Below are 54294 nucleotides of genomic sequence, written 5' to 3'. Positions count from 1 at the left end.
GAGCTGGGGGCGGGCGCGAGCAGGGCGGTCGGCGACCTCGGCAGCGGAGCCGGTTCCGCCGTGCGGGACGTGGGCCGGGGCGCCGGCCGAGGCGTCGAGAGCGTGGCGCACGGGGCCGGGCAAGCCGTGGAGGGGGTCGGCCGGGGTGCCGGCCAGGCGGTGGAAGGGGTCGGACGCGGGGCCGGGCAAGCCGTGGAGGGGGTCGGCCGGGGTGCCGGCCAGGCGGTGGAAGGGGTCGGACGCGGGGCCGGGTCGGCGGTGGAGGGGGTCGGCCGGGGTGCCGGCCAGGCCGTGGAAGGGGTCGGGCGCGGGGCCGGGAGCGCCGTGGAAGATGTGGGCCGTGATGTGGGGGGCACCGTGGAGGGTGCCGCGAGCGGGGTGACCGGGGTCGTGGGAGAGGCTCCGGGCGTCGTCGAGGGGGTGACAGACGTCGTGGAGGACGTACCGGATGCCGCCGAGGCCGTACCGGAGGTCAGCGGCGCACCGGACGCGGCGGCGGGTGCCGTACGCCGGACCGCGACCCCGGGCCGGTCCCGGGCGCGCGAGCCCGACGACCCGCAGCGGGACCGGGCCGCCCGCAGTCGCGGGGAAGCCCGCGCGCGGCGTGTACGCGGCGAGGGCGGGAAGGTGCCGCCCCGGCCCCTGCGCCGCCGGGCCCCCAGGGAGCGGGACGAGCCGCCCTGAACGGCCGGCACCCCGGCACCGGATTCCGGGCCCCCGCCCTGGGACATCGCGTTCGGGGCGACCGTCCGCGCCGATCGTCTGCGCTTCGCGGAGCAGCCGCGGACAGCGGTGTGGTTCCCCGGCCTCGGGGAGCGGACGTCGCTGTCCCGCAGCGAGCGCACAAACCTCCCGGACAAGGTCGCTCCCGGCCGGGAGTACCGGGACGCCCTGGTCGTCCACCACCTCGCGACCCGGCTCACCGGGCAGCCGGCGGACGGCCCGGACGACGAGGACGGGGACGGGGCGGGCGTGTGAGCGGCCGGCCGGGGTGTCACACCTTGACGCGGCGCAGCTCGATGTGCCGGTTGACGAAGAGGTGCACATATCCGCAGTGCCAGCAGATCAGCCCTGACGCCGTCTCGTCCGCCCAGGCCAGTTTCATGAATTCCATGCCGGTGCTGTTGAGCTTCACACCCCGCTCACGGAAGACATCGCCCCGGCAGACCTGACAGGTGATCCGCGTCTCGCCCAGCCAGGCGTGCACTGCCTTCGCCATCTCCGCCCTCCTTGTGCCGTCGCCCCGGGCGGGGCGGTGTGCAGCGGGAACCGTGCCGCACGCGGCTGTCCGGTACCGAGACGAACGACACCACACTTCCGGTCACGATCGGCAGCAATTGAGCGAGATCTGAGGGAATGCGCCGGGCTCGGAAACCGTCGAAGGCGCGCGCGACCGGACCAGCGACGCGCGCGGCGCCACCGAACACCCCGGCGTCGTCGGGCGGTTCGGCGCCGTGCTCCTCGACGGCCCACGTCCGCCCGAGGCAGGCCCGGGCCTGGCGCGATCCTTGCGAACCGTGGCACACACGCCGTGGTCACCGGCGGACGGCGCGGACCACGATGGTGGTGAACGGAAAGGAGCACACACATGACCCGCATAGCCATCAACGGATTCGGCCGCATCGGACGCAACGTGCTGCGCGCGCTGCTCGAACGCGACAGTGCTCTGGAGGTCGTCGCCGTCAACGACCTCACGGAGCCGGCCGTCCTGGCGCGGCTGCTCGCCTACGACACGACGGCCGGCCGGCTCGGCCGCCCGGTGAGCGCCGACGGCGACACGCTCGTCGTCGACGGCCGGCGCATCAAGGTGCTGGCCGAGCGGGAACCGGCGCGGCTGCCGTGGGCCGAACTCGGTGTCGACATCGTCCTGGAGTCGACCGGCCGTTTCACGTCGGCGAAGGCGGCCCGCGCGCACCTGGACGCGGGCGCGAAGAAGGTGCTCGTCAGCGCCCCGTCGGACGGCGCCGACGTCACGCTCGCGTACGGGGTGAACACCGAGGCGTACGACGCGGCTGTGCACACGGTCGTCTCGAACGCCTCGTGCACGACGAACGCGCTGGCGCCGCTGGCCAAGGTCCTGGACGAACTCGCCGGTATCGAGCACGGTTTCATGACGACGGTGCACGCCTACACCCAGGAGCAGAACCTCCAGGACGGGCCGCACCGCGACGCCCGCCGGGCCCGTGCCGCCGCCGTGAACATCGTGCCGACCACGACGGGCGCGGCGAAGGCGATCGGTCTGGTGCTGCCGAACCTGGACGGCAGGCTGTCGGGTGACTCGATCCGGGTGCCGGTCCCGGTGGGCTCGATCGTCGAGCTCAACACCACCGTCAGCCGCGAGGTGTCGCGCGACGACGTGCTGGCGGCGTACCGTGCCGCCGCCGAGGGGCCGCTCGCCGGCATCCTCGAATACTCGGAGGACCCGCTCGTGTCGTCCGACATCACGGGCAACCCGGCCTCGTCGGTCTTCGACGCGGCCCTCACCCGCGTCGACGGCCGCCACGTCAAGGTGGTCGCCTGGTACGACAACGAGTGGGGTTTCTCGAACCGCGTGCTCGACACGCTCGGTCTGCTCGCCGCGCGCTGACCTCGCCGCGCGGGCCGTACGGTGGCGGCGCCCCGGACTCCTCGTGCAGGGTCCGGCGCGCCGCCGTGCCCGGTCAGCCGGGCAGGTCACCGGTGTAACGGTAGATGTTCCCGGCCGAGTTCACGCCCCACACCGTGCCGTCGGCACCCGCCCCGATGTCCGACAGTCCTCCGGGAACCTGCACCCACGGACTCGCGTCATTGTTCGTGTAGTGGTAGATGTTGCCGGCCGAGTTCACCCCCCACACCGTGGTGCGGGAGCCCGCGGCGATGGCCTTCAGGCCGCCGCTGATCTGCTTCCAGTGGCCGGGCTCCTGGTCGCCGGTGTAACGGTAGATGTTCCCCGCGGAGTTCACGCCCCACACCGTGCCGTCCGCACCCGCCCCGATGTCCGACAGCCCACCGGGAACCTGCACCCACGGACTCGCGTCGTTGTTCGTGTAACGGTAGATGTTCCCCGCCGAGTTCACCCCCCACACGTTCGTACGCGACCCCACCGCGATCCGCACCAGCCCGCCGCTGATCTGCTTCCAGTGGCCGGACTCCTGGTCGCCGGTGTAACGGTAGATGTTCCCGGCCGAGTTCACCCCCCACACCGTGCCGTCCGCACCCGCCCCGATGTCCGACAGCCCACCGGGAACCTGCACCCACGGACTCGCGTCGTTGTTCGTGTAACGGTAGATGTTCCCCGCCGAGTTCACCCCCCACACGTTCGTACGCGACCCCACCGCGATCCGGGTCAACCCACCGCTGATCTGCTTCCAGTCGGCCATGTCACCGACTCCCTTCGCTCGGGAAGCGCTGCCTTCGCATGCTGTCCGGGCGGAACGATTCACCATGTAAAAAGAATCAGCTAATGATCTTCTTTATTGTCTCGAAGGGTACGTTTCCCGGCGTGGCCGTCGCCCCCGACCGGCCCGTGGCGGTGCTCCGGCAGGCCGAAGTGACGCGAACCGTCCTCCTCCGAGTGAGTGACCAGCGCGCGTGACATTGACGGTCTATAAGATCATCCGCTCTGTAGACTCCACGGATGACCAGTGCCCTTCTCCACCTCACCGTCCTCGGTTGCGCCACGCCCCACGCCACCGTCGACAACCCGTGCTCCGGCTATCTGGTCTCCGACGGAAACACCCGCCTCTGGGTGGACGCGGGCAGCGGGACGCTGGCGCAGTTGCAGCGGTACGTCCGGCTCGACGAGGTGGACGCGATCTGGATCTCGCACCTGCACGCCGATCACAGTGCGGACCTGCTCACCGCGTACTACGCGGTGCTGTTCGCGAACACCGCGTTCGACGCCCCCATCCCCCTGTACGGGCCGCCGGGCACCGCCGACCGGCTGGCCCACTTCCTGACCAACACCGCGACCCGCAGCCCGGTCGAATCCGCCTTCGCCGTCCACGAGTTGCACGACGGGCATCGGGCACGCGTCGGCGGCCTCACGCTGACCACCCGGGCGGTGGAGCACGGCATACCGGCCTTCGCCCTGCGCGTCGACGCCGGGGGCCGGTCGCTGGTCTACTCCGGGGACACCGCCCCGTGCGCGAACCTCACGCGGCTGGCCGAGGGATGCGACGCGCTGCTGTGCGAGGCGGAGAGCGACCGGGTCCCGGCCGAGGGCCCGCAGGTGCACCACACCCCCGAGGACACCGGCGACACGGCCGGCGCGGCCGGGGCGGCCGGGGCGGGCCGGCTGCTCGTCACCCACGTCGGCCCGGCCCTCACCCCCGAGGACGCGGTGCGCCGCGCCTCGGCCCGCTTCCACGGCCCCGTCGACTACGCCGTCCCCGGCACCACCTTCTCGATCGCTCAGCCGGGGAGCCGGGTCACGTCACCGTGACCCGGCCGCCCCGGCTCAGGGCGCCTCGGCGACCACCGCGGACGGCTCCTCGCCGTTCTGTGCCTGACGCGCGCGCTCCGTCACCATGCGCCCGACGCTCGACAGGACCGCGGAGTCGAGCTCGTCGTAGCCACCTCCGTAGGTGACCCGTATCACCACGGTCCCGGCACGGACGACCGTCGCCATCGCGTACGTGTACTCAGACCCGGTGTACTCCTGACGCGAGAACGCGACGCTCTTGTCGCCGAGTCGGTCCAGGGACATGGACGAGACGTCATCACCCGAACTGACGTTGCCGACGCGCTCCTCATAGCCCGTGGCCGCGGCGTCGACGGACTTGTACGCCTCGACCAGGATCGACGCCTGATCGTGAGTGCCCGCCGCGTACGTGACCTCACCCTTGCTGAGCAACCCCCCGCAGTCGCCCGAGCAGTTGTCCGAGGTCACCGCCCGCGTCTCGGCCTTCTCGGCCAACGACCACCCGGACGGCATGCTCTGCAGGTCGGGCAGGACGGCCTTGGCGAGCCGGAGATCCCTGACGGGCGCGGCCTTCCCGCTGCCGCCTCCCGCTCCGGCGTCGCCCCCCGTCCACGGGACGTCCGGTCCGTCGCTGTCCGTGGCCCCGCTCGCCCCGCCGGAGGCCGTGCCGTGCGCCTCGGAACCACCGTCTCCGCCCACCGCCCGCACGAGACCGTAGACCGCGAACCCCAGAATGAGCGCCACGACCAGGAGCAGAGCGGTCACGGTGGTCGGCGCGCGGTCCTTGCGGAGGGTCAGCGGGCCGAACGCGATGGTGTTGCTCCTGGCCCGGGCGCCGATGGATGCCTGGTACAGGTCCCGTCCGGCGTACGGCGCCGCCGAAGGCTGTCGCCGCGCCGCCTCGTGCAACCGCTCCAACCGGCCGGCGAGCACCGGATCCGAGCCGAGCACGGCGGCGACCTGCCTCGCCACCTCGCCGGGGTCCCCGCTCTCCGGGTCGAGGGCCGCGCGCCCTTCGGGCGAGCCTCCCAGTCGTTCCCGTACCAGGCGCGACGCTTCCGCTCCGGCCGCTCCGCCGATGGCACCCGCCGCCCCGTTCGACACCTGGGTCAGCAACGTCGTGACCCAGGCTGTTAATTCGGATGCTTCCATGAAGGAAGTATCGCCATGCCCATGACCGCCCGAGGGCTCTTTCGGGCACTTCCCCCGCGAGTGCGCCGGAGCCCGCCGGCCGGGGTCGTCATGTGCCGCGGCGGTGGGCGGCGACGGCGACGGCGGGCAGGAGGGCGAGGGAGAGGAAGCCGCCGGTGAGCGCCAGGACCGGGTAGCCGGTGGCGGCGACCAGGATGCCGGAGGTCATGCCGCCGGTGGCTCCGGCGAGGGCGATGGAGACGTCCACCAGGCCCTGGGTCCTGGCGCGGGTGGCCAGCGGGACGGTGTCGGTGATGATCGCGGTGCCGGAGACCAGGCCGAGGTTCCAGCCGAGGCCGAGCAGGAACAGGGCGAGCGCGAGGAGGGCGACGGAGTCGCCGGGTGCCGCGGCGGCGAGCAGTCCGGCGGCCAGCAGGGTGATCCCGGAGGCGGCGGCGACCTTCACGCGTCCGTGGCGGTCGACGAGCCGGCCGGTGAGCGGGGAGGGCAGGTACATCGCCCCGATGTGGATCGCGATGACGAGGCCGGAGGCCGCGGTGCCGTGGCCGTGGTCGTGCATGTGGACCGGCGTCATCGTCATGATCGACACCATGACGAGCTGGGTGAGGACCATGACCAGCGCGCCCAGGACGACACCGCCGCGGCCCTCGCCCGTGCCGGCGGCCGCCGGGACGCCCTGGTCCGCGGCGGTCCGGGCCGGCCCGGACCGGGCGACGGTGCGGGCCAGGAGCAACGGGTCGGGTCGCAGCCGCAGGGCGAGGACGAGTGCGGCCAGCGCGTAGGCGACGCCGGACAGGAGGAAGGGTCCGGCGAGGCCGGGTATGCCGAGGTGTTCGGCGAACCTGCCCGTCGGCGCGGCGAGGTTCGGGCCGGTGACACCGCCGAGGGTGGTGGCGACCAGCACGGTGGAGACCGCCCGGGCCCGGTGACCGGGCGCGGCCAGATCGGCTCCGGCGTAACGGGCCTGGAGGTTGGTGGCGGTGCCCGCACCGTAGACGAACAGGGCGGTGAACAGCAGGACGGGGCTGTCGAGGACGGCCGCGGTGATCACGCCGGCCGAGCCGACGGCGCCGGCGAAGTAACCGCCGGCCAGACCGGGACGGCGGCCCCGGGACTGGGAGACACGGCCGACGACCACGGCGGTCAGTGCGGAACCGGCGGTGAACAGGGCGCTGGGCAGCCCGGCCAGGCCGGTCGAGCCGAGCATGTCCTGGGCGAGGAGGGCGCCGACGGTGACACCGGCGGCGAGGCCCGCGCCGCTGAGGATCTGGGCGGCGACGAGCACGCGCAGGATACGGCGCTGTGCCGGTACGGGACCGGACAGGGGGGACGTCGGGCCGGCGGCCGCGGTTTCCGTCATCTTTCTCGTCATCTCTCTGCCGGGCCAGGGGAGTTCGTACGGAGCATCATGAGCGGGCGGCGAGGCGTCGCACGCGGTCCTCACGGCGCCGCGCGCCCGGCTCAGGCGCCGGTGACTCCGTCGGTCCGCTCCCGCAGGAGATCGGCGTGGCCGTTGTGGCGCGCGTATTCCTCGATCATGTGCAGCATGATCCAGCGCAGGGAGACACCCTGTCCGCCGACGTGACCGGCTTCCCGTCCGGACAGCCGCCCGGAGTCCTCCAGCGACGCGCCGGCGACCAGTTCACGCCCCCGCGCGACCTCCGCCCGCCAGACGGCCATGGCCTCGTCGAGCCCTCGTTCCGGCCGGACGGCGAATCCGTCGGGGTTGCTCTCCCCGAAGACCGGCGGCACCTCCCGTCCCGCGAACACCCGCTGGAACCAGTTGCGTTCCACCTCGGCCAGGTGCTGGACGAGACCGAGCAGCGTCATCGACGACGGGGGCACCGCGGCGAGCCGCAGCCGGTCGTCCGCCAGGCCGGAACACTTCACGGCGAGCGTCGCACGGTGAAAGTCCAGCCACGCTTCCAGCATGGCGCGTTCACCGGCGTGCGGGGGCGGGACGGGGCGTCCGTCGGGTGTCGTCTGCATGGGCATACCCTCGCAGCGGTCGCCCGGGTCGCACCAGACCGGGCAGGGCGATGCGGGCACCCGGTGGCCGTCATCAGCGGCGCCGGTGCGAGACCGGCGCGTCGGACAGGCCCTCGCCTCGGGGGACATACCGCCCGCGCACTCCTGTTGATCATATGACCAATTCGTGTCGGCGCTTCAGGACGGGTGAGATCTGGACATCACAGGAGTGGATCGCCCTTCCCGGTGAGGAGGTCGCATGGTGCGGGTCGAGCGTTTACTGGCCGACTGCCTGGACGACGTACGGGCCGAGCCACCGGGCACCGTTCCCCTCGCGGCGGAGGACCCCGGTTACCCGGCGGCCCGACGGACCTTCCTGACCGCCGGACTCGAGGCCCTGCGCGCCCACGCCCCCGAAGCCGGCTGGGTACAGCTCAACCTGGAGGCCGAGCCGTCGCCACCGTACGACCGACTCGCCGCGGCCGCCGGTGAGTTGCTCGGCACCGGACAGGCCCGCGACTTCTTCTTCATGCACAAGCCCCCCGGGCTGCGGGTGCGGTTCCTCGCGGCGGAGCCCTCCCGGGCGCCGGAACTGCGCGCCGCCCTGCTGCGGCACCTGGCGCCGGAACACACCGAGGGCACCGGGGCACGGCCCGTGGCGGGCGTGTACGAGCCGGAGACCTACCTCTTCGGCGGCCCCCGCTCCATGCCCTGGGTGCACGCGCTGTTCACCGCCGACTCCCGGGCCTGGCTGGACGTGCACACCGACGTGGCTGGCGCACCGGCACCGGCCGGCTGGCGGGTGTCCCTCGCGCTGCTGCACGCCGTGTTCGACGGGCTGGGCATCGTCGGCTGGGAGCACCGCGGGGTCTGGCAGGTCGTGCGCGAGGAGACCGGCCGACGGCTGCCGGGCGGCCTCGGCGCACCGGATCTGCGGCGGGCCGCCGCCGGGATCCGCGCCTACTGGGAGCAGCGCCCCGAGGACCGGCTCCAGGCCCTCCCGAAGGCCTGGCACGACGTCCTCAGCGAGCACCTGGCGGCGGTCGGGCAGGCCGCCGAACGCTGGCGCACCCACTACTTCGCCTCCGGTGACGCCACGGTCGGCCCGCGCCGGGCCGCCGCCCACCACGTGATCTTCCACTGGAACCGGGGCGCGCTCTCCACGGCACGCCAGTGCCTGCTCACCGAGGCACTCGCCGCCGACGGCCGGGAGGAGGCGGACTGAGCATGGAACACGTACCGGCACCACCGGACCACGGGCCCGACCCGGCACCCCCGGCCACGGCCGGACCGGCCCGCACACCCGACACGGCCCCCGAAGCCACGGCCCTCCCCGCGCGAGCCCCCGAACCCACCCGCGCCCACCACTCGGCACCCCAGCCGGCCGGCACGCGCGACGCGGCACTCGGGGCCACGGCGCTGCTGCGGCTGGGCGGCATGCCCGGCACGGCATGGACCGCCGGCGGCGCCGAGCACCTCTTCGACGGCGCCGCCCGGCACACCGACAGCACCGAGCGGCTCGCCGCGCAGGCCCGCGCGCTGGCCGACCGGCTGGGCGCCGAGGTCGTGCCGCACCCTTCGCTGGCCCCCGCCGACCGGGGCGCCGTACTCGCCCTGCGGCGGCGGCTGCACTCCGGCGCGGCACCCGGGGCGGCGGACTGCGCGCTGCTGGAGCGTTCCTCCGCCGTGCCCGCCGATCTCACCGGGCAGGCCCGCGCCCTGCGACGCGGCGCCGAGGCGGCGCAGGCGGAACTGGCCCGGTTGCGGCAGGAGATCACGGACGAGCAGCAGCGGGTCGCCGAGCAGGCGTGGCGCACGGCGTGCTCCAGCCCGGTGATGCGCGCGTTCCTGGACAGCGCCGCCCCGGCACTCGCCGACGACATCGAGCGGCGGCTCGCCGAGGGCCAGTCGTGGTCCGGCAAGCAGTTGCGCAAACGCGCCGCCTACCTGTGGCGCGTCATGGGCCGGGCCGCCGTGAAGACGACGCCCCGCGGCTGGGCCGGCCAGATCGCCGCGCTCCCGGTGGCCGACGGCCCGGACGGCTGTCCGCCGCGCCCGCTCCCGGTGACCGACGGCCCGGACGGCTGTCCACCGCTGCTCGCGCCCGGCACCCCCCTCGGTGCCCTCGCCGCGATCGCCGTGGAGAACGTGCACCTCCTGCGGGCCGGCACCGCACCCGCCGACCTGCGCACCGCCGACCCCACGACCCTGCTGGCGCCGACGCCCCTGCACTTCGCCGAACCGTCCGCGACCGGTCCCGGCGACCCTCCCGGGCAGGTGCGCTGTTACGTCGTGGACCCCCGGGAGCCCGGCCGGCTCCGGAAGATCGTGCTGCGCCGCACCCGCGTGCTGGAAAGCGTCCTGGCCCTGCTCGCCGACGGGCCGCGCACGCTCGGCGAACTGGACCGCGTACTGCCGCCGCTGAGCGCCCCGCCCGGCCGGCCCCCGGTGGCCGCGGCCGTTCTGCGCGGGTTCCTCCAGCACCTGCACGGGATGGGCGTCGTACAGATCTGCCGGGCGCCCCGGCAGCACTGCTCCGGCTGGGTGCCGGCCGAGGCCGTCGGCGCCGCCGGCGCGCTGCCGCCGCTGCCGGCCGGAGGCGGGGCGGACGCCTGGTTCCTCGACTCCTACCGCCGGCTGGGCGCCGACGCCGCCGTGCCCGCGGCAGCCGCCGCACGCGTCCGGCGCGGGCTGCGGATCGCGGCCCGGATCGCCGCCCTGCGGGAGGCCGACCGGCCCGCGGAACCGCCGGAACGGCAGCCGTGGTTCGCCGGGCTGTCCGAACGGGCGCGGCCCATCAGCGAGATCCTCGCCGACCGGCTCGGCACCGACGAACCACCGCCCGCCGCCCGCCGCTACACGGGCTGGCCCCCCGCTCAGGATCCCGCCGGCGGCTACGCCCGGCTGCTGCACCGCCTGGACTCGGCCGCCCGCTCCGGCACGCCTTGCGTGGACCTCGACGACGCGCTGCTGGACGAGCTGGGCGCGCCGCCCGCCGATGCCGTGCTGCCGCCCTGGCCGGTCGACTGCCTGCTGCGCCCGCTGGCCCCGGCCCCCGACGGCGGCCCGGTGGCCGTGCTGGAGACCGCCTCGTCCGCCGGGGTGCTCGACGCCCGGTTCGCCGACGGACTGCGCACCCTGCACGGCGGCTACGGCAACAGCGACGCCTACCGCGCCTTCCTCGCCGCCGTCGAGGAGCGTACCGGGGTCCGCTTCGTCGACCTGCTCGTGCCGCCGCTCGCCGAACGGTCCGCCAACGCCGTGCGCCGTCCGGTGACGACCCGCTGGTGGACCGGCGACCCGGACCCCACGCCGTACTACGGCTCGCCCGGCCGGCACGCGCGTTACCTCCCGCTGGACCGCATCAGCCTGCGGCGCGCCCACGGCCGGATCGTCGCCGAGGCGGACGGCCGGCGGGTCGTCCCCGTCTACCTGGCCACCCGCTCCCCCGCCCCGCCCTACGACACCCTGGTGCGCCTGCTGCTCGCCGCGAGCCATCCGGCCGCCTCCTATCTGGTGCGGCTGGACGCGCTGGACGCGGCGCTGCCCGACCGGGCCCGGCTGCCCCGGCTGACCGCGGGCGGCGACCTCGTCCTCACCCCCGCGACCTGGCGCGTCGACCGCGGCAAGCTGTGGGAGCCGGGCGACGACCTGCTCGCCAAGGTCCGCGCCCTCGCCCTGCTGCGCCGGTCGGCCGGCCTGCCCCGGCACGTGTTCGTGCGCACCGCCCCCGGCGCGAAGCCGGTCCCGGTGGACCTCGCCTCGCTGACGGCCCTCCAGCTGATCGAACGGCTGTGTGCCCGGGAGGCGGGCACCGCGCTGCTGGTGGAGGAGATGCTGCCGGCCCCCGAAGACCTGCTGGTGCGCGACCCGCTGCACGGCGGCGCGCGCGTCGCCGCGCAGCTCCTGCTCCGGCTCCCCCACGACCAGAGCGCCGGCCGCCTCGCCGAGGCCGCCGCCGACGCCCTGGTCCGCGGCGGCCGGCCCGACGTCCCCGGCCCGTCCGCCAGACGGCCCGCCGGGGCGGCCAACACCCGATGAGTGAACAGTGAAAGGGGAAGTCCCATGCCCGGAAACGAGATCACCGAACTCGACACGCTGATCAGCGACCTCGAGGAGCGGATCACCGACGAGGACCTGCCGACGGCGTCCGTGTACACCAACGGCTGCAGCGGTCTGTGCACGATCGTCATCTGTGCCACGGTCGTCATCTGTGGATGACGACCCCCAGGAGCCGCCCGCCCGTGCGGGCGGCTCCGCCCCGCCCGCGACGACGCTTGGAGGACGATGCCGCACGACACGGCCGCACCGGCCGCACCGCCGCACGAGGACGTCCACGGCCTCGCCGTCCGCTACCTGCTGGACTGGGCCGAGGCGCCCGAGCGGGGCGGGCACCTCTGCGACCCCGGGATCCCGGTGCTGGCGCACCTGGTCGCGGACGAACGGGCGTCTCCGGCCGCCGTGGCCGTGTGGTCCCGCACGGCGGGCCGCGGGCCGTCCCACCCCGCCCTGTACGACGGGGGCCTGGCCGGCACGCTCGTCGGCCTGCGCCTGGGCGCCCGGGTGCACCCCGGGCTGCGCGCCGCGGCCGACCGGCTCGGCACCCACCTCGCCGGGCGCCCGCTCCGGTACCGCGCCCACGGGGTCGCGTTTCCCGACTACGACCTGATCTCCGGCCCCTCCGGCCTGCTGCTCGCCCTGTGCGCGACGGAAGAGGCGCGGCCCGTGCCGCGACCCCTCGCCGCGCATCTGGCGCTGCTGTGCGACGAGGACGAACTGGGGCGGCTGCGCGCGGGCCAGTACGCGGACCACCCGCTCCTGGCCTGGATGCAGGGCCGGATCAACACCGGGATGGGGCACGGCGTCGCCGGGCTCGTCACCGCGCTCACCGCCGCACTACGCCGCACCGACCCCGACACGGGCCTCGCCGACGACCTCGCCGGGGCCCTGCGCCGGGCCACCCGCTGGCTGGTCCGTCAGGCGTACGACGACGAGCGGGGCATCCGCACCTGGCCCGGCGCCGGACTCGCCCACCCGCCCTCCCCCGAGGCCGATCCCCGCCAGGCGTGGTGCTACGGCACGCCGGGGGTCGCCTGGGCCCTGTGGGACGCCGCCGACGCCCTCGGGGACGGGGCCGCCGCCGACTGGGCCGCGTCCGCCTTCACCACGCTCGCCGAGCGCTACGACGAGACGTTCCACCTCTTCGGTGACACCCCCGGCGACCGGCTCGGGCTGTGCCACGGGGCCGCGGGCGTACTGGCGGTCGCCGACGCCTTCGACCGGCACGCCCGGCTGCCGGCGGCCGGCGCGCTGAAGGACCGGCTCGTCGCACATCTGACGGCCAGGGCGGCCGCCCTGCCCCTCGCCGGGTGGCCCGCGGACCTGCTGACCGGTCCCCCGGGGGTGCTGGCCGCGCTGCTGACCGCCGTGGACGGGGCGCCCCGCGACTGGCTGCCGTGTCTGGGGCTGCGCTGACCGCCGGCCACGGCCGGCGCGCTCACTCCTCCCACCACGGCCGCACGCCCTCCGCGGCCACGAAGTCCCGGAAGTCCATGTTGCCGAGGTCCAGGTTGCAGGCCATCGAGCCGACCCGACGGCACGGCAGTACGGCGGTGTGCCCCGGGGTGTCGTACAGGTCGACGACCGTCAGCGGGCGGCCGGGCCGGGTGAAGGTCCCGGTGTCGGCGAGCGCGACCATGGTGGTGTGCTCCCCGCGCGGGACCAGCGCGGGAACCTGTCCGGGCTGGAGACCGGCGTAGACCGGGTCGTCCACGACCACCGCTTCCCACGGGTAGTCGTCCGCCTCCGGGTGGTCGTCCGCGTCCGGGTCCGGGCCGATCCAGCCGCCCTCGTCAATGCCGCCCAGTTCGTCGAGCAGGGCGCGCCAGCCCGCCTCGTCGTCGTACGCGGTCCGGACCAGCAGGGAGGCGGAGGCCGAGGGCAGCTCGGGGAAGGACCGGCGGGTCACGGCCGTCGGCGTGGGGAAGGCCGGCCGGTCGCTGCCTCCCTGGTAGACGCCGGAGGTGTCCAGGCCGCGCACCAGGTCGTCGAAGGTGAGCGTGGCGTCGAGCAGAGCGGCCAGGATCTCACCGAGCCGGGCCGCCGGGACCCGGGCCCCGCGGCCGGGTGTCGCCGTCAGGTCCACGAGCAGCGGCCCGCCGCCGTAGCGCGCCGGCAGATCGGCCAGGACGGCGACCGGCGGCACGGGGCCGCCGGCCGGGAGGAGTGCCGGTACGGAGCCGCCGCGCAGGTCGTCCCACGCGGGATCCTCCGCCGGGCGCAGCCGCACCCCGCCGCTGCCGAGGACGACCAGATCCCCGTCCCTGCGGCCGCCGGCCACGGCCGGCAGCTCGCCCCACTGGGCCTCGCCGTCCTCGTACCACGTGCAGACCAGCAGCGCGTCGGCGGGCGCGGGCCGGGGCAGCCGGGGCAGGGGCATGGGTCTCCTCCAACGGGGCCGGTACGGGAAGCCGGGCGCCCGCCATTCTCTTCGCGGCCGGCCGGCCGGGGTCGGGTTCCGGCCACCGCCGGTACGCCCGTTCCTGTCGGGGGGGCGCGGGCGGCGGCCCGTTCACCGCGCGGACGAGGCTCCCGCCACCCGGCGGGGGTGGTCCGGCCACCTGCCGGATGGCTGAACCGCTCGTCCTGCCGGGAGTGTGGTGACTGACGAGCACCACCCTGCTCACCGGGTGCCGGTGACATGCCGCTCCGTGCGGAGAAGGAGGTCGGATGGTGACCGTGCGACTGACGATGCTGTGCGCGACCGCCACGCCGGGCGGCCCTGACCCGGTCGTCGGGAACGAGCGCGGGGCCGGCGCCGCACGGGTGGCCCTGCCGCCGTACACGCGGGCCCTGCGGGCGCCCTCCGCCCGCTGCGGGCGGATCGCCGAGGCCCTGGCGGTCGAGGCCGTGCCGCAGGAGGTCCTGCGGGACCTGGACTACGGCGCGTGGACCGGCCGCCCGCTCGCGGACATCGCGGCCGAGGACCCGCACGGCCTTTCCGCCTGGCTGACGGATCCCGAGGCCGTACCGCACGGCGGCGAGTCCGTCGCCCGGCTCTGCGCGCGCACGGCGGACTGGCTGACGGCGCTGCCCGCCGGACCGGGGCGCCTCCTCGTGATCACCGAGGCCGCCGTCATCCGGGCCTCGCTGGTCCATGCCCTGGCCGTACCCGCCCGTGCCTTCTGGCAGTTGCGGGTGCCACCGCTGTCGGCGGTGACGCTGACGCTGCGCGACGGCCACTGGACGGCCCGGCTCGCCCCGCCCGCGGCACCGCGGCGGCCGCCGGCGACGGCCCGGGGGGCCGTCCCCGCCGCCGTGCTCACCCTGCCTGCCGGCCGGGAGCGGCTGTGCCCCGCCGGACGGCCGTGACCTGACCACCGCCGCACGGCCACCGCGCAACACGGGACGACGGTCCCGCGCCCCGGCTGCCCGGGGCCGTGAAGACCTTGCCCGCCGCCCCCGGCGGCGACGACGCGCCCGGCGTGGTACGAATCGGAACACAGTACTCCCACACAGGCTGGAGCACACGTGATCCGGGTACTGGTGGTCGACGACGAAGCCCTGATCCGGACGGGCTTCCAGCGCATCCTGGACGCGGCCGACGGCATCGAGGTCGTCGGGGCGGTCTCCGGCGGCCAGGCCCTGCGCACGGTGCGGGAGACCCGCCCCGATGTCGTCCTGCTGGACATCCGCATGCCGGACGTGGACGGGCTGACCGTGCTGAGCGACATCCGGCGGCTGCCGGAGCCTCCGGTGGTGGCCATGCTGACGACGTTCGACATGGACGAGTACGTGGAGACGGCGCTGCGCTCGGGCGCCGCCGGTTTCCTGCTGAAGGACACCGATCCCGAGGCGCTGCCGCCCGCGGTGCAGAGCCTGGCCCGTGGTGGCACGGTGCTGTCCCCCAAGGTGACGCGCACCGTGGTGGACGGCTATCTGAACGGCGGGACGCAGGAGCGCCCGCCCAAGGCGCTGGGACGGCTCACCGAGCGCGAGCGCGAGGTGCTGGTCCTGATCGCCGAGGGCCTGTCGAACGCCGACATCGCGGCCCGGATGCACCTGAGCACCGGCACCGTGAAGGACCATGTCAGCGCGATCCTGACCAAGCTTGGGGTGAGCGGCCGGGTGCAGGCCGCCCTGCTCGCCCAGCGGGCCGGGCTCCTCTCCGAGGGCGCGGGATGACCCGCCGGCCGTCCCCGCTGCTCCTGGACGGCGTGGCCGTGGCCATGGCCCTCCTCGACGTGTGGGCGCACTGGGACATCGACGAGCCGTTGCGGATGGCCTGCGCGCTGGCCGCCGCGGTCGCCCTGCTGCTGCGCCGGCCGCGGCCGCTGCTCACCTTCCTGCTCACGCTGCCCGCCGTCCTGCTGTCCGACGCGGTCTTCGCCTGCCTGGCCGCGCTGTACACGCTCGCCTCGTCCAGCCGCCCCCGGGCCCTGCTGGTCGGGTGCGCCCTGGCGTTCGCGGTCGGCGACACGACGTCGCTGCCGTCACCGGAGCTGGATCTGACCCGTACCCCGACGCTGATCGCGCTCGGCTACAGCGCGGCCACGGCGGCGGCGGCCGTCTTCCTGGGGCAGTTGGTGCGGACCCGCCGTGATCTGTCGCTGCGGCTGGCGGAGATCTCGGAGGCGCGTGACCACCAGCAGTTGCTGACCGCGCAGGCCGTCCTCGCCAGGGAACGCGCCCAGCTGGCGCGGGAGATGCACGACGTCGTCTCCCACCAGGTCAGTCTGATCGCCGTACGCGCCGGGGCGCTGCAGGTGGGCGCGGGCGATCCGGACACCCGGGAGGCCGCGGCGACGATCCGGCGGCTGAGCGTGCAGACGCTGGACGAGCTGCGCCACATGGTCGGGGTGCTGCGCGCCTCCAGCGGTCACCCCACGGAACTCACGCCGCAGCCGGCGCTCAGCGACATCCGGCGGCTGGCCGACAACTGCGGCATCCGGACCGAGTTGCGCATGGCCCTGCCCGACGGTCTTCCGCCGACCGTCCAGCGCGCGGTCTACCGCACGGTCCAGGAGGCGCTGACCAACACCCGCAAACACGCTCCCGGGGCCACCGCGCACATCGACCTGAGCCATGCCGACGGCTCCGTGCGGGTCCGGGTGACCAACACGGCGCCGACCCAGCCGCCGCTGCCCCTGCCCGGCGCCCACCACGGTCTGCTCGGGCTGCGTCAGCGCGCCGAACTCCTCGGCGGCACGATGACCTCGGGCCCGACCGGCGACGGGGGGTACGAGCTGTGCGTCGTGCTGCCGGCCGAGGACACGAGGTGACGGGACGGGTCCGAGGGGTTCACGGCACGGCGACGAGGGTGTTGCCGCCGGAGCGGCCGGCGAGGTAGTCCTCGACGTTGGAGACGGTGGTGCGGACGATCTGGCCGACGGCGTCCTCGGTGAAGTACGCCTGGTGCGAGGTGAGCAGGACGTTGTTGAAGGTCATCAGCCGGGCCAGGCGTTCGTCGGTCATCACCTCCAGCGACTTGTCCAGGAAGAAGACACCGGCCTCCTCCTCGTACACGTCGAGGCCGACGCCGGTGAGCCGGCCGGCGCGCAGCGTCGCCAGCAGGGCGTCGGTGTCCACCAGGCCGCCGCGGCTGGAGTTGACCAGGATCGCGTCGTCCTTCATCAGGCCGAGCGTGCCGGCGTCGACGAGGTGGTGGGTCTCCGGGAGCAGCGGCACATGCAGGCTGACGAGATCGGACTCGGCGAACAGCCGCTCGCGGGGCACGTACTCCATGCCGAGGGCGAGGCAGTCGGCATTTTCCGCGATGTCCCAGCCCAGCAGCCGCATTCCGAACCCGTGGGCGATCGCGGCGAACGCGGATCCGATCTTCCCGGTGCCGACCACGCCGGCCGTCCGGCCGCGCAGGTCGCGGCCCATCAGGCCGTCGAGCCGGAAGTCGAACTCGCGGGTGCGGTGCGCGGCGCGGACGATCCGGCGGTTGACCGCCAGGGCCAGGGTCCAGGCGAACTCGGCGACCGAGTACGGCGAGTAGGCGGAGACGCGGGCGACCGTGACACCGAGTTCCCCGGCGGCGGCGAGGTCGATGTTGTTGTATCCGGTGGACCGCTGGGCGATCATCCGGGTGCCGCCCGCGGCCAGGGTGCGCAGCACGCCGGCGTCCAGGGTGTCGTTGACGCTGCTGAGCACGATCTCGTGGCCGGCGGCCGTGGGGGCGGTGTCCCGGTCCAGGAACAGTCCGAGGCAGCGCAGCGCGTGCCGTCCGTCGAACCTCTTGTCGAACGCGGCCCTGAGCAGGGGTTCCTCATCGGAGAGGACGCCGTACGCCACGACCTCCACGCGCGCTCCTCTCGCAGGATCCCTCGTCGGCGCGGGAGCGCTCATGGGGTGTGCACGAGCTGGATCAGGTTGCCGCAGGTGTCGTCCAGGACGGCCGTGGTGACCGCGCCCGTCTCCACCGGCTCCTGGGTGAACCGCACGCCCAGCCGGCGCAGCCGGTCGAACTCGGCCCGCACGTCGTCCACGGCGAACGAGGCGGCCGGGATGCCGTCCTGGACCAGCGCGGTCTTGTACGGCCGCACCGCCGGATGGCCGGAGGGCTCCAGCAGGAGTTCCGTCCCGTGGGGGTCCTCCGGCGAGACCACGGTGAGCCACCGGTCCTCTCCCAGCGGAACGTCGTGCTTCTTCACGAAGCCCAGTACGCCGGTGTAGAAGCGCAGGGCCTTGTCCTGGTCGTCGACGAAGACGTTGGTCAGGTGGATCTTCATACGGGTTCTCTCCGGGGAGCGACGGGACCTTGAGGCCATCGTCCGCCATGAACGCGGGGCGCGCAGCGGTGTCCCCGCACGCGCCTCTCCTTCACTCTCCGCGCCCCGTCCCCCGCCGCATCACCGCCCACGGGCGCGGGCACTCTCCCCACTGGAACAACTACACAGCGTGACCATCCCCGGTCACGCCGGTTGGGAAAGGAACCGTGGTCCCCATGCGTCTCGCTGCTGCCCTCAGCGGTCTCGTCCTCGCGCTCGGCGGTGCCGTCGCCGCCGCCCCGGCTGCCCACGCCTCGCCGCAGGCCTGCTTCTACACGGTGCTGGAGCAGCACCCCCAGGCGAATCCCGAGGTGGTCCAGCGGGCCTGTCTCACCGGGGCCGCGGGCACCGAGGAGGCCATCCGGTCCTGTTACGCCCAGTTGCGGGGGGATTACGTCCCCGCGGTGATCGCCTTCGAGGCGTGCCGGCGCGCGCCGCAGTAGGGGCGGCCGGGGACCCCACCCGGGCGGGGCGGCGGAAAACCGGGCGCGGCTCCGTCGTGGGTGTGCGAGTGTGGCGGATCGTCCCGACCGGTCTCGACACAGGAGCCTGCGATGACGGTGCCGCCCCGCCTGCTGCCGCTGCTGGAGCAGTTCGACTTCGCGTACAGGCGTCTCGCCGACCGCATGACAGGCCCCGTCATGGACAGCGGCGACGGGGCGGACACCCCGGTCGGTCCGATGACGGACGACGAACACCTCTGGGAGCCGGTGCCGGGCTGCTGGTCGGTACGGCGGCGCGAGGACGGGCCCGGGCCCCGCGCGACGCACCTGGCGGGCGCCGGTGACTGGGGACGCGACGCGGCCGCTCACCCGCACCCCTGGCCGCCGCCCTTCACCACCCTCGCGTGGCGCCTGAGCCACCTCGGCGAGATGCTCACCCTGCGCGCCGATCACACCGCCGGCGGCCACCGGCTCACCCGGGACGACTACCGGATCAGCGGCGACGCGGCGACGGCGGTGGCGGCCTTCCGTACCGGCGCCGTGGCCTGGCGGAGAGCCCTGCTCGGCGCCGACGACACCGCTCTCGACACGGTCGGGTACTGCACCTACCCGCACGGCGGCGATCCGGAGGAGCCGTTCCTGGACATCGTGTGGTGGGTCAACCAGGAACTGCTGCACCACGGAGCCGAGATCGCCCTCCTGCGCGACCTGTACCACGCCCGCGCCCAGGACGGCCGCCACCGCGAACGCCCCTGAGAGAACGGTGCCCCGCTCCGGGGGGCACGGGCCGGGACCCCGGCGGACGGGGCCGAAGGGCCCCGGGGGGCGGGCCGGGCGGCCCGTGGTGGCGGCGGCACAAGCGGCTCAGGCTGGGGGCAGACCACACGAAGGGAGCCGGTGTGATGACCTCCGCCACCACCATGAACGCGGCACTTCCCGCCGAGTACCGCGAACGGCTGACGCGGACAGCCAGGGAGGTGTCCTTCGAGGCCGGGACCCGGCTGTTCGAGGAGGGCCGGCGGGCCGACCGGCTGTGGATCGTCCGCACCGGCACGGTCGCCCTCGATCTGCGCGTTCCCGGCCGGCGTCCCGCCGTCGTCGCCTCGCTCGGGCACGGCCAGCTGGTCGGCTGGTCCTGGTACCACCCGCCGTACCTGTGGCACCTGGGCGCCGAGGCAGTCAGTCCGGTGCGCGCGTGGGAGTTCGACGGCGGGACGGTCCGGGCCATGTGCGCCGAGGACCCGGGGTTCGGCCGCGCGATGGCGGGCTGGGTCGGCCGGGTGCTCGTCGAGCGGCTGCACGTGTGCCGCGTCCGGCTGCTCGGCCTGTACGCCCCCTAGCGCAGCGGAAGCCTCGTCTGACCACGCGGCGCGCACAGGGGAGCGCCGGAGAAGGCTTCCCGGCTGGCACAGTTCCGTCGGCCCGGGCAGCGTGGAGGGTACCGACAACGACAGCTGGTGAGGTGGCCATGCAACCCCCTGAACCGAAGATCCGCGTGGTCGCGGGTGTGGACGGCTCCCCGTCGTCGTACGCGGCGCTGCGCTGGGCGGCGCGGTACGCGGAGATGGTCGGCGGTTTCGTGGAGGCCGTGTGCGCCTGGGACACGCCGTCGGCCATCGGCTGGGCCGGGCCCGCGATCGACCCCGAGTTCGACCTGGAGCAGGCGCAGGAGCGGTTCGCGGAGGAGATGCGCGCGGTCTTCCCGGACAAGCGGCCCACCGGTATGCGCGAGATCCTGGTGGAGGGCGACCCGTCCGACGTGCTGATCGCCGCCTCGGAGGGGGCGGAGATCCTCGTCGTGGGCCGCCGGGGGCGGGGCGGCTTCGCCCGCGCGTTCCTGGGGTCGGTGGGGCTGCGCTGCGCCCAGCACGCGGCCTGCCCGGTCGTGGTGGTCCGGGCGGACCAGGACCGGCCACGCTGACCCGGAGCGGGGGAACCGGCTCCGGCCGTTGCTCCGCCGCGGGGGACCTGGCCGGACAGCCGTCGGCTACCAGGTGTCGATGCGCCGGCCGGTCAGGGTGTTCATCCCGACGCGGACCCAGACGTCGCGTTCCCCGCCCGCCCAGGGCGCGCTGTGGGCCCGCTCGGCGAGGTGGCGCACGGCGTCCGGGTCGGTCACCTGTTCGGCCGTGCCGTGCACCACGACACTCCAGCCCTGGCTGAGCGCGTCGTCCACGCGGTCGACCTCGAAGGCCACCTCCCGGCCGAGTCCCTGGAGCGCGACCGTCCCGGCCTGCGTCCGGAAGACGAGGGCGTCGTCGATGACGCTGTAGTTGACGGGTACGACGACCGGGGCGGCCTCGGTGGACACCGCGATCCGGCCCACGCCGTGCGTCGACAGCAGCCGACGGCAGTCCTCCTCGCCCAGCTCGGTGAAGCGGGGCGCCCGGGCGGCGTTCCCGAGGCCCGACGGCAGGTCGACGTGACCGCCGCCGAGTTCCGTGACGCTGGTCCGCAGGGCCCCGGCCAGCCGGAGGAGCGTACCGGCCTCGGGTGCGGCGGTGCTGTGCTTCTCCAGGTGCTCGATGTAGGACGGGGCCATGGCCGCCCGGAACGCCAGTTCCTCCACGGTGAGGCCCAGTTCCCTGCGGCGCTGTTCGACGCGGCGCCCGAGGTCGCCCCGTGGGGGCCCGCCGTCCGTGGGCGACGGCTGTTCCGGTGGTCTGTGCTCGGCCATGGTTCCTCACTCCTCGGGCTGCGGACCGTCGCCCCGTACGTCCACCATGACCGATCCCACCGGGCCGGGCCCGGTCAAACGGTCCTCGGTCCCCGCGGGCTACGTCCGTTCGGTCCCGGCGCTGCTCCGCCCGGGTGACCCCGCGCACGGGCCGCCGTCCGGCCCGGCCCCGGCGGGCCCCCGGCCCGGGTTCCGGCCGGGCAGGGGCGCGTGCCAGACCAGCCGGGTGCCCCCGCCCTCCGGACGGCCGAGTTCCAGGCCGCCGCCGAGGTTCCGGGCGCGTTCCGCCAGGTTGCGCAGGCCGCTGCGACGGCCTCCGGGCGGGATGCCGACGCCGTTGTCGGTGACGGTGAGCCGCACCTCGGTCCCGTCGGTCTCCAGCGCCACGCCGGCGCGGTCGGCGTGGGCGTGCCGGGCGATGTTGGCGAGGGACTCGGACAGGACGGCCACGACGTGGTCGGCGGTCTCCCGGGGCACATGGGTGTCGAGCAGGCCCTCCATCCGGACACTGGGCGCGAAGCCCAGTGCCGGTGTCGCCTCGCCGGCCACGCGCACCGTACGGGCCCGCAGCCCGGGTGTCCCGTCGCGGTCGTCGGCGCGCAGGCCGAAGATGGCCGATCGGATGATCTTGATGGTTTCGTCCAGGTCGTCGACGGCCCGCCGCACCCGCTCGGCGGCCTCGGGGTGCTGGATGAACCGGTCCGCGCTCTGCAGCGTCATGCCCGTCGCGAACAGCCGCTGGATGGCCAGGTCGTGCAGGTCCCGGGCGATCCGGTCACGGTCCTCCAGCAGCGCGATCTGCTCGGCGTCCCGGCGGCGCTCCGCGAGTTCCATCGCGACGGCGGCCTGCGCGGCGAAGCCCCTCAGCAGCTCCGTCTCCTTGTCGGAGAAGTCCCCCGCGCCCGTCTCCCGGGCCAGCAGGACCACGCCCCGGACCCGGTCCTCGCGGCCGATCGGGACGGCGACGGCCGGGCCCAGTCCGGCGAACCGCGGCGGGCCCGCCGCGACCCGCTCGTCGCGTGCCACGTCCGGGCTGCTCACGGGGGCGCCGAGGGCGAAGGCCCGGCCGGTCAGGGTGCCTTCCACCGGCAGCACGAGGCCACGGTGGGCGTCGGCCTGCCGGCCGATGGCCAGTTCCACCGCGAGCGCGCCGGTGTCCACGGGGGTCGCCACGGCGGCGAGCGCGGAGCCGCTGATGTCCCGCGCCCGCTCGGCGATGAGCGCCAGCACCTCGTGCTGGTCCGCGCCGGACATCAGGCTGCTGCTGGCCTCCGCGCTGGCCGCGAGCCGTCGTTCCCGCAGCCGGGACTCCTCGTACAGCCGGGCGTTGTCGATCGCCACGCCCGCCGCCACGGCCAGCGCGGACACCAGCGACTCGTCGTCCTCGTCGAACCGCAGCCCGCCGCGTTTCTCGGTGAGGTACAGATTGCCGAAGACCCGGTCGCGGGCCCGGATGGGTACGCCGAGGAAGGTGTTCATCGGCGGATGGTTCGGCGGGAAGCCGTACGACGCCGGGTGTGCGGAGAGCTTGTCGAGCCGCAGCGGCTCCGGGTGGCGGATCAGTTCGCCGAGGATGCCGTGGCCCTCCGGGTAGGGGCCGATGCGGGCGATGCCGGCCGCGTCGACGCCGTGGGTGACGAACGCCGAGAGCCGTGTGCCGCCCGTGCCGATCACGCCGAGCGCCGCGTACTCGGCGTCGACCAGGTCCGCCGCCGCCTCCACGATGCCGCGCAGCACCTGCTCCAGGTCCAGTTCGCGGCCGACGGAGACCACGGCCTCGAGCAGGGTGTGCACCTTGTGCTGGGTGCCGCGGGCGGCGTCCAGACGAGCCTGCAACTCCTCCAGCAGCTCGTCCAGTCTCAGCTGCGGCAGCCGTACGACGTGCGCCTCACCGGCGCCCTCGGAGCCTTTCACCGCCGTACCTCCCCGAACCTCGCCCCGCGCACGGCCGTTCCGCCCGGGATCACGGTAGCGGCCGGGGCGGACGGCCCTGGCGCGGGGTCCGGGGGTACGCCGGCGGCCCGGTGGGCGGCGGCGGTTTCCGGCCGCGCGGACAGGGCCCATCGGCCCTTTCCCGGCACGGCCGCCCGGGTCCACGATGGCCCGGTGCTGCTTCACCAAGGTGACTTCCGCGCGCTCGGCAGACAGGCCTGCCTGCGCCTGCTGGGCCGGGTTCCGGTCGGCCGGATCGTGTACACCCGGCAAGCGCTGCCCGCCGTGCTGCCGGTCAACTTCCGTCTGGACGCGGACTCCTCCGTGGTGCTGCGCACATCGGCGGACTCGGAGCTGGTGCGGGCGGTCGACGGCGCCGTGGTCGCGTTCGAGGCCGATGAGTTCGACGCGGCGGCCCACAGCGGCTGGAGTGTGGTCGTCACCGGCCGGGCGGCCCTGGTGACGGACGCGGCCGAGCGGGCGCGCCTCGCGCGGTGCGGCCCGGACTCCTGGCGGCCCCTGCGGGGCGGGGTGTTCGTGCGCATCGCACCGGATCTGGTCACCGGACGCCGGCTGTCGGGGATGTGACCGGCGCCGCTCATGTCCGGGGCCCGCCGGCGCGCGGGCGGCTCTGGAGCCGGGTGGCGAGGACGGCCGCCTGGACCCGGCGCTCGACCCCGAGTTTGGCGAGCAGGCGCGAGATGTGGTTCTTCACCGTCTTCTCGGCCAGGAACAGCCGCCGGCCGATCTGCCGGTTGGTGAGCCCCTCGCCGATCAGGGCCAGGATCTCCCGCTCCCGCTCGGTCAGCCCGGGCAGGCCGTCCGGCTCGGCATCCTCCTGCCGCCCGTCCCGCAGCCTGGCCAGGAGCCGGGTGGTGGCGCCGGGGTCCAGGAGCGACTGCCCGCCGGCCACCGTGCGCACCGCGGAGACCAGGTCCGAACCCCGGATCTGCTTGAGGACGTAGCCGGACGCACCCGCCATGACTGAATCCAGCAGCGCCTCCTCGTCGTCGAAGGAGGTCAGCATCAGACAGGCCAGCTCCGGCAGGCGCGAGCGCAGCTCCCGGCAGACGGTCACCCCGTCGCCGTCCGGCAGCCGGACGTCGAGGACGGCCACGTCGGGGCGGAGCGCGGGGACCCGGGCCAGGGCCTGTGCGGCGGTGGACGCCTCTCCGGCCACCGTGATGTCCTGCTCGTCGTCCAGCAGGTCGCGCACTCCGCGCCGGACCACCTCGTGGTCGTCGAGGAGGAAGACCCGGATCGGGTTCCCGGGTCCGGTCTGCGCGCGCTCCGCCATGGCAACTCCCTGTCACGTACTCTCGGCTCTCCTGCCGATCCTGGTCCCTTACGGACCCGGGCGACAGGGCCGTCCGGCCCTTACGCGCACCGGGGAAATCGGTTGCGCCGGTCCGGGTTCTCCCCTGTGATCCTCCAGTGACCTGTCGGGCAGAACGGGTGTCCTTCCGGGCGCTCCTGCGCCCGGCGGGCGTACCGGCAGACCCACGACCGTCCTGTCCGCGCCACCCGTCCCCGCGCACGAAGCCCCACCCGTCCCCGCGCACGAACAGGAGCCTCACCCACCCCATGACCACGACCCGGAAGATGCACGAGGGAGAGGCCGCCACCGACCCGGACCTGGTGCGGCGTCTGCTGCGCGGGCAGTTTCCGCAGTGGGCTCAGCTGCCCGTGACCCGGCTCGCCTCGGGCGGCACGGTGAACGCGGTCTACCGTGTGGGCACCGGTCTGACGGTCCGTCTGCCCCTGCTGGAAGGCGGCGCCGGGAGCGTGGACCACGAGGCCCGCTGGCTGCCCCGGCTGGCGCCGCTGCTGCCGGTGCCGATCCCGGAGGTGGTCGCACTGGGGGAACCGGCCGAGGGCTATCCGTGGCGGTGGGCGGTCCACCGGTGGCTGGCGGGCGACGTCCTGGCCGAGGGCGCGGCGGACGACGGTCTGGCCCGCGATCTCGCGGCGTTCGTCAGGGCGATGCGCACGGCCCGTCTCGACGGCGGTCCCCCGGCCTACCGGGGCGGTCCGCTGCGCGGGGCCGACCCTCAGACGCGTGCCGCCATCGAGGCGCTGCGCCGTACGGACGAGCCCTTCGACGCCGACGCGCTCCTCGCCTCCTGGGAGCAGGCGCTCACCGCCCCCGACTGGGCGGGGGCACCCTGCTGGACCCACTCCGACCTCATGCCGGGCAATCTGCTCGGCGCCGACGGCCGGCTGACCGCGGTCCTGGACTTCGGCACGGTGGGCGTGGGCGACCCCGCGATCGACCTCATTCCGGCCTGGAACCTGTTCACGCCGGCCGCTCGACGCACCTTCCGCGAGGGCGTCGACGTGGACGAGGCCACCTGGGAGCGGGGGCGCGGCTGGGCCCTGTCGATGGCGGTCGTGCAACTGCCGTACTACCGGCACACCAACCCGGTCATCTCCGCCAACGCCCGCCATGTCCTCGGGCAGGTCCTGGCGGGCCGCTGAGCCGCTGCCCCCGCCGTCCGGCCAGCAGACGTACGCCACCGGGACCGCGTCGGAGGATGCGGCCGCCGAGTGGCGCGAGGGCGCCCGGGGCACACCGGACCGCGCGGGGTCGGTGAAAATGGCCGGGTCCGCCGTTCCCGCCAGCGAGGAGTGGCCGCGCAGCTGCCTACGTCCGCCCCCGGCCCCAAGCCGCCGACGATCGCGGATGTCTCACGCGTCGCCGGGGTCTCACGCACGACCGTGTCGCACGCCCTCAACGGGCTGGGCAGGTCGACCCCCGGACGAGGGAGCGCATCCGGCAGGTCGCGGCCGACCTCGGCTACCGGCCCAATCTGCGGGCGCAGCGGCTGCGGCGCGGGCAGGCCAAGGTGATCGCGCTCGCCTCCTCGATGCCGTTCTCGGTGGCGGGCGGGCCGTCCCGGCTCGGCTTCTACATGGAGGTCGCGGCGGCCGCCGCGGAGCGCGCCCTGCTCCATGACTACGCCCTCGTCCTGGTGCCGCCCGTGCAGTCGGGTTCGGCGCTGTACTCCGTCGACATCGACGGGGCCATCGTGGTCGAACCGGACGTCGAGGACGCGGCGGCGGCCCAGCTGCGCGAGCGCGGGCTGCCGTACGTGGCGCTCGGCCGGCCGGCGGCGCCCGACGAGGACACCCCCTACGTCGACCTGCGCGGCCGGACGGTCGCGGAGCTGCTGCTGCGGCACCTGCACGAGCAGGGTGCCGTCCGGCCGGCGCTGATGGTGGGCGCCGGCGGGCGGCACTCGTCCGTGGACGCCGTCGCCGCGTACGAGCGGATCGCCGGGGAGTACGGCTGGACGCCGGTCCTGGCGAGGGTCCCGGAGTCCGGCGGTGAGCGGGCGGGGTACGAGCGGTGCGCCGCCCTGCTCGCCGAGCATCCCGGCATCGACGCGGTCTGCGCGCTGGTGGACGCCTTCGCGGTGGGCGCGGTCCGGGCGGTCCGGGACAGCGGCCGGTCGGTACCGGACGACGTCATGGTGGTCACCCGCTACGACGGCCTGCGCTCCCGCACCTGCGAGCCGCCGCTCACCGCGGTCGACCTGCATCTGGACCGGGCGGCGTCCGACGCCGTGGAGCTGCTGCTCGGCCGGTTGCGCGGGGACACCGCCACGCCGTCGGTGGTGGTGTCCCCCGAGCCGCGGGTGATCGCCCGGGCCTCGTCGGTCCGGCCGCCCGGGCCTGAGCCCGGACCCGTCCGGGTGGCCGTCAGACCCCGAGCACCAGGGCGAGCCCGGAGACCAGGGCGAAGACCAGGACGAACAGGCGCATCCTGCGCGCGTCCAGCCGGTGGTGCACCAGTCGGCTGAGCCACGCGCCGGCGGCGATGGCCGGCAGCAGCAGGACAGCCTGGCCGAGTTCCGTGGCCTGCGCCTGCCCGGTGCCGAACAGCAGGGCCAGGGAGGCGACTTCGCCGACGAGGAAGCACGCGGCGACGGTGGAGCGCAGTTCGGCGGGCGGCCGGTGCTGGCAGACCAGCGCGAGCGGGGGCCCGCCGACCCCGGTCGCGGTCTCCGTCAGCCCGGTCACCGCGCCCGCGCCGGCATAGGCGGCCCGGCCGGGGTCGGCGGGCGCGGCCAGGCTCACGACGGCCGCGAGCACCGTGGAGACGCCCACGAACACCCCGAGGCCGCGTTCCGGGATCAGCCAGAGCACCGCCAGTCCGGCCGGGGTGGCGGCCAGTCTCGCCCCGGTGATCCAGCCCGCGCCGCGCAGGTCGAGCGAGGCCCGCTCGCGCCAGGCGACGTACAGGTTGAGCGGGATCATCGAGGCCAGGACGAAGACCGGGACCAGGTGGGGATCGAGCATTCCGGCCACCGGTGCGACGATCAGCGCGAAGCCGAGCCCGCTGCTGCCCTGGACGAACGCGGCCACGGCCACGGTGAGGGCGAGGACCGTCAGCGTCTGTGCCGTCACTGTGCCGCCTTCCGCTGCCGCGACCGGTGCTGTGCCCGTGCCGCGGTGGAGGTGCGGTGCGCGCGGGTGATGTCCGCCCTGCCGACGGTGGCACGGGCCAGTTCGGCCGCGCGTCGCACCAGGGCGGCCCCGTCCCAGTCGGCCGGCCGGCCCTGCCACACGCGCATCCGCCCGGCGACGAAGACGGCGGTGATCTGGTCCCGGTTGCCGCGCCGTACCAGCTCCCAGGGCAGGTCCCAGGAGAGCGCGAGTTCCGGGGTGCCGATGTCGACGAGGGGGCCGGTGCGCGGTCCAGGGGGCCGGGGACCGCGCGTCGGCCGGGCGCCGACCGCGGCCACGGCTGCGGCAGGCGCCGCCGCCTCCTCCGGGCCCGCGGGATCAGGCCCGGGAGCGCCCGCGAGGGCACCGCGGGTGCCCCCCGAACGGTCGCGTCTCCGGCACCTCGTTCTGGAACGATCGGTCAGGAAGACCGGGGTCCCGCGGCGCGGCGGAGCCGGTTGGCGATCGCGAGTCCCAGCCCCTCCTCCGCCGGCAGGGACGCCACGATGAGGTCGCACCCTCGCTGGTCCAGCTCGCGCAGGTTTCCGTAGAGCCCGCGCGCGTAGGCGGCCATCGAGTCGGGGACCGCCACCACGGCGTGCGCCTTCACCGGAGCGCCGGCGAGGGCGGGGGGAAGCAGGACGCCCACCCGGTTTCCCAGCTCCTGGGCGAGCTCCGCCTCGACGACGACCTTCTCCGGCTCGACGAGGACGACCCGCGCACGCGGCGCGTAGTGCGACGGGTGCTGGCCCGGCACCCGGACCTGGCTCGTGGCGGGGACCGCGATCGGGCACCCCAGCACCGCTTCGAGGTCCTCGCGGGTCACCCCGCCGGGCCGGAGGATGCTCGGGACGTCGCCCGTGGCGTCGACGATGGTCGACTCGACACCGACCTCGCAGGAGCCGCCGTCCAGCACGAAGTCGACGGCGTCGCCCAGCTCCGCGCGGACATGGTCCGCCGTGGTGGGGCTGACCGAGCCGAAGCGGTTGGCGGACGGGGCCGTGACACCGCCGCCGAAGGCCGTCAGCAGCGCGAGTGCGACGGGGTGGTCGGGCACGCGCACGGCCACCGTCTCCAGGCCGCCGGTCGCTTCGAGAGGCACCCGTCGGCCGCGCCGCAGGACCAGGGTGAGGGGGCCCGGCCAGAAGTGCTCGGCGAGCAGGCGCGCCGTCGCGGGCACCTCCTCGACCCACTCGTCCAGGTGGTCCGCGCCGCCGATGTGGACGATCAGCGGATGGGAGGGCGGGCGCCCCTTGACGTGGAAGATGCGCGAGACGGCGGCCGGGTCCTCGGCGTTGGCGCCCAGACCGTAGACGGTCTCGGTCGGCAGGGCCACCAGGCCCCCGGCGCGCAGTACCTCGGCCGCCTTCTCGATGTCAGTGGTTGTTGCGATCACGCCGGTAATTTTCTCACTGTCCCACTCCTCCCCGACCGCCCGCATCCAATGATGCGAAGCACGCTCACATGAGCACCGACAGGGCGGACGCTCAGCAGCGGAGGGGAAGATCATCCCGGCACCAGGTTCGCCGGCCAGGAACCGAAAGCGACGCAGCGTCCGTTCGCGATCGTCCGGGGGCTTCCCGACTCTCGACGCGGTCCGTGGGTCCTATGACCGGGTGGCGGACAACTACGCCCGCAGGGTGGCGACGACGGGCATGGGCGACATCCGTCGCCATCCGTGGCTCAAGGCGTCCATCGACGCCTTCGCCGACCGCGGACTCGACGTGTCCGGGGTCGATCTCTCCTCCCGCATGATCGGGAACGCGCGCCGCCTTCATCCGCACTGCCGCTTCGGTGTCGCCTCCGCCACCGAACTCGATCTGCCGGAGGGGTCGTCGAGCGGCGTACTCGGGTGGTGGTCCCTGTTCGATCTTCCCCGCGCCGTCCTTCCCCAGGTCCTCGGTCTGTTCGCGCGCGCCCTGAGGCCGGGCGGTCACTTCATCGACGGGAGGAGCGGGCCGGGCGTGGTCGTCAGGGCCGGGCGACGACCGTGCCCGCCCACGGCCGTGCTCGTTCCGCGACGGGCACGGCACCCGTGCCGTGCCCGGACCGTGAGCGGCTGTGTTCCACGGAGTGGATGGCTCTTGGCCGGGGGATGCGCCTGTTGTACAAATAGGTCTCATGATCTCCGAGCCCCTGGTGCGACGCCTGGTCATCGACCTGTGCCGGCGCCCGGGCGCGTGTTGTCGCTGATCCGGTCTCTTTCCGCACCCCTCGCCGTCCGGTGACGTCACCCGGACGAGGGTCCTCGTCGCGCCCTGCCGGGGTGCTCCGTCCGCATCGTTCAGCATCGCTCACGCCGGGGCCGGCCCCTCCCCCTCTGCCTTGAGGCCGTTCCTCCCCGGCGTCCCCTGGAGGACGCCCGTGTCCACGACTCCCCCGCTGTCCCGGCCCGCCGCCACCGAGCCACCCGCCCCCGGCACGCCGCCCGGACGGTCCTTCCCGGCACGGCGCACATGGGTGCGCGCCCGTCCCGTGCTGCTGCCGTCCGGCTCCCTGATCGTCTTCCTCGTGCTGTGGCAACTGCTGGCGGCGAGCGGCACGTGGAGCGAGACACTGGTCCCGCCGCCGGCCAGGGTGTGGGACGCGTTCGTCGACGTGTCCACGACGCACGAGGGCGTACGCGGGTACAACGGCACCTACCTCGTCGAGCACCTGGGCATCAGTCTGCGCCGCATCGCCGCCGGCGCCGGCCTCGGCATCGTCCTCGGGGTGCTGTTCGGGCTGCTCATGGGCACCGTCGGCTGGCTGCGCGCGCTGTTCGAACCGTGGATCACCTTCCTGCGCACGCTGCCACCGCTGGCGTACTTCTCCCTGCTCGTCATCTGGCTGGGCATCAACGAGGAGCCGAAGATCACGCTGCTGGCGGTGGCCGCCTTCCCGCCCGTGGCGGTGTCGACCACCACGGCCGTCGCGGCCGTGCCGAGGAGTCTGACCGAGGCCGCCCGGGCCCTCGGCGCCTCGCGGTGGAACGTGGTCACGGATGTCGTCGTCCCGTCCGCGCTGCCCGAAACGCTCACCGGGATCCGGCTGGCCGTGGGGGTGGCCTATTCCTCGCTGGTGGCCGCCGAGCTGGTCAACGGGCTGCCCGGTATCGGCGGCATGGTCAAGGACGCCGCGAACTACAACAACACCCCCGTGGTGCTCGTCGGCATCCTCACCATCGGCGCCTCCGGCCTGATCATCGACGGCCTGCTGCTGCGGCTGGAGCGCGCCGTCGTGCCCTGGCGCGGCCGCGCCTAGCACCGGCCCGGCGCGGCCCGATCCGCTTCCGTCCCGCACATCCGGCACATCCCGCACAGAAACGGTCCCGCCATGTCCCCTGTGTCCCACGGAACTTCGCGTCGGCTCCTGCTGGCCGGTGCCCTCGCCGCCGTCTCCGCGGCGGTCACCGGCTGCTCGTCCGACGCGGCATCGGCGTCGGGCGGCTCCCGGCGGCTGCGCATCGGCTACTTCGCCTTCCCCAGCGGCGACCTGCTCGTGAAACACAGAAAGCTGCTGGAGAAGGAGCTGCCGGATCACCGCGTCACCTGGATCAAGTTCGACTCCGGGGCCGCCGTGAACCAGGCATTCCTCGGCAGGTCGCTCGACATCGCCGCGCTGGGTTCCAGCCCGTTCGCCCGGGGGATATCGGGCAGTTCACCGATCCCCTACAAGGTGGCGTGGATCCTGGACGTGGCGGGGGAGAACGAGGCTCTCGTCGCGCGCAAGGACAGCGGGGTCGCGGAGGTCGCCGGTCTCAAGGGGAGGACGGTCGCCACGCCCTTCGCCTCCACCTCGCACTACAGCCTGCTGGCGGCCCTGCGGACGGCCGGGCTGACGGCCGCCGACGTCAAGCTCGTCGATCTGCAGCCGCAGGCCATCCTCGCCGCCTGGCAGCGGGGCGACATCGACGCCGCCTACGTGTGGCTGCCCACCCTGGACGAGCTGCGCAGGACCGGCGTCCAGCTCACCAGCAGCAAGGAGATCGGCGCGGCGGGCAAGCCGACGCTCGACCTGGCCGTGGTGTCGGACGACCTCGTCGCCAGGGACCCGCACGCGATCGACGCCTGGCGCAAGGCCCAGGCACGGGCGCTGCGGCTGCTCAGGTCCGACCCCGGCGGCTCGGTGGCGGACGTCTCGGCCGAGCTGGGCATCAGCGCCGCGGCCGCGAGGGCCCAGCTCAGGCAGGGTGTCTTCCTCAGCCCGGAGCAGGTGGCCTCCCCCGGCTGGCTCGGCACCGACGGCAGCCCCGGCAAGCTGCTCACGTACGTCACCGACACGGCGCGTTTCCTCGCGGAGCAGCGGCAGATCGACGCCGCGCCGTCCGAGGCCGCCGTCCGCAAGGCGTTCTACCTGAAGGGGATGCCCGATGTCGTCCAGTGAAGTCACCGCGTCCCGGACCGAGTCCGGCGCCGGGCAGGCGGAGGCCGTGCGGCTCGACGGGGTCGTCCACCGGTACGGCCGCAAGGGCGAGGACTTCACCGCCGTAGGGCCCGTCGATCTGACCGTGCCCGCCGGGGAGTTCCTGGTGCTGGTGGGCGCCTCGGGGTGCGGCAAGAGCACACTGCTGCGGCTCGTCGCCGGGTTCGAGCGGCCCACGCGGGGCTCGGTGCGTGTCCACGGTGCCGCCCCACGGCCGGGCGTCGCCGCCGGCGTGGTCTTCCAGACGCCGCGGCTGTTCCCCTGGCGGACCGTGCGGGGCAACATCGACCTGGCGCTGCGGTACGCGGGCGTCGAGCGCGCCCGATGGCCCGAGCGCCGCCAGGAGTTGCTGGACCGCGTCGGCCTGGCGGGCATCGAGGGACGACGGGTGTGGGAGATCTCCGGCGGCCAGCAGCAACGCGTCGCCATCGCCCGGGCCCTGGCCGCCGAGAACCCGCTCCTGCTGCTGGACGAACCCTTCGCCGCGCTGGACGCGCTGACCCGGGAACGCCTCCAGGAGGACGTCCGGCAGGTCACCGGGCTCACCGGCCGGACCACGGTGTTCGTGACGCACTCGGCGGACGAGGCGGTGTTCCTCGGCTCGCGCATCGTCGTGCTGACCAGGAGCCCGGGAACCGTGGCCCTGGACCTGCCGATCCCCCTGCCGCGCGACGGCGTCGACGCCGAGGAGCTGCGGAACTCGGGCGAGTTCGCCGAGTTGCGCGCGCGGGTGTCCCACGCCGTCAAGGCCGCCGCCGCGGCCTGACCCCGTACCCCCCGATCCGGAAAGGACACACGGATGAGCGTTCTGAGCGAGCGGCCCGCCCCGGTACGGCTGCCGGTCACCGCACTCGGCCCGCGCTTCGGTGCCGAGCTGCGCGGCATCGACCTGGCCCGCCTCGACGACGGTGAAGTCCTCGCCCTGCGCGAGGCGTTGGTGGCGTACAAGGTGCTTTTCGTGCGCGGCCAGCACGGCCTGGACGACGCCGCGCAGATCGAGTTCGGCAGGAGGCTGGGCGAGGTCACCGTCGGGCATCCCGTCCACGACTCGGGTGACGTGGCCCCCGAGGTGTACGCGCTGGACAGCCAGGACAACGGGTTCGCCGACGTCTGGCACACGGACGTGACGTTCGTACGGCGGCCGCCGGCGATCTCCGTGCTGCGGGCCGTGGTGCTGCCGCCGGGCGGCGGCGACACCAGCTGGGCCGACAGCCAGCTGGCCTACGAGTCGCTGTCGCCCGGTCTGCGGGACTACGTCGACACGCTGACCGCCGTCCACGACGGCACCCGCGAGTTCGGCTACTACCTGGCCCGGCGCCGGGGCGGTCGGGGCAACGTGTGGGAGGGCGAGGTGTTCACCGAACTGACGCCGGTGGAGCACCCGGTGGTGCGCGTGCACCCCGAGAGCGGGCGCAAGGGCCTGTTCGTGAACCCCGGCTTCACCTCGCACATCGTGGGCGTCTCGGAGCACGAGAGCCGGGGCATCCTGGACATCCTCTACGCCCATCTCACCAAGCCCGAGCACGTCGTACGGCACCGCTGGCAGCCGGGTGACGTCGCCCTGTGGGACAACCGCAGCACGGCCCACTACGCCAACCGGGACTACGGCGACCAGCACCGTGTCATGCACCGCATCACGCTGCGCGGTGACCTTCCGGCCGGACCGGCGGCCGTGCGCCGCTGACGGTGTGCGCGGGAGGCCCCGCCCGCGGTCTCCCGCACACATGTCCGTGCCGCGCACGGACGATCGTTGCACGGGGATGTCGTGTGTGAAGTCCTCGTTGCACGGTGCGTATCGCCCTGTACCCGGGTGACGGGCCGTGCTTACCTCGTCGCAACTCAGCGCCGCCGTCCTGCACGAGGAGCACCATGAGCAGCCAGTCCGTCGACTCCGTGACCGCCGGCCCCGCCCCCGAGGAGCCGTCCGCCGGCCCCGCCTGGTCCTTCGAGACCAAGCAGGTCCATTCCGGTGCGGTACCCGACCCGGTCACCGGTGCCCGCGCCACACCGATCTACCAGACGACGTCGTTCGTGTTCCGCGACACCCGGCACGCCGCCGACCTGTTCTCGCTCGCCGAACCCGGCAACATCTACACCCGCATCCACAACCCCACCCAGGACGTCTTCGAGCAGCGGCTCGCGGCCCTGGAGGGCGGTGTGGCGGCCGTGGCACTGTCCTCCGGGCAGGCGGCGGAGACCCTGGCCCTGCTGACCCTGGCGAGCGCCGGCGACCACATCGTCTCCAGCACCTCCCTGTACGGCGGCACCTACAACCTCTTCCGGCACACGCTGCCCCGCTTCGGCATCGAGGTGTCCTTCGTGGACGACCCGGACGACGCCGAGGCATGGCGGGCGGCGGTCCGGCCGAACACCAAGGCGCTGTTCGCGGAGTCGCTGGGCAACCCGCGCGGCAATGTGCTCGACGTGCGGGCGGTGGCCGACGTGGCGCACGCGGCGGGTGTCCCGCTGATCGTGGACAACACGGTGCCGACCCCGTACCTGCTGCGTCCGCTGGAGCACGGCGCGGACATCGTCGTGCACTCGGCCACGAAGTTCCTCGGCGGCCATGGCACCGCCATCGCGGGCGTGGTCGTGGACGGCGGTACGTTCGACTTCGGCGTGCACGCCGACAGGTTCCCGGACTTCACCGAGCCGGACCCGAGCTACCACGGCCTGCGGTACTGGCCGGCGCTCGGCCCCGGCGCCTACGCGGCCAAGCTGCGGGTGCAGTTGCTGCGCGACCTCGGCCCGGCGCTCTCCCCGCACTCCGCGTTCCTGCTGCTCCAGGGGGTGGAGACGCTGAGCCTGCGGATCGAGCGGCACACGGCCAACGCGCAGGCACTCGCCGAGTGGCTGGAGCAGCGCGACGAGGTCGCCGTCGTGCACTACCCGGGCCTGCCGTCCAGCACGTGGTACGAGGCGGGGCGGAAGTACCTGCCGCGCGGTGCCGGCGCGGTCGTCTCCTTCGAGCTGCGCGGCGGTGTCGAGGCGGGCAAACGGTTCGTGGACGGCGTGGAGTTGTTCAGCCACCTCGCCAACATCGGCGACGTGCGCAGCCTGATCATCCACCCGGCGTCCACCACGCACAGTCAGCTGGACGAGGCGCAGCTGGAGGCGACCGGGACCGCGCCGGGGCTGGTGCGCCTGTCGGTGGGCATCGAGGCCCTGGCCGACCTGAAGGCGGACCTGGAGGCCGGTTTCCGCGCGGCCAAGGGCGCGTAGGTGCACGCCGTCGCCGCTGCCGAGGTGCCCCTCCCGCCGGCCACCGGGGCCTGGCGGGAGGGGGATCCGCCCGGCCGGCGCCGGTGGTACGACGCCGAGAAGCCGCTGCCGTTGGAGGCGGGCGGTGAACTGCCGGGCGTACGGCTCGCGTTCGAGACCTGGGGGACGCTCGCGCCGGACCGTGGCAACGCCGTGCTGGTACTGCACGCGCTCACCGGGGACAGTCACGCGGCCGGGCCGGCCGGGCCCGGGCATCCGACGCCCGGCTGGTGGGACGCCCTGATCGGTCCGGGCCGGGCGCTGGACACCGACCGCTGGTTCGTCGTCGCGCCGAACGTGCTCGGCGGCTGCCAGGGCAGCACGGGGCCGGCCTCCCCGTGCCCCGGCGGCGGGCGGTCATGGGGCGGCGCGTTCCCGTTCCTGACCCCGCGCGACCAGGTGGCCGCGGAGGCCGGTCTCGCGGACGCGCTGGGCATCGACCGGTGGGCGCTGGTCGTCGGTGGCTCGATGGGCGGCATGCGGGCCGTGGAGTGGGCGGTGTCCCACCCGGCGCGGACGGGAGCGCTGTTGCTCCTGGCGACGACGGCGGCGGCGAGCGCGGAACAGCTGGCGTGGGCGGACATCCAGGTGCGGGCCATCCGCGCGGACCCGTACTGGCAGGGCGGTGACTACCACGACACCGGCCGGGGACCGCACGCCGGGCTGGGGCTGGCCCGCCGCCTGGCCCATGTCACCTACCGCAGCGAGCCGGAGCTCCAGGTCCGCTTCGGCCGGCTGCCGCAGGGCGGGGAGGACCCGTGGCGCGGCGGACGCTACCAGGTGCAGTCCTATCTCGACCATCACGCGGCCAAGCTGGTGCGGCGGTTCGACGCGGCGAGTTACGTCGTGCTGACCGAGGCGATGAACGCCCATGACGTGGGCCGGGGACGGGGCGGTGTGCGGGCCGCCCTGCGCCGGGTGACCGCGCCCACCCTGGTCGCCGGGGTGGACTCCGACCGCCTCTATCCGCCGGCCCAGCAGACGGAGCTGGCCGCGCTGATCCCGGGCGCCGACCGGCTCAGGGTGGTGGAGTCGCCGTACGGGCACGACGGGTTCCTGATCGAGGCCGATCAGGTGGCGGCGCTCGTCCGCGAGGTGCTGACCTGAGGCCGGCGCCTTCGCGTCGGCCGGCTCAGTCGGGTGTGCCGCCGGGGACGGCGAGTTCCCGCCCTCGGTAGAAGCCTTCCCGTTCCTCGGTGACGTAGGGGGCCATGGCTGCCCGCCGCTGCCGCTCGGGCTCGGACGTCCGCCAGGAGTCGCACGCCTCCTCGGAGTCCCAGAACGAGACCCCGGTGATCTCCTGTCCGTCCGCGGACCAGTACGCGAAGGCCTGGCGCATTCCGCGCGGCCGGGTCGCGGGCCGCCACGCGCGCTCGACGTCCTCCAGGGTGCCCGGCCGGATGCGGCGGGTCGTCACCCAGACAAAGTGCTCCTCCATCACGGTCTCCTCCGCTACGGCCGTCCGGCACGTCGGCGCCCCTGCGACCACGGTAGGTCCCCGGCGCGGAACGCGCCTGGTGTGCCCCTCGTCTCTCCCGGCCGGGCGATTCGCGGCAAATGGGAGCGTCTTCATGACGACCGTGTGAACGCGGAAACATTCTCTTTATCTAAAGCAATGCAGCGTTTCAACCTTTCAATTACAGGCGTTGCGGGCTTTTTGATCTTCCTATCTAATGTCCGATATCCGGAGAGGCGACCCCGCCTCCGGTGACATCCAGGGCGTTCCCCACGATCGGTACGCCCGAGGCGAGTCGGGAGCGCGACAGCATGGCAGCGGTATCGAGGGCACAGGTGTTCCGGCGCGACCGGGTCGGGACGGTCTCGCTCGCCGTCGTCGGATTCTTCGTCCTCCTCGCCGTCGCCGCGCCCCTGATCACCGCGCTCTACGGCAAGAACCCCACCGAGCACTACGGCCAGAACGAGACCGGCCTGCTCAGCCCCGAGGGCCTGCCCGCGCTCCCCAACGGCGGCATCTCCGCCGCGCACTGGTTCGGCATCGAGCCCGGCCTCGGCCGCGACGTCCTCGCCCAGCTCCTCCACGGCATCCGCACCTCCCTGCTGATCGCCTTCGCCTCGGCCGCCGTCGTCGCCGTCGTCGGCGTGACCGTCGGGGTGACCGCGGGCTACCTCAGCGGCCTCGTCGACCGGGCGTTCACCTTCGTGTGCAACGTCCTGCTCGCCTTCCCGGCCCTGCTGCTCCTGCTCACGCTGGGCCCGGTGGTCCAGACCCGCTTCGTGGGCCCCGACGAGAACGAACCCGCCTGGATGCAGTTCACCGTTCTCGTCCTCGTCTTCTCCGCCTTCGGCTGGGTGCCGCTCGCTATGGTGCTGCGCACCGTCGTACGGTCCCTGCGCGAGCGGGAGTTCGTCGAGGCGGCCCGGGCGCTCGGCGCGAGCCGGCGCCACATCGTCCTGCGCGAACTGCTGCCGAACGTGTGGGCGCCGGTGCTGGTGCACATCACCCTCGCCGTGCCCGCGATCGTCACCACCGAGGCCGCGCTGTCCTTCCTGGGCGTCGGCATCAACGAGCCCATCCCCGACTGGGGCCGCATGATCTCCCGGGGCTCCGAGGTCTTCCACGACGACCCCACCTATATGGTCTTCCCCGGCGCCTCGCTCCTCGTCTTCGTCCTCGCCTTCAACCTCCTCGGCGACGCCGTGCGGGACGCGCTCGACCCGCACACCGTCCGCTGAGCCCCGGCACCTTCCCCGATCCACACCGGCAATACCCGCACCACACAACGGAGTTCGTCATGCCCGGATTCACCCCGCGTACCGCAGCCGTCCCGGCTCTCGCCACCGCCGCCGCTCTGCTGCTGTGCTCCTGCTCCGCGGGTGCGGGCACGGACCCGGGCGGGAACAGCGCCGCCGCCAAGAGCGGCCGGCGGCTGACCGCCACGCTCGGCACCGCCCAGGACAGCCAGGGCCCCGCCCCGAAGATCCCGGGCGCCCGCGAGGGCGGCACCCTCACCGTCGCCAACCCGGTCGACTACACCCACCTCGACCCGCAGAAGATCTACGCGGGTGAGGCGTACAGCACCTCGCTGCTGTGGGGCAGGCAGCTGACGCAGTATCAGGTCATCGAAGGCAGGCCGAAGCTCGTCGGTGACCTCGCCACCGACACCGGCACATCCTCGGACGGCGGCCGGACCTGGACGTACCGCCTGAAGGACGGCATCGCCTGGGAGGACGGCAAGCCCGTCACCGCGCAGCAGGTCAAGTACGGCATCGAGCGCACCTTCGCCCCCGGCTTCGAGGCCGGACCCACCTACTGGCCCGAGTGGCTCACCGGCTCCGGGGACCGCACCGAGGCGGTGCGGAAGTACGGCGGGCCCAAGAAGGACGGCGACCTGAAGGCCATCGAGACGCCCGACGACAAGACCCTCGTCCTCCACTTCCCCGAACCGCAGTCCGACGTGCCGTACATGGCCGCCCAGTCCTCCTCCTCGCCGGTCCGGCCGGACAAGGACACGGGCACCGGCTACGACGTGCGGCCCTTCGCCACCGGCCCGTACCGGATCGTCGAGCACAAGCAGAACAAGAGCCTCACCCTGGAGCGCAACCCGCACTGGAAGGCGGCCACCGACCCGGTCCGGCACGCCTACCCGGACCGCTTCGAGTTCGTCTTCGGCAAGGCGAACCTCAACACGGCCCAGGAGGTGTTCAACGGGCAGGGCGCGGGCCCGGCCACCCTCACCACCAAGGGCACGCTGCCGCCGGAACTGATCTCCACGGTCGAACGCGACCCCGCCAAGCGGAAGCTGGTCGTCTCCGGCAGCCAGGGCGCCTTCACCACGGACCTGTACATCAAGAACGACCGGGTCACCGACCCCGAGGTCCGCAAGGCCATCCACTACGTCTTCCCGCGCCGGCAGGCCCGCCAGGTCCTCGGCGGGCAGTACGCCGGCGACTTCGCGACCACACTGTCCTCCCCGGCCGTCGTGGGCTGGAAGAAGTACGACCTCTACCCCGTGGCACCCACCGGAGACATCGCCGAGGCCCGGGAACACCTGGCCAGGGCGAGGACGAAGGTCACCAGACTGACGTACGCGTACGCCGTCCACAGCGCGCAGGACGACCAGGTCGCCCAGGTCCTCGCCGACGCCTTCGCCAAGATCGGCGTCGAACTGGTGGTGAAGGGCCTGCAGCCGGCCGCGTTCGACGCCGAGGTGTTCCGCAACGACGCCCCGTACGACCTGTGGCTGTCCGCCAACTCCGTGGACTGGCCCACCCCGTCGACCCTGCTCCCCGACAGCTTCGAGAGCCGTCTCGATCCGCTGTCCAACTCCATCCGCTACGCCAACCCGCGGGTGGACGAGGAGCTGGCCCGCATCGCGAAGATCGGTGACGCCCGGAAGAAGGCCGCCGAACTCATCGGCCTGGAGCGGACGGTGATGAAGGACGTCCCCCTGGTGCCCTTCCTCTACAACAGCGTCTCCCAGTTCCGCGGCGAGGACGTCGGCGGCGCCGCCATCCACCCGATCTACGGCGCCACCGCCGCGGTCGACCTGTACCTGAAGAACGCCTGACCCCCGCGCCATGACCCGATACCTCCTGAAGAGGGCCGCGCAGGCCGTGGCGGTGCTCCTCGCGATCACCGCCCTGGCCTTCGGACTCTTCTACGCCGCCCCCTCCGACCCGGCGCTGATCGCCTGCGGCCCCAAGTGCGACACCGCGCAGGTCGAGGCGGTCCGGGCGAGCATGGGGCTCGACCGGCCGCTCGCCGCCCAGTTCCTCGACTACGTCGGCGGCATCGTCACGGGCCGCACCATCGCGGACGTGGACGGCGCCCCGATCCCCTGCCCGGCCCCCTGCCTCGGCTACTCCTACACCCTGCACCAGCCCGTGCTCGCCGCCATCGCCGACCGTCTGCCGGTGACCGTCTCCCTCGCGGCCGGGGCCCTCGCGGTGATCCTCCTCCTCGGCGTCGGCTCGGGCCTGGCGGCGGCCCTGCGCCGGGGCAGGGCGACGGACCGTGTGCTGTCCGGCTTCAACCTGCTGGGCGCGAGCGTCCAGATCTACTTCCTCGGCTACGTGCTCCAGTTCCTGCTCGTCTACTCCACGGGCCTGTTCCCGCTGCCGCGCTACGTCCCCGTCACCGCTCATCCCGCCCAGTGGGCGCTGGGGCTGCTGCTGCCGTGGCTGGTCCTCGGCTTCGTCAACGCGGCCGTCTTCGCCCGCCTCACCCGCTCACAGATGCTGGAGACCATGCACCACGGGTATGTGCGCACGGCCCGCGCGAAGGGCCTCGGCACCCTGCGCGCCCATCTGAAGTACACCGCGCGCGGAGCGGCCGGCCCGCTGGTGCAGCTGCTCGGCCTGGAGATCGGGGCGCTGTTCGGCGGCGCGTTCATCACGGAGACCGTGTTCGGCCTCGGCGGCGTCGGCAAGCTGGCCGTCGACGCGGTGAACGGCAACGACCTGCCCACGGTCGTCGGCACCGTACTCCTCGCCGCGTTCTTCGTCGTCGTGTTCGTCGCCGTGGCCGATGCGGCCGTGGCCTGGCTGGATCCCCGAGTGAGGCTCGCATGACCGCACGACCCGCCCTGCGCGTGAGCGACTTGACGGTCACCTTCGGCACGCCACGCGGCCCGGTGCCGGCGGTCCGGGACATCTCCTTCGACCTGGCCCCCGGCGAGGTGCTGGGGCTCGTCGGGGAGTCGGGCTCGGGCAAGTCCACGATCGGTCTGGCGGCCCTGGGCCTGCACGATCCGGCGCGCACCCGGGTCGAGGGAAGCATCCGGCTGGGCGGCGACGGACCGGAGCTGGTGGGCGCGCCGGAATCCGCCCTGAAGCGGGTCCGGGGCGCCAGGGTCGCGATGGTCTTCCAGGACGCCCTGGACGCGCTGTCGCCGTACCACACCATCGGCGCGCAGATCGCCGAGGCCTACCGTGTGCACCATCCGAAGGCGGGCCGCAGGGCGGCGCTGGAGCGGGCGGCGGCGATGCTGGAGCGGGTGGGCATCCCCGCCGCCCGGGCCGCGGACCACCCCCACCGTCTCTCGGGCGGCATGCGCCAACGCGTGGTCGTCGCCATGGCGTTGGTCAACGGCCCGGACGTGCTGATCGCCGACGAACCGACCACGGCACTCGACGCCAGGGTCCAGCGCCAGATCCTCGACCTGATCGGCGAGCTCCAGGCGGAGACCGGTACGGCCGTGCTCCTCATCACCCACGACGTGGGCGTGGTCGCGGCGACGTGCCACCGCATGCTCGTGCTGCGCGCCGGCCAGGCCCTGGAGGAGGGGCCCACGACGCGTCTGCTGACCTCCGCCGGCCATCCGTACACCCGGGCCCTGGTCCGGGCGGCCCCCACTCTGCGCACGCCGCCCGGCAGCCGTCTGCCCACGGTCGAGGACCCGGATCCGCACCCCCGCGCCACGACCCGCGACCGTACGGTCCCCGCCCTCGGTGCGCTGGCCGAACTGCGCGATCTCCGCGTGGACTACCCGGGGCGCCGCCGTTCCCGCCCGCACACCGCGGTCGACGGCGTGAGCCTGCGCGTGAACCGCGGCGAGACCCTGGGCCTGGTCGGCGAGTCCGGCTCGGGCAAGTCCACGATCGCGAAGGTGCTGGCCGGTCTGCGCCGGCCCACGAGCGGGGAGGTCCGCTTCGACGGCCGGGACATCTCCCGGGCGGCGACGGACGCGCGGCTGCGCCGTGAGCTGAGCCGGGACGTCCAGCTCGTCTTCCAGGACCCGTACGCCTCGCTGAACCCGCGCCACACGGTGGAGCAGATCGTCACGACACCGCTGCGCATCCACACGGACCTGGACACGGCGCAGCGCGGAAGGAGGGCGGCGGAACTTCTGGAGCAGGTGGGTCTGTCCGCCGCGCACCTTCCGCGTCACCCGCACGAGTTCTCCGGCGGCCAGCGCCAGCGCATCGGCATCGCCCGCGCGCTGGCCGTCCGTCCCCGCCTGGTCATCGCCGACGAACCGGTCTCCGCACTGGACGTCTCCGTCCAGGCTCAGGTCCTGAACCTCCTCATGGACCTGCGTGCGGAACTCGGCCTGTCGCTGCTCTTCATCTCCCACGACCTCGCGGTGGTGCGGCACTTCTGCGACCGGATCGCGGTCCTGAAGGACGGCCGGCTGGTGGAAGCGGGCCCGCGGGACACGGTCTTCGGCACGCCGAGCGCGCCTTACACGAAGGAGTTGCTGGCCGCGGTCCTGTGACCAGGACGGCCCCTCGGCCGTCGCCTTCCATCCTCCCGGCCGCGACCGGCGCACCGTACACCGGCACGCTCCCCCGGCTCCGCCGGGAGGTCCCGGCTCACCCCGCCGGCCCGGCGACCGCCCGGGACGCCTCACGCGCCGTCGTGCACGCTCTGGTGACCACCCGGTACGGACCGTGACACTGACAGCCGTCGTCCGGTGACACCGGCGGCAGAACCCGCGGAAAGGAAACAACCCCCCATGCACCGTGTCACGTCACTCGCCCTCGCCTCCCTCGCCGTCACCGCGGCCCTCGGTACGGCCCCCGTCGCGTCCGCCACCGCCCAGGCCCCGGCCGGCACCAGGGCCGCCGCGGCCTTCCACTGCGACCCGGGACACTTCTGCATCTACAGCGGCTGGGACGGCGGCGGCACCCGCTGCCAGTGGACGGCGGAGAAGGTCGCGAACACCGCCGACCTGTGTTCCTTCATCCGCAACGGCAAGAACGTGCTGTCCCTGTGGAACGGAACGGGCCACCGCGTGCAGTACTACACGCAGACCAACTACAACGCGCGCGTCGGGTCGACGGCCGCCGGCCACGGGGGCAACCTCCAGGGCAGCTACCAGATCCGCTCCTTCAAGAAGCAGTAGGCACCCCTGGTCACCCCCGGCGGCCGGCGGCGCGCGGGGCTACTTCAGCCCGTCGTCCAGTGCGGTCATCAGCCGGCCGTCCGGGGTGTCGCCGGACATCTCCCAGACGAACCCGCCCAGCAGCCCCTTGGACTTGATCCAGGCCGTCTTCTTCCCGATCGACCAGGCGTCGTCGAACGACCACCACTGGCCGCCCGGACCGGTGTAGCCGTACGCCGAGACGGACTGCTCGTCGTGGCGCACGGTCATGGCCGGGAAGCTGCTGATCAGGTTCTGGTAGCCGCGCACCCCGGCCTCGGTGTCGAACTGGCCGGGTGCCGCGCCGCCCGCGTCCTGCCACTCACCGGCGGCCCCGCCGTCGGTCACGCCCTGCCAGCCGCGCCCGTAGAACGGGAAGCCGACCGTCAGCTTGCGCGGGTTGACCCCGGCGTCGAGATAGACCTTGACGGCGTTCTCGACGCTGAAGTGGAAGGGGTACGGGTCCTGCCCGTCGGCGTAGAGGTTGGAGCCGTGGCCGGTGCGCTTGGGCTCCCAGGAGTTGTCGCTGCCCGCGCCGTGGAAGTCGTACCCCTGGACGTTGGCGTAGTCGAGCGAGTCGAAGATCCGGCTCAGGTCCCAGCCCGCGGCGATCTTGGCGGGGTCGGCGGGGGTGAACGCGGTCAGCAGCCGGTGTTCGCCGCCGAGTGCGTCGAGCTGCTTGCGGAACTCGGCGAGCAGCGCGGTCAGGTTGGCCTTGTCCTGGGTGCCGTAGTGGTTGCCGGGATGTCCCTCGGAGCCCGGCCATTCCCAGTCGATGTCGATGCCGTCGAAGATCCCGGCGGCCGTGCCGGGTCCGCCCGCGCCGTTGTAGACGGGCAGATTCCCCTTGATCCACACGTCCACGCAGGACTTGACGAACTTCTCCCGGGAGGTCTGGGTGGCGGCGGCGTCCGAGAAGAACTTGGAGTACGTCCAGCCGCCGAGCGACACCACGACCTTCAGCTTCGGGTACTTGGCCTTGAGCTTCTTCAACTGGTTGAGGTTGCCCCGGAGTCTGCCCCAGCCGTCGTCGGCGGTCCCGTCCACCGACTGCGCGGCCGACATGGGACGCGCGTAGTCGGCGTCCGCGTCACCCGCGCCGGTGCCCTCGTCGGGGTCCTGGGGGTTGGCGGAGACGCCCTTGGTGACCCCCGCCTGGCAGGTGAGGTTGGCCGGGTCCAGGTTCTCGAAGGCGTAGTTGACGACGTCGAGCCGGGCCGCGGCGCCCGAGGTGTCCAGGTTCTTCACGAAGTACTGACGGCCGTAGATGCCCCACTGCGCGAAGTAGCCCACCTTGAGCTGCTTGCCCGGCCCGGCCACGTCGTCGGTGGTGACGGTCAGCGCGTTCGACGCCGGTGAGGCGTTGTCGGCGGTATCGCGGGCCTTGACGGTGAGGGTGTAGGCGGTGGCGGGAGAGAGGCCCTCGACCGTGGCGGTGGTGGTGTCCGCGCCGACGGTCTTCGCCAGCGTGCCGCCGCGGTACACGTCATAGGCGGCCACGGCGACGTTGTCGGTGGACTTGTCCCAGGCCAGGGCGATGCTGGAGGAGGTCTTGCCGGTGGCGCGCAGGGTGCCGGGCGCGGTCGGCGGCGTGGGGTCGGTCGCCGGGTCCACGGTCTTGACGGTCACCGGGGCGCTCGCCGGTCCCACGTTCCCGCGGGTGTCCTTGGCGCGCACGGTGAACGTGTAACCCGTCGCCGGGGTGAGGCCGGTGACGGTGGCCGAGGTGCCGGTCGGGGTGGCCACGGTGTCCGGGCCGCTGAGCACCTCGTAGGAGGCCACGGCGTGGTCGCCGCCCTGTGCGGCGGGCCAGCTCAGCGCGACCGAGTGCGCGGTGACCGCGGTCGCCTTCGGCGCGCCGGGGGCGGTCGGCGGGACGTCGGGGGTGCCGTCGCACTTGTCGCCGTTGACGGTGCAGCCCGTCGGGGCGCCGACCGGCCCGTTGGCGATGAACCAGTAGCTGTACGGCTCGGTGCTGCCACCGGCCGGGACGTTGGCGTTGTAGTGGGCGTTCTTCACGGTCACGTGCCGGCCGGAGACGGTGGCGTCACCGTTGTAGTGGCCGGTCACGGAGACCCCGGCCGGCAGGTCGAACTCCAGGCTCCAGCCGTTGACGGCGGCCGCACCGCTGTTGCGGACGACGTACGTGCCCTTCCACCAGGAGCCGTTGTCCTGGGTGGTGAACGCGGCCGTCAGTGTCCCGGCCGCGTGGGCGGGCGCCGCGAGGGCGGTGAGCCCGAGCGGAAGGAGCAGCGCGGTGCCCAGGGCGGCGATCCAGCGCCGGAAGCGGGCGTCAGGTGCGGGAGAGGGCGTGAGCGGTCGTCTGCGCCGGTGGAACATGGCACTCCCTGTTGTCGTGGGGTGGTACAGGGATGGGGTGAACCGTGCGTGCGCGTTGCCTGACCGAGCGCTCACACCGTAGAAGGTCTGGACCAATGCGTCAACGGCTTCAGTGAGGCGATCCGGCGGGGTTTCCGGTGGCCGCGGCGTACACCGGATGCCGGACGTCCGTGACGTTGTGCCGCCCCTCTTCCCCGACGGTCGAGGTCCTCCCGCCGCTGCGACCGGCGCGTCCCGGCCGTGTTGCCCACCGTCCGCTGGAGGGAAGCGAGTTCGGCGGGTCTCGGGCCTGCCTGGCGCCGGGGTCCGGGGCTGTGCCCGGTGCCCGCCGCCTCGGTGCCGTCCCGGACTGCCGGCGGCACCGAGTGTGTCACCGTCTTCCGCACGCGTCAGCGGAGTCGGTGCCGGGTACGGGGTGCGTGGTGGGGTCGCGCACGTCGCTCAGCATGGGTTCGGACGCGCGGACGGCGCGCAGGACCCGCGGGTCGAGGTCGGCGGTGATCAGCTCGGGCCGATCCGCGCCGGCCTCGGCGAGCGGGCGCCCGTCCGGTCCCCGTACGGCGCCGGCTCCGCAGGCGTCCAGCCCCCGGTCGTGCCGATGTGGTGGGCGAGCACCGCGTAGCAGGTGTCGTCCAGGGCACGTGCAGATGCCCGGTCCCAGGCGCCGGCCGTCAAGCTGGAGAGTGCACCCGGCCGCGTACGGGCGGTAGATCTCGCGTTCCGGCGCGAACAGGTTCCGCTTGTCGCAACGGGTGACGAACTCCCCGTTCGCCTCGATGACCAGTGCCGACACATACAGGTGGCCCTGGTCGTGGAACGCGGCGCCGGCGATGGGGTCCAGTCACGGTGGCCACGTTGGCCCCGACATGTCACGGGCCGGCACACCACCCCGCACGGTCGGCACACCTGGGCACAGGCTACTCGGTTCCCCGTTGCGCCCCGGGGCGCCAGGGCGGGAGGTGGGTGCCGAGACGACGGCGGGCCCGGGCCATGAGCAGCAGGGCCCGGGTATCGGCCGGGGAGGGTTCGGGCGGGGCGGCATCGGTCACGGCTATCTCGACGCCGCCGCTGTACTGCGCCGACAGGTTGTAGAGGAAGGCGCCCAGCGTCACCAGGCCCGTGCCCAGGACGACTTCCACGATGACGACGCCGACCGCGATCGCCAGGAAGGTGCTCAGCGCGGGCAGTACATCCGGCGCCATGGTGTTCACCATGAGCCAGGAGACGCCCGCCGTGGCGACCACCAGGACACCCAGGCCGGCCAGCAGGAGGAAGCTCGTCACCAGCACCGACCAGGGATCGGCCTCCGACAGGCGCAGCCGTATCGGCCGCCGCCCGGGCACGGGCGCCCCGCCGCCGGGCACCCGTCGGTTCCAGGCGGGGGCACCAGCGGCCCCGACCGGCCCGGAAGGAGCGGAGGGAGCGGGCGGGCCGGGCGTCTCAGGTGGTCCGGAGGGATCGAGCGTTCCCAGTGGTGCGGAGGGGTCCGGTGGCCCGGCGGAAACAGCGTGCTCCGGCGCCGGGCCCTGACCGGCCGGGCGGACGGCCCCCTTCGGCGGCGGGGGCTCCCCGCCGGGTATCGGCCGCCCGTCGGGCTCATCGGGCGGCACCACGCGCCGGCGTCCGGTCGGTCCGGTCTTCGCGGAGGGGTCGGAGCCGCCGTCCGGCCCGGGTGCCATCCGTCCGCGGAACGTGCTGCTGGGCCTGCGCTTGGCTCGGCTCATGCCTGTCTCCCTGACTGGCCTGGCAGCCGGGCCGTGCCGTCCACCGTCGAACGGGCCCGTGCCGACCGCCAGGCGGCCTCTGGGCCTGCTGGTCCGTGAATCAGACGGTATCGGCACTTGTCCGGGTATGCACCCGCGAGTGGTACGCCGGAGGCACCACGGGGCGAAGACGGTCGGCGGTCCGTCAGCGGGTGTGCGGGCCGCCCAGGCAGGGGAAGCCGGGGAGCAGGCCGGTGGGGTGGGCGGACCCTGCGGAACACCGCGAAGAAGGTGTACGGTCCGGACTCCGCCACCGTGGCCTCGGCACCGGGGCTTCTCGGCTCGCGGTGCCGGGGCACTCCGCTGTTCGGGTGGGTGCCACGTGGTGGTGAGCCCCCGGACCGGGCCCGGGAGCCCGGGGCGGGTCAGCGTACGACGTCGAAGACGTTCTTCTGGATGCCGTTGGCGTAGGTCTCGTGCTCGACCAGCCTCAGCTTCTGGGCGTCCTTGTCCGTGGCGCTGAACAGCCGCTTGCCCGCGCCGAGCAGGAGCGGGAAGACGAGCAGGTGGTAGCGGTCGATCAGGCCGGCGTCGGAGAGGCTCCGGTTCAGGGCGGCACTGCCGTGGACGATGACCGGCCCGCCCTCGGTGGCCTTCAGCGCGGCGACCTCGTCGAGCGAGCGCAGGATCGTCGTCTCGCCCCAGTCCGACACCAGGCCGGCCTCGGTGAGGGTGGTGGACACGACGTACTTGGGCATCGCCTTGTACCCCGCGAAGTCCGCCATGCCGGGCCACACCGGGCTGAACGCCTGGTAGCTGACCCGGCCGAGCAGCATCGCGGTGGCCTCCTGCTGCTCCCGGCCCTTGATCTCGAACGCCTCGGGCAGGAACTCGACGTCCTTGAAGGTCCATCCGGAGTTCCGGTAGCCGGGCTCGCCGCCCGGGGCCTCCACGACACCGTCGAGCGAGACGAAGGCGGTGCTGATCAGGGTGCGCATCTGGGGTTCCTCGGTATCTGGTCATCGGGTGCCGCGGCCGGCCGTGGGGCCGTTCCCGGCACATCGTTCGTGATCTTCGACCGTCGATCAAGCGAAAACTCATCGGTCGCCGCCCGCCGGTACCGCACGAGCGGCCACGGCCCCCGTCAACGGCCCCTCCCGGGGCGCACCGTCGGGGGAATCTCCGCCACTGCGGCGCCCCGGGGCACCGTCGTGTGCCAGGCTGCCCGCGAACGCGCCGCTCGACCCGTCCGGGTCCGTTTCCGAGCAGGAGACACCGCCCTTGACCGCCGACGACAACCCGCCGGCCTGGGACACCACCACCGTGGCCGACGCCTACCGGGACCGCGACATGCGGCTCGCCGAACGGCTGGTCTTCCCGGCCGTGCTGCGCCGGCTCGCGGGGAGCGCCGGGCCCGGCCGGCTGGCCCTGGACGTCGGGTGCGGCACCGGCGCGGTCGCGGCACGGCTCGCGCGCGCCGGGGAGTGGCAGGTCCAGGGGCTCGACCCCTCGCCCGGCATGCTCGGCATCGCCCGCGCGGACCGCCCCCACCCCCGTGTCTCGTACCGGTTGTTCGACGGCCGCGCCCTGGACTGGCTCGCCGACGACAGCGTCGACGCCGCCGTGTGCTGCCTGGTGTACTGCACCGACCCGGACGACGGCCGGCTGGCCGCCCTCACCGCCGAGATCCGCCGGGTGCTGCGTCCCGGTGCGCCGTACGTGCTGGCCGACCTCAACCCGGCGGCTGCCGGCGTGGCCTTCTCCACCCTGCGCCACGGCGAGCCGGGCGTGGTCTACGGCGACGGCGACCCGGTGCCCACCCTGCTGCGGATGCGCGACGGCACGATGATGTCCAGCACCACTTACCACCGCTCCCTCGACCGGTACCGCCGTTTCCTGACCGAGGCCGGTTTCCCCTCCCCTGCCGTGGAGTTGCCCACGCTCCCCGCCGATCGCCCGGGCTCCGCGGCGGTCCCGGCGGAGATCAGGACCGCGCCGTACGTGATCCTGTCGACCCACGCGTGACCTGACCGGAGGGCGGGTGCGGGGGTCCGGGCGGCGGTGGGTGGGGTCAGGCCGATTCCCGTACGACCAGCTCCGGGTCGAACACGACCGACGTGGGCTCGGTGCGGGTGCCGTGGATGTGTTCGTCCAGCAGGCGGGCCATCTCGGCGGCCATGTCCTCCACGGGCTGGCGCACGGTGGTCAGGTGCGGGCGCCGGTCGACGGCGGCCGTGGAGTCGTCGAAGCCGACGACCGCGATGTCCTGCGGTATCCGCCGGCCATGGTCCCGCACCACCTGGCAGGCGCCGCGGGCCATGAGGTCGTTGGCCGCGAACACCCCGTCCACCTCCGGGTGTTCGGCGAGGAGTGCGGTCATCGCCGCGACGCCGCTGTCGAAGGTGAAGCCGCCCTCGGCGACGGGGACGCGGGCGTGGCCCCGCCGGGCGAGGGCGTCGCGGAAGCCGGCCAGGCGCTCCTGGCCGGCGGCGACCGTGAGCGGACCGGAGACGGTGGCCGGTCTGCGGCAGCCCCGGGCGAGCAGGTGCTCGGCGGCGAGCCGGCCGCCGTCCCGGTGGGCCAGGTCGACGTGGCTGAGCGGGACGGGGCGGGCGGGACGGGCGAAGAGGACGGCGGGCAGCCGGGCGTCGGCGAGGAGTGCGGGCAACGGATCGTCGGCATGGCTGGAGACCACCAGCGCCCCGTCGGCCCGGCCCTGTCTGAGGTAGGTGAGCACCTCCTCGCGGGCGGCGGCCGACTCGGCGAACATCAGCACCGGGTGGACGGAGCGCGGGCGGAGGTGGCCGACGACGCCCGCGACCACTCGGCCGAAGAAGGGGTCGGCGAACACCCGGGCGGCGAAGGCGGCCTGGGCCTCCTCCGAGGCGTCCCCGGCGCCGGAGATCACCAGCGCCACGGCCTCGGCCCGCCGGGTGACCAGGGAGCGGGCGGCCCGGTTGGGGGCGTAGCCGGTGCTTCGGATGGCCTGGCGGACCAGTTCCTGGATGGCCGGGTCCACGTTGCGTACCCCGTTGACGACCCGGGAGACGGTGGCCCGGGAGACGCCGGCCTCCCGGGCGACGTCCTCCAGGGTGGGGGCCTGTCTGCTCATGCCCCGCACCCTAACGGCCCGTCGGCTCCCGCCGGTAGAGCGCTCTCCCGTCCTTCCGGTCCTGCCGTCGGGTGCCGGCCTGCGGTCAGCCGTAGACGCCGAACTCGTACAGCGAGTAGCCCCAGCCCGTGCCGCGGGCGGTGCCGTTGATCCGGACGTACCGGCCGGTGCCGGTGACGTCGAGGTCGTCGACGCCGCCGTTCCCGTCCGTCACGGACCGCACGGTCTGCCAGGTCTGGCCGTCGTCGGAGGTCTGCACGGTGTACGCCCTGGCGTAGGACGCCTCCCACAGCAGCTGGACATGGCGGAAGGCGGTGCGGGTGCCGAGGTCGACCCGGATCCACTGGGGGTCGCTCCAGTCGCTCGCCCAGCGGGTGTCCGCCCTGCCGTCGACGGCGTTGGCGGCGGGGCAGGGGCAGTCGCCGTAGCCGGGCTGGAAGGAGGAGGCCGTGGCGGGTCTGCCGAGGGCGAGGTCGGTGCCGTTCACCGGGGGTGGGACGACCCGGACGGACCGGGTCTCGACGCCGACGTTGCCGTGGCCGTCCTTGGCCTTGACATAGACCTTCCACACGCCGGGCCGGTCGGGCGCGGTCACCTTCAGCCGGCCGCCGCCGAGGTCGGTGAAGGGCAGCGAGGTGAGGTTCCTGTTCTGGTCGAGGTACGCGCTGCTGTCCAGGACTTCGTAGGTGACCGGGTCGCCGTCGGGGTCGGTGGCGCGGACGGACAGGGTGAGATCGCGGCCGGCCGGCACCGCGCCCGCGTCGCCCTCCACGGTCAGGTCCGTGAGGACGGGCGGGGTGTTGTCGTGCGTGGTGTCCCCGCCGTAGGCCCGTTTGACCGCGTAGTACGAGAGCCGTTTCTCGCCCGCGGGCAGCAGGTTGAACCAGATGCCGCCGAAGTCGTACTCGGTGCCGTAGTGGAACATCGTGGCGCCGAGCGCGACGCCCTTGTGCCCGGTGACGCAGCCCCAGGCGCGGGTGTATCCGTCGGCCTTGGCCCGGTCGGCGGGTTCCAGCGGTACGCCGTTGGCATCGTCGGGCACCTCCCACTCGCCGGCCGGGCCGGTCTCGGTGACGATGTAGGGCTTGCTGTAACCGCCTTGCTCCCACGCCGATTTGAGCCCGCAGACGGCGTTGTAGGCGTTGACGGCGTACAGGTCGAGGTCGGGGGCGTTCTTCTTGAAGTAGGGCCAGGATCCGGCCCAGGCGTCGGTGGAGGTGACCGGGTGGTCCGGGTCGACGGCGTGGATCTTCTTGGCGATGTCGTTGACGAAGGCGGTGTAGGCGTCGCGCTGGCGTTCCAGTTCGGTCCCGCTGTAACAGTTCTGCAGTCCGAGGACCGATTCGTTGCCGACGTCCCACATGAGGACGCCGGGGTGGTCCTTGTAGGTGCGCACCCAGGTGGGGAACTCGTCGAGCATCCGGTTCTTGTAGGCGGTGTCGGTCAGGTAGTCGACGCAGCCGCCGCTGCCGGGGCCGCCGCCGGGCTGGAGCCAGAAGCCGGCGATGACCTTGACTCCGTGCGCGGCGGCGGAGTCGAACAGGGGCTTGCTGGTGGCGTCGGTGCCCCAGGTGCGGATGGTGTTGACGCCCATGGACCTCAGGTCGGCCAGGTACCGGTCGGCGTCGGCCGGGGACGGGCCCCAGGTGAGGCCCTTGATCTGGTACGGCTGTCCGTCCACGGTGAGCTGCCAGGCGCCCTGGCCGCCGGTGACCTTGACGACGCTGCCGGCCGCGTGCGCCTGGGCGGCCGGCAGGGCGGTGAGGGCACCGAAGGCCAGCGCTCCGGCGACGAGGGGCGCGGCGAGGCGGCACGCGCGGGTGCGGGGTGGTGGGGTCATGACGGGGTCGCGTCTCCGGGGGGTCGGCGGGGCGTGCCGGGGGTGGGGATGCGTGCCGGGGGGTGTCAGGGCAGGCGGTAGTCGGCGTTCAGGGCGGCGCCTGCCTCGGGGTGGGTCTGGTCGTAGCCGCGGGCGTCGCACTGGAGTCCGCCGACGAGGCAGTGGTCGACCAGCGCCTTGAGCGTGCGGTCGTCCCAGGCGTTGAAGAAGTCGTAGTGGAAGCTGTGACCGGTGCCGCTGGACAGCCGCACTCGCGACATGTCGCCGTTGACGGGGAACGCCATCTTGAACTCGATCATCGGCAGGGCCACCGGGTGGTCGGCGGGGCAGACGTTGTCGTTGGTGCCGGGTTTGACCACGGGGTAGGCCATGTGGCTCCGGTGGTCGGGAGTGTCCAGGTACCGGCCGTCCCAGCAACTGGGCGCCTGGAAGCGGATGTTGAGCTGGACGTCGGCGCGGTTCGGGCAGGTCGCCGGGAACTCGGTGTTGAAGTAGCTGTCGCCGCACTCCCAGCCCTCGACGAAGCCGGGGTGCCCGCGGAAGGCGTCGGCGCTCTGCATCGGGTCGCCGACGACGAACCTGAGGCCCTTGGGGAAGGGCCGGACGCTGGTGTAGTCGGTGACGGCGGCCTTGTAGTAGATGGTCTGCGGGCCGACGGGCAGGACGGGCCGGTCCCCGTGGTACAGGGTGGGCATCCAGTAGCCGGACAGGTCTCCGGGAGCCTTGCAGGTGGTGGTGCCGGCGCTCAGCGAGGCCGTCGTGCTGTGCGCGTCGGTGGTGGTGTTGCCCATGAACGTGTGATCGTGGGACGCGCCGGGCCGGCCGGGATAGACGATCGGATCGTCGGCTTTGGTGTGCCCGACCGCGCAGTTGGCCTGGAACTCGTGGAAGTAGCGGTGCGGCGGCACCTGGGTGGACGGGGTGACGCCGGTGACGGGCGGGTCGGCGGGGATGTAGCCGTCGCCGTCGGGGTCCTCGGGCGACACGGCCGCCGGCACCGCCGCGGTGTGGCCGGTGTGTCCGGCCTCGCCGGCGGCCCGCGGGGCGGGCGACGCGGCGACCGTGGTGATGCCGAGCACGGCCGACACCAGTGCGGAGATGACCAGGGCACCCGGGAGGAACTGCGATCTCCGTGACATGGGGGGCTCCTTGACGCGGGGGCAGGAGAGGTCGTACGGAGGCGGCGGGAGAGCGCTCTCCCACGGCTGGAGTGTTGGGGCGGCGGCGGGAGGGTGTCAAGAGAGGCGACCGAACCCGTCACGGGCCGTTCCCGGCGCGGTGCCCTCCACGGCGGCGGCCTGCCGCGAGCACGAAGGGACCGGATCCTCCCCCGGGTGCGCGATGTGGGGCGGCGGCCGGCTTCGGTAACGTGGGCCCTCCGTGGAAGGAGGCACACCAATGTCACGGAGTACGCCCCGTCTTGCCGAGGCCATGCAGGTCGAGGCCTGCCCGGTCACCGAGGTGCTCGACCACGTGGCGGGCAAGTGGAGCATCGGCATCCTGATCGCCGCCGCCCACGGCCCCCTCCGTTTCACCGAGATCGAACGCGCGATCAGCGGTATCAGCCGGCGCATGCTCACCCTCAACCTGCGCCGGCTGGAGCGGGACGGACTGCTCGTCCGCACCGTGTACCCGACCGTCCCGCCCAGAGTCGAGTACGACCTCACGCCCATGGCGCGCGAGTTGTACGCCTCGCTGACCGGACTGGTGGACTGGGCCGAGCGCCACCGTTCCGCCATCGCCCGGGCCCGCGCCGCCTACGACGCCGGACAGCGGACGGTGGACGCCGTCTGAACCGGCGGGCGGGGCACGAGCGGTCGGCGGCGGCACGGGCCGGGGCCGACGGGGCAGGCCCCCGGCATGGAGTGCCGGGGGCCTGTGTCGGAGAACCCGCTGTCGAGGTCGCTCCGGGATCTCAGTAGCGGTAGTGGTCGGGCTTGTACGGGCCGTCGACGTCCACACCGATGTACGCCGCCTGCTCCGGGCGCAGCGTGGTGAGTTTGACGCCGA

The 54294-nt window shown here is 73.8% G+C and carries 52 protein-coding genes and 3 pseudogenes (1 of these 55 only partly in view); 32 read left to right on the top strand and 23 right to left on the bottom strand.

The window, feature by feature from the left end; genetic code table 11:
- On the top strand, positions 1-684 hold the 3' portion of the coding sequence (locus AB0E62_RS29310) for a hypothetical protein (protein WP_362200254.1). It extends 483 nt beyond the left edge of the window; only the last 684 of its 1167 coding nucleotides appear in the window; its start codon lies beyond the left edge, outside the window; its stop codon occupies positions 682-684.
- Between the two features lie 108 nt (positions 685-792).
- Positions 793-978, top strand: coding sequence for a hypothetical protein (locus tag AB0E62_RS29305; RefSeq protein ID WP_362200251.1), 186 nt, complete (start codon positions 793-795; stop codon positions 976-978).
- A 16-nt stretch (positions 979-994) separates the two neighbouring features.
- On the opposite strand, the gene AB0E62_RS29300 is transcribed toward AB0E62_RS29305, so the two are convergent.
- A complete protein-coding gene (locus AB0E62_RS29300) occupies positions 995-1219 on the bottom strand; it encodes a hypothetical protein (protein WP_362200248.1) in 225 nt (74 codons plus the stop codon).
- A 369-nt stretch (positions 1220-1588) separates the two neighbouring features.
- Here AB0E62_RS29300 and gap point away from each other — a divergent pair, with 369 nt between their 5' ends.
- The gene (gene gap / locus AB0E62_RS29295) at positions 1589-2587 is read left to right on the top strand and encodes a type I glyceraldehyde-3-phosphate dehydrogenase (RefSeq protein WP_362200245.1); all 999 of its coding nucleotides are present in this window, start codon (positions 1589-1591) and stop codon (positions 2585-2587) included.
- A gap of 73 nt (positions 2588-2660) precedes the next feature.
- Here gap and AB0E62_RS29290 read toward each other — a convergent pair whose 3' ends face one another.
- Complete coding sequence (locus AB0E62_RS29290) at positions 2661-3359, bottom strand: tectonin domain-containing protein (protein ID WP_362200242.1); 699 nt, start codon at positions 3357-3359, stop codon at positions 2661-2663.
- A gap of 257 nt (positions 3360-3616) precedes the next feature.
- Here AB0E62_RS29290 and AB0E62_RS29285 point away from each other — a divergent pair, with 257 nt between their 5' ends.
- On the top strand, positions 3617-4423 hold the full coding sequence (locus AB0E62_RS29285) for an MBL fold metallo-hydrolase (RefSeq protein WP_362200239.1): 807 nt from the start codon (positions 3617-3619) through the stop codon (positions 4421-4423).
- 15 nt (positions 4424-4438) lie between these two features.
- Here the strand turns inward: AB0E62_RS29285 and AB0E62_RS29280 are convergent, their stop codons facing one another.
- From AB0E62_RS29280 to AB0E62_RS29270, 3 genes are all read right to left on the bottom strand, one after another.
- On the bottom strand, positions 4439-5554 hold the full coding sequence (locus AB0E62_RS29280; protein WP_362200236.1) for a hypothetical protein: 1116 nt from the start codon (positions 5552-5554) through the stop codon (positions 4439-4441).
- A gap of 88 nt (positions 5555-5642) precedes the next feature.
- Positions 5643-6914: an MFS transporter gene (locus AB0E62_RS29275; RefSeq protein ID WP_362200233.1), complete on the bottom strand. Its 1272-nt coding sequence runs from the start codon at positions 6912-6914 to the stop codon at positions 5643-5645.
- Between the two features lie 101 nt (positions 6915-7015).
- Positions 7016-7543, bottom strand: a complete 528-nt coding sequence (locus AB0E62_RS29270) for a DinB family protein (protein WP_362200230.1) — start codon at positions 7541-7543, stop codon at positions 7016-7018.
- Between the two features lie 238 nt (positions 7544-7781).
- On the opposite strand from AB0E62_RS29270, the gene AB0E62_RS29265 reads away from it, so the two are divergent.
- The 4 genes from AB0E62_RS29265 to AB0E62_RS29250 all read left to right on the top strand — a co-directional run bounded on the left by AB0E62_RS29265 (position 7782) and on the right by AB0E62_RS29250 (position 12997).
- Complete coding sequence (locus AB0E62_RS29265) at positions 7782-8747, top strand: thiopeptide-type bacteriocin biosynthesis protein (protein ID WP_362200227.1); 966 nt, start codon at positions 7782-7784, stop codon at positions 8745-8747.
- Positions 8748-8749: 2 nt separating this feature from the next.
- On the top strand, positions 8750-11563 hold the full coding sequence (locus AB0E62_RS29260) for a lantibiotic dehydratase (protein WP_362200224.1): 2814 nt from the start codon (positions 8750-8752) through the stop codon (positions 11561-11563).
- A 24-nt stretch (positions 11564-11587) separates the two neighbouring features.
- Positions 11588-11743 carry a hypothetical protein gene (locus AB0E62_RS29255; RefSeq protein ID WP_362200221.1) on the top strand — a complete coding sequence of 52 codons (156 nt, stop codon included), beginning with the start codon at positions 11588-11590 and terminating at the stop codon, positions 11741-11743.
- A 66-nt stretch (positions 11744-11809) separates the two neighbouring features.
- Positions 11810-12997, top strand: coding sequence for a lanthionine synthetase LanC family protein (locus AB0E62_RS29250; RefSeq protein WP_362200218.1), 1188 nt, complete (start codon positions 11810-11812; stop codon positions 12995-12997).
- A gap of 22 nt (positions 12998-13019) precedes the next feature.
- Here the strand turns inward: AB0E62_RS29250 and AB0E62_RS29245 are convergent, their stop codons facing one another.
- On the bottom strand, positions 13020-13961 hold the full coding sequence (locus tag AB0E62_RS29245) for a hypothetical protein (RefSeq protein WP_362200215.1): 942 nt from the start codon (positions 13959-13961) through the stop codon (positions 13020-13022).
- A 290-nt stretch (positions 13962-14251) separates the two neighbouring features.
- Between AB0E62_RS29245 and AB0E62_RS29240 the strand changes: the two genes are divergently transcribed.
- The 3 genes from AB0E62_RS29240 to AB0E62_RS29230 all read left to right on the top strand — a co-directional run bounded on the left by AB0E62_RS29240 (position 14252) and on the right by AB0E62_RS29230 (position 16803).
- Positions 14252-14893, top strand: coding sequence for a histidine phosphatase family protein (locus AB0E62_RS29240; protein WP_362200213.1), 642 nt, complete (start codon positions 14252-14254; stop codon positions 14891-14893).
- Positions 14894-15052: 159 nt separating this feature from the next.
- On the top strand, positions 15053-15706 hold the full coding sequence (locus AB0E62_RS29235; RefSeq protein ID WP_362200210.1) for a response regulator transcription factor: 654 nt from the start codon (positions 15053-15055) through the stop codon (positions 15704-15706).
- Positions 15703-16803, top strand: coding sequence for a histidine kinase (locus AB0E62_RS29230; RefSeq protein ID WP_362200207.1), 1101 nt, complete (start codon positions 15703-15705; stop codon positions 16801-16803). Before AB0E62_RS29235 ends, AB0E62_RS29230 begins: the two co-directional genes overlap by 4 nt.
- 19 nt (positions 16804-16822) lie before the next feature.
- Here the strand turns inward: AB0E62_RS29230 and AB0E62_RS29225 are convergent, their stop codons facing one another.
- Both AB0E62_RS29225 and AB0E62_RS29220 read right to left on the bottom strand, forming a co-directional pair.
- Entirely contained in the window at positions 16823-17830 is a 1008-nt protein-coding gene (locus tag AB0E62_RS29225) for a 2-hydroxyacid dehydrogenase (RefSeq protein WP_362200204.1), read from the bottom strand.
- Between the two features lie 41 nt (positions 17831-17871).
- Positions 17872-18258 (bottom strand): VOC family protein, encoded by a 387-nt coding sequence (locus AB0E62_RS29220; protein WP_362200201.1) that lies wholly within the window; start codon positions 18256-18258, stop codon positions 17872-17874.
- A 215-nt stretch (positions 18259-18473) separates the two neighbouring features.
- Here AB0E62_RS29220 and AB0E62_RS29215 point away from each other — a divergent pair, with 215 nt between their 5' ends.
- The 4 genes from AB0E62_RS29215 (at position 18474) to AB0E62_RS29200 (ending at position 20661) form a co-directional block, all read left to right on the top strand.
- Positions 18474-18740, top strand: coding sequence for a hypothetical protein (locus AB0E62_RS29215; protein ID WP_362200198.1), 267 nt, complete (start codon positions 18474-18476; stop codon positions 18738-18740).
- Positions 18741-18851: 111 nt separating this feature from the next.
- Positions 18852-19496 carry a DinB family protein gene (locus tag AB0E62_RS29210; RefSeq protein WP_362200196.1) on the top strand — a complete coding sequence of 215 codons (645 nt, stop codon included), beginning with the start codon at positions 18852-18854 and terminating at the stop codon, positions 19494-19496.
- A 146-nt stretch (positions 19497-19642) separates the two neighbouring features.
- Positions 19643-20080, top strand: coding sequence for a cyclic nucleotide-binding domain-containing protein (locus tag AB0E62_RS29205; RefSeq protein WP_362200193.1), 438 nt, complete (start codon positions 19643-19645; stop codon positions 20078-20080).
- A 128-nt stretch (positions 20081-20208) separates the two neighbouring features.
- Positions 20209-20661: a universal stress protein gene (locus tag AB0E62_RS29200; RefSeq protein ID WP_362200190.1), complete on the top strand. Its 453-nt coding sequence runs from the start codon at positions 20209-20211 to the stop codon at positions 20659-20661.
- A 66-nt stretch (positions 20662-20727) separates the two neighbouring features.
- Here AB0E62_RS29200 and AB0E62_RS29195 read toward each other — a convergent pair whose 3' ends face one another.
- Together AB0E62_RS29195 and AB0E62_RS29190 are read right to left on the bottom strand one after the other, a co-directional pair.
- A complete protein-coding gene (locus tag AB0E62_RS29195; protein WP_362200187.1) occupies positions 20728-21417 on the bottom strand; it encodes a pyridoxamine 5'-phosphate oxidase family protein in 690 nt (229 codons plus the stop codon).
- A gap of 99 nt (positions 21418-21516) precedes the next feature.
- Complete coding sequence (locus AB0E62_RS29190; protein ID WP_362200185.1) at positions 21517-23331, bottom strand: GAF domain-containing protein; 1815 nt, start codon at positions 23329-23331, stop codon at positions 21517-21519.
- A gap of 195 nt (positions 23332-23526) precedes the next feature.
- On the opposite strand from AB0E62_RS29190, the gene AB0E62_RS29185 reads away from it, so the two are divergent.
- Positions 23527-23937: a pyridoxamine 5'-phosphate oxidase family protein gene (locus tag AB0E62_RS29185; RefSeq protein ID WP_362200383.1), complete on the top strand. Its 411-nt coding sequence runs from the start codon at positions 23527-23529 to the stop codon at positions 23935-23937.
- Between the two features lie 10 nt (positions 23938-23947).
- Here the strand turns inward: AB0E62_RS29185 and AB0E62_RS29180 are convergent, their stop codons facing one another.
- Positions 23948-24646 (bottom strand): response regulator transcription factor, encoded by a 699-nt coding sequence (locus AB0E62_RS29180; protein WP_362200182.1) that lies wholly within the window; start codon positions 24644-24646, stop codon positions 23948-23950.
- Positions 24647-24933: 287 nt separating this feature from the next.
- Here AB0E62_RS29180 and AB0E62_RS29175 point away from each other — a divergent pair, with 287 nt between their 5' ends.
- Positions 24934-25827: an aminoglycoside phosphotransferase family protein gene (locus AB0E62_RS29175; protein ID WP_362200179.1), complete on the top strand. Its 894-nt coding sequence runs from the start codon at positions 24934-24936 to the stop codon at positions 25825-25827.
- Positions 25828-25989: 162 nt separating this feature from the next.
- Positions 25990-27014 (top strand): annotated as a pseudogene (locus AB0E62_RS29170) (substrate-binding domain-containing protein); the annotation flags it as partial.
- A 37-nt stretch (positions 27015-27051) separates the two neighbouring features.
- Here AB0E62_RS29170 and AB0E62_RS29165 read toward each other — a convergent pair.
- The 3 genes and pseudogenes from AB0E62_RS29165 to AB0E62_RS29155 all read right to left on the bottom strand — a co-directional run bounded on the left by AB0E62_RS29165 (position 27052) and on the right by AB0E62_RS29155 (position 29194).
- On the bottom strand, positions 27052-27759 hold the full coding sequence (locus AB0E62_RS29165; protein ID WP_362200176.1) for a sulfite exporter TauE/SafE family protein: 708 nt from the start codon (positions 27757-27759) through the stop codon (positions 27052-27054).
- Positions 27756-28034, bottom strand: a pseudogene (locus AB0E62_RS29160) (amidohydrolase); the annotation flags it as partial. The pseudogene AB0E62_RS29160 and the gene AB0E62_RS29165, both read right to left, overlap by 4 nt.
- A gap of 185 nt (positions 28035-28219) precedes the next feature.
- Entirely contained in the window at positions 28220-29194 is a 975-nt protein-coding gene (locus tag AB0E62_RS29155; protein ID WP_362200173.1) for an L-threonylcarbamoyladenylate synthase, read from the bottom strand.
- Positions 29195-29453: 259 nt separating this feature from the next.
- On the opposite strand from AB0E62_RS29155, the pseudogene AB0E62_RS29150 reads away from it, so the two are divergent.
- The 7 genes and pseudogenes from AB0E62_RS29150 to AB0E62_RS29120 all read left to right on the top strand — a co-directional run.
- A pseudogene (locus AB0E62_RS29150) lies at positions 29454-29741 on the top strand (class I SAM-dependent methyltransferase); the annotation flags it as partial.
- Between the two features lie 532 nt (positions 29742-30273).
- On the top strand, positions 30274-31041 hold the full coding sequence (locus AB0E62_RS29145) for an ABC transporter permease (protein ID WP_362200380.1): 768 nt from the start codon (positions 30274-30276) through the stop codon (positions 31039-31041).
- Positions 31042-31113: 72 nt separating this feature from the next.
- A complete protein-coding gene (locus AB0E62_RS29140) occupies positions 31114-32163 on the top strand; it encodes an ABC transporter substrate-binding protein (RefSeq protein WP_362200170.1) in 1050 nt (349 codons plus the stop codon).
- Positions 32150-32968: an ABC transporter ATP-binding protein gene (locus AB0E62_RS29135; RefSeq protein WP_362200167.1), complete on the top strand. Its 819-nt coding sequence runs from the start codon at positions 32150-32152 to the stop codon at positions 32966-32968. The genes AB0E62_RS29140 and AB0E62_RS29135 overlap by 14 nt, the downstream gene beginning before the upstream one ends.
- Before the next feature lie 33 nt (positions 32969-33001).
- The gene (locus AB0E62_RS29130) at positions 33002-33886 is read left to right on the top strand and encodes a TauD/TfdA family dioxygenase (protein ID WP_362200164.1); all 885 of its coding nucleotides are present in this window, start codon (positions 33002-33004) and stop codon (positions 33884-33886) included.
- A 185-nt stretch (positions 33887-34071) separates the two neighbouring features.
- Entirely contained in the window at positions 34072-35424 is a 1353-nt protein-coding gene (locus AB0E62_RS29125; RefSeq protein WP_362200161.1) for a bifunctional o-acetylhomoserine/o-acetylserine sulfhydrylase, read from the top strand.
- Positions 35425-36570 carry a homoserine O-acetyltransferase gene (locus AB0E62_RS29120; protein ID WP_362200158.1) on the top strand — a complete coding sequence of 382 codons (1146 nt, stop codon included), beginning with the start codon at positions 35425-35427 and terminating at the stop codon, positions 36568-36570. It begins immediately after the preceding gene.
- A 25-nt stretch (positions 36571-36595) separates the two neighbouring features.
- Here the strand turns inward: AB0E62_RS29120 and AB0E62_RS29115 are convergent, their stop codons facing one another.
- Positions 36596-36901, bottom strand: a complete 306-nt coding sequence (locus AB0E62_RS29115) for a hypothetical protein (protein WP_362200155.1) — start codon at positions 36899-36901, stop codon at positions 36596-36598.
- A 329-nt stretch (positions 36902-37230) separates the two neighbouring features.
- On the opposite strand from AB0E62_RS29115, the gene AB0E62_RS29110 reads away from it, so the two are divergent.
- The 5 genes from AB0E62_RS29110 to AB0E62_RS29090 all read left to right on the top strand — a co-directional run bounded on the left by AB0E62_RS29110 (position 37231) and on the right by AB0E62_RS29090 (position 43271).
- Positions 37231-38157: an ABC transporter permease gene (locus AB0E62_RS29110; RefSeq protein ID WP_362200152.1), complete on the top strand. Its 927-nt coding sequence runs from the start codon at positions 37231-37233 to the stop codon at positions 38155-38157.
- Between the two features lie 59 nt (positions 38158-38216).
- The gene (locus tag AB0E62_RS29105) at positions 38217-39992 is read left to right on the top strand and encodes an ABC transporter substrate-binding protein (protein ID WP_362200149.1); all 1776 of its coding nucleotides are present in this window, start codon (positions 38217-38219) and stop codon (positions 39990-39992) included.
- 10 nt (positions 39993-40002) lie between these two features.
- On the top strand, positions 40003-40995 hold the full coding sequence (locus AB0E62_RS29100; RefSeq protein ID WP_362200146.1) for an ABC transporter permease: 993 nt from the start codon (positions 40003-40005) through the stop codon (positions 40993-40995).
- A complete protein-coding gene (locus tag AB0E62_RS29095; protein ID WP_362200143.1) occupies positions 40992-42641 on the top strand; it encodes an ABC transporter ATP-binding protein in 1650 nt (549 codons plus the stop codon). The genes AB0E62_RS29100 and AB0E62_RS29095 overlap by 4 nt, the downstream gene beginning before the upstream one ends.
- A gap of 240 nt (positions 42642-42881) precedes the next feature.
- Entirely contained in the window at positions 42882-43271 is a 390-nt protein-coding gene (locus AB0E62_RS29090; RefSeq protein WP_362200140.1) for a peptidase inhibitor family I36 protein, read from the top strand.
- 39 nt (positions 43272-43310) lie between these two features.
- Here AB0E62_RS29090 and AB0E62_RS29085 read toward each other — a convergent pair whose 3' ends face one another.
- The 4 genes from AB0E62_RS29085 to AB0E62_RS29070 all read right to left on the bottom strand — a co-directional run bounded on the left by AB0E62_RS29085 (position 43311) and on the right by AB0E62_RS29070 (position 48330).
- Positions 43311-45629 (bottom strand): glycosyl hydrolase family 18 protein, encoded by a 2319-nt coding sequence (locus AB0E62_RS29085; RefSeq protein WP_362200137.1) that lies wholly within the window; start codon positions 45627-45629, stop codon positions 43311-43313.
- Between the two features lie 370 nt (positions 45630-45999).
- Positions 46000-46422: a hypothetical protein gene (locus tag AB0E62_RS29080; protein ID WP_362200134.1), complete on the bottom strand. Its 423-nt coding sequence runs from the start codon at positions 46420-46422 to the stop codon at positions 46000-46002.
- Between the two features lie 124 nt (positions 46423-46546).
- Positions 46547-46972, bottom strand: a complete 426-nt coding sequence (locus AB0E62_RS29075; RefSeq protein ID WP_362200131.1) for a DUF3566 domain-containing protein — start codon at positions 46970-46972, stop codon at positions 46547-46549.
- 785 nt (positions 46973-47757) lie between these two features.
- Positions 47758-48330 (bottom strand): dihydrofolate reductase family protein, encoded by a 573-nt coding sequence (locus AB0E62_RS29070; protein ID WP_362200128.1) that lies wholly within the window; start codon positions 48328-48330, stop codon positions 47758-47760.
- A 283-nt stretch (positions 48331-48613) separates the two neighbouring features.
- Here AB0E62_RS29070 and AB0E62_RS29065 point away from each other — a divergent pair, with 283 nt between their 5' ends.
- The gene (locus tag AB0E62_RS29065) at positions 48614-49357 is read left to right on the top strand and encodes a class I SAM-dependent methyltransferase (RefSeq protein WP_362200125.1); all 744 of its coding nucleotides are present in this window, start codon (positions 48614-48616) and stop codon (positions 49355-49357) included.
- A 46-nt stretch (positions 49358-49403) separates the two neighbouring features.
- On the opposite strand, the gene AB0E62_RS29060 is transcribed toward AB0E62_RS29065, so the two are convergent.
- The 3 genes from AB0E62_RS29060 to AB0E62_RS29050 form a co-directional block, all read right to left on the bottom strand.
- A complete protein-coding gene (locus AB0E62_RS29060; RefSeq protein WP_362200122.1) occupies positions 49404-50444 on the bottom strand; it encodes a LacI family DNA-binding transcriptional regulator in 1041 nt (346 codons plus the stop codon).
- 85 nt (positions 50445-50529) lie between these two features.
- Positions 50530-52284, bottom strand: a complete 1755-nt coding sequence (locus AB0E62_RS29055) for a discoidin domain-containing protein (protein ID WP_362200119.1) — start codon at positions 52282-52284, stop codon at positions 50530-50532.
- A gap of 65 nt (positions 52285-52349) precedes the next feature.
- The gene (locus AB0E62_RS29050) at positions 52350-53423 is read right to left on the bottom strand and encodes a DUF1996 domain-containing protein (protein WP_362200116.1); all 1074 of its coding nucleotides are present in this window, start codon (positions 53421-53423) and stop codon (positions 52350-52352) included.
- Positions 53424-53682: 259 nt separating this feature from the next.
- On the opposite strand from AB0E62_RS29050, the gene AB0E62_RS29045 reads away from it, so the two are divergent.
- The gene (locus tag AB0E62_RS29045) at positions 53683-54078 is read left to right on the top strand and encodes a helix-turn-helix domain-containing protein (protein WP_362200113.1); all 396 of its coding nucleotides are present in this window, start codon (positions 53683-53685) and stop codon (positions 54076-54078) included.
- A 121-nt stretch (positions 54079-54199) separates the two neighbouring features.
- Here AB0E62_RS29045 and AB0E62_RS29040 read toward each other — a convergent pair.
- Positions 54200-54294, bottom strand: a 95-nt coding sequence (locus AB0E62_RS29040) for an adenosylhomocysteinase (RefSeq protein ID WP_351034276.1), incomplete at its 5' end; no start/stop codon positions are given.

The organism is Streptomyces sp. NPDC038707 (assembly GCF_040636485.1).
Classification (GTDB): Bacteria; Actinomycetota; Actinomycetes; order Streptomycetales; family Streptomycetaceae; genus Streptomyces.
Note: the sequence above shows the minus strand (reverse complement) of the source record. Positions and strands in the feature narration are given on the sequence as shown.

What these genes read in the sequence shown, in the direction of transcription:
- AB0E62_RS29180 (WP_362200182.1), bottom strand. Translation starts at nt 24,646, where the DNA reads ATGGCGGAGCGCGCGCAGACCGGACCCGGGAACCCGATCCGGGTCTTC.
- AB0E62_RS29050 (WP_362200116.1), bottom strand. Translation starts at nt 53,423, where the DNA reads ATGTCACGGAGATCGCAGTTCCTCCCGGGTGCCCTGGTCATCTCCGCA.
- AB0E62_RS29175 (WP_362200179.1), top strand. Translation starts at nt 24,934, where the DNA reads ATGACCACGACCCGGAAGATGCACGAGGGAGAGGCCGCCACCGACCCG.
- AB0E62_RS29125 (WP_362200161.1), top strand. Translation starts at nt 34,072, where the DNA reads ATGAGCAGCCAGTCCGTCGACTCCGTGACCGCCGGCCCCGCCCCCGAG.
- AB0E62_RS29115 (WP_362200155.1), bottom strand. Translation starts at nt 36,901, where the DNA reads ATGGAGGAGCACTTTGTCTGGGTGACGACCCGCCGCATCCGGCCGGGC.
- AB0E62_RS29240 (WP_362200213.1), top strand. Translation starts at nt 14,252, where the DNA reads ATGGTGACCGTGCGACTGACGATGCTGTGCGCGACCGCCACGCCGGGC.
- AB0E62_RS29270 (WP_362200230.1), bottom strand. Translation starts at nt 7,543, where the DNA reads ATGCAGACGACACCCGACGGACGCCCCGTCCCGCCCCCGCACGCCGGT.
- AB0E62_RS29105 (WP_362200149.1), top strand. Translation starts at nt 38,217, where the DNA reads ATGCCCGGATTCACCCCGCGTACCGCAGCCGTCCCGGCTCTCGCCACC.
- AB0E62_RS29290 (WP_362200242.1), bottom strand. Translation starts at nt 3,359, where the DNA reads ATGGCCGACTGGAAGCAGATCAGCGGTGGGTTGACCCGGATCGCGGTG.
- AB0E62_RS29280 (WP_362200236.1), bottom strand. Translation starts at nt 5,554, where the DNA reads ATGGAAGCATCCGAATTAACAGCCTGGGTCACGACGTTGCTGACCCAG.
- AB0E62_RS29230 (WP_362200207.1), top strand. Translation starts at nt 15,703, where the DNA reads ATGACCCGCCGGCCGTCCCCGCTGCTCCTGGACGGCGTGGCCGTGGCC.
- AB0E62_RS29195 (WP_362200187.1), bottom strand. Translation starts at nt 21,417, where the DNA reads ATGGCCGAGCACAGACCACCGGAACAGCCGTCGCCCACGGACGGCGGG.
- AB0E62_RS29060 (WP_362200122.1), bottom strand. Translation starts at nt 50,444, where the DNA reads ATGAGCAGACAGGCCCCCACCCTGGAGGACGTCGCCCGGGAGGCCGGC.
- AB0E62_RS29045 (WP_362200113.1), top strand. Translation starts at nt 53,683, where the DNA reads ATGTCACGGAGTACGCCCCGTCTTGCCGAGGCCATGCAGGTCGAGGCC.
- AB0E62_RS29085 (WP_362200137.1), bottom strand. Translation starts at nt 45,629, where the DNA reads ATGTTCCACCGGCGCAGACGACCGCTCACGCCCTCTCCCGCACCTGAC.
- AB0E62_RS29275 (WP_362200233.1), bottom strand. Translation starts at nt 6,914, where the DNA reads ATGACGGAAACCGCGGCCGCCGGCCCGACGTCCCCCCTGTCCGGTCCC.
- AB0E62_RS29260 (WP_362200224.1), top strand. Translation starts at nt 8,750, where the DNA reads ATGGAACACGTACCGGCACCACCGGACCACGGGCCCGACCCGGCACCC.
- AB0E62_RS29130 (WP_362200164.1), top strand. Translation starts at nt 33,002, where the DNA reads ATGAGCGTTCTGAGCGAGCGGCCCGCCCCGGTACGGCTGCCGGTCACC.
- AB0E62_RS29100 (WP_362200146.1), top strand. Translation starts at nt 40,003, where the DNA reads ATGACCCGATACCTCCTGAAGAGGGCCGCGCAGGCCGTGGCGGTGCTC.
- AB0E62_RS29210 (WP_362200196.1), top strand. Translation starts at nt 18,852, where the DNA reads ATGACGGTGCCGCCCCGCCTGCTGCCGCTGCTGGAGCAGTTCGACTTC.
- AB0E62_RS29205 (WP_362200193.1), top strand. Translation starts at nt 19,643, where the DNA reads ATGACCTCCGCCACCACCATGAACGCGGCACTTCCCGCCGAGTACCGC.
- AB0E62_RS29285 (WP_362200239.1), top strand. Translation starts at nt 3,617, where the DNA reads ATGACCAGTGCCCTTCTCCACCTCACCGTCCTCGGTTGCGCCACGCCC.
- gap (WP_362200245.1), top strand. Translation starts at nt 1,589, where the DNA reads ATGACCCGCATAGCCATCAACGGATTCGGCCGCATCGGACGCAACGTG.
- AB0E62_RS29110 (WP_362200152.1), top strand. Translation starts at nt 37,231, where the DNA reads ATGGCAGCGGTATCGAGGGCACAGGTGTTCCGGCGCGACCGGGTCGGG.
- AB0E62_RS29135 (WP_362200167.1), top strand. Translation starts at nt 32,150, where the DNA reads ATGTCGTCCAGTGAAGTCACCGCGTCCCGGACCGAGTCCGGCGCCGGG.
- AB0E62_RS29300 (WP_362200248.1), bottom strand. Translation starts at nt 1,219, where the DNA reads ATGGCGAAGGCAGTGCACGCCTGGCTGGGCGAGACGCGGATCACCTGT.
- AB0E62_RS29200 (WP_362200190.1), top strand. Translation starts at nt 20,209, where the DNA reads ATGCAACCCCCTGAACCGAAGATCCGCGTGGTCGCGGGTGTGGACGGC.
- AB0E62_RS29090 (WP_362200140.1), top strand. Translation starts at nt 42,882, where the DNA reads ATGCACCGTGTCACGTCACTCGCCCTCGCCTCCCTCGCCGTCACCGCG.
- AB0E62_RS29265 (WP_362200227.1), top strand. Translation starts at nt 7,782, where the DNA reads ATGGTGCGGGTCGAGCGTTTACTGGCCGACTGCCTGGACGACGTACGG.
- AB0E62_RS29255 (WP_362200221.1), top strand. Translation starts at nt 11,588, where the DNA reads ATGCCCGGAAACGAGATCACCGAACTCGACACGCTGATCAGCGACCTC.
- AB0E62_RS29095 (WP_362200143.1), top strand. Translation starts at nt 40,992, where the DNA reads ATGACCGCACGACCCGCCCTGCGCGTGAGCGACTTGACGGTCACCTTC.
- AB0E62_RS29250 (WP_362200218.1), top strand. Translation starts at nt 11,810, where the DNA reads ATGCCGCACGACACGGCCGCACCGGCCGCACCGCCGCACGAGGACGTC.
- AB0E62_RS29055 (WP_362200119.1), bottom strand. Translation starts at nt 52,284, where the DNA reads ATGACCCCACCACCCCGCACCCGCGCGTGCCGCCTCGCCGCGCCCCTC.
- AB0E62_RS29140 (WP_362200170.1), top strand. Translation starts at nt 31,114, where the DNA reads ATGTCCCCTGTGTCCCACGGAACTTCGCGTCGGCTCCTGCTGGCCGGT.
- AB0E62_RS29220 (WP_362200201.1), bottom strand. Translation starts at nt 18,258, where the DNA reads ATGAAGATCCACCTGACCAACGTCTTCGTCGACGACCAGGACAAGGCC.
- AB0E62_RS29245 (WP_362200215.1), bottom strand. Translation starts at nt 13,961, where the DNA reads ATGCCCCTGCCCCGGCTGCCCCGGCCCGCGCCCGCCGACGCGCTGCTG.
- AB0E62_RS29215 (WP_362200198.1), top strand. Translation starts at nt 18,474, where the DNA reads ATGCGTCTCGCTGCTGCCCTCAGCGGTCTCGTCCTCGCGCTCGGCGGT.
- AB0E62_RS29070 (WP_362200128.1), bottom strand. Translation starts at nt 48,330, where the DNA reads ATGCGCACCCTGATCAGCACCGCCTTCGTCTCGCTCGACGGTGTCGTG.